We start from the raw sequence: 57,671 nt of genomic DNA on the forward strand, positions 1-57,671 counted from the left end.
ACATCTCCTGAGTTTGTAGATGCTATTAAGTTGCCTCCAGTTGCAGCATCATACCATCTTATTTGTAGGTCTGTTGGATTTGTGCTCGCCGTTAAGTCAGCACTTGTTCCTATACATACTGACACATTTTTAGAACTTTCACTAATGATTGGTAAAGCAGGTGTTCTAGTAATTCCATAAAGATCCAAGCTTTGGGCAATCTCTACATTTAAAAGTGAGCTGTAGCGAACTGTAATTTTGTCTACAGGTACTCCAGGGCTAAAAGGAATTGATGTTGGTAAATTTTTATTTGCTTGTATTTGTATGAGGCTAAGTAGGTCTACATCTAATAAACTTGAAAAAGGTATGTTTTGTACTACTTCACCGTTATTACTAGCAATAATATTGATGCTATTTAAAGCTCCCACTGAAATTAAAGCAGGTGATAGTTTTAACCGGATATTGAAGCTGTCTGTGGTATTTGATGATCCTTCAAAATAGATAGACTGTTGTATTGACGCTAAAACACTTAAGATTCCTAAATTTAATTCAGAGTGATTTGCTGGGTTTCCATCAATAGCATATTGAGGATTTCTAACACCCGCACCTCCAATTTTAAGAAGGTCTAAGCTAATCCCGCTACCGTCAAATGATGTAAAGGAAGGATTCCCACATTCTAATAGATTGGTAGCATAGTAAGCATCGTAAACACCAAGCCTTTTAGTGTTTCCTAGTCCTACAAGAGATCCTAATCTGTTGGTAAGTCGTACTCGGTCGTATGCTTGGTTTGGAGTGATGGCAATAAAATATTTTCCATTTCCATCTACAACAATTCTCAATCTATCTGTGGCCATACTGTTTTCAACCTCAGACCGGCCAGTAATAATGCTAGTTCCTCCATTTAATGCTTGAACAGTAAACTCTTGATTACCTATAAGTACTGTTCCTAATACATCTGATAGCAAAGAACCTAAGCTTCCTCCTAATAAAGTGGGAAGTAAATTCTGGTCAGTGTCTATTTTTATATAAGAAGTTGTATTTGCTGGAACAGTTTGTGGAAACTTGAGTTCTATACGACCAGAATAGCTTCCCAGTCCTACTATTAATCCAGAACTTGCTCTCACATTTGCTTTGGTGTTTAAATTTCCATCGATTGCATTTCCAGAGTTGTCAGTAAATCTCTCACTAGTGATTGAATTAGTGAAAGTTTGCGATTGAGCATGAGACTCAATGTTAAACAAAAGCGCGCAAATAATCGCTGCGCAAAATTTTAATTGTGTGGTAAAATTTCTCATAGGTTATCGGTTTACGTTGGTTTGCGTAAGTAAAGGGGAAGTCAGTAATATTGGGTGTAGGGGAGGGAGTACCTATGTTATTTGTAGCAGTATATATACGTGTTTTTTTAAGTAAAAACTTATAATCCGCTAACGTAATATTGATTTTTGTATTAAAATTCATACAGTCAATATTTCTATATATACGAAGTTTGTTCAACCTTGGTTTTGTTAAAATGAAGTTAAAAACTCAATAATTTTGTTATGTTTTGATGTGAAAAGTTATATAATTATGTTAATTGTTACGAATATTATTAAAAGTTAATATTACTGTTATAATGTTAAAAATTGAAGTTATCTATTATTAATAATATTTCTTTTTTTATGTTTTGAATTTGATTACCATATCTTTGCAAAAAATAAGTTTATGAGTAGAGAGGATAAATCAAGAAAAGGTAAGAGTTCTGGAAGAGATGCAGGAGGAAATAAAAAGTTCTCAGGAAGACAAGGTGGGAACATGAAAGGAAAGAGTTTTGCCAGAGGTAATTCCCCTGTAAAAAGTACTCCTTCTCCAAAAAAGAGTAAATCGGCTTCCGATGAAATTCGGTTAAATAAATATATCGCAAATAGTGGTGTTTGCTCTCGTAGAGATGCAGATATATATATTGCATCTGGAAATGTTACTGTAAATGGTAATGTTGTTATTGAGATGGGATATAAAGTAAAACTCTCCGATGAGGTTAAATTTGATGGACGTAGCATTACTCCTGAAAAAAAAGCATATGTTTTACTAAACAAGCCTAAAGGTTTTATAACAGGGAATTCTGAAGAAAAAGGAAAGCGTTCTGTGATGGATTTAGTAGGTAATTCTACCAAAAGCAGAATCGCACCTGTTGGGATGTTAGAGAGGAATTCTACAGGATTACTATTGTTTACTAATGATATTGAATTATCTAGTCGTCTTACGCAAGGGCAAGGTTTTAGAAAAATTTATCATGTAACCTTAGATAAGACATTTAAACACGAAGATCTTCACAGAGTAAGAGAAGGACTAGTTATTGATGAAAAGGAGATAAAAGTAGAGGAGATTACTTTTATTGAAGGTGGAAATAAAAATGAGATCGGGATAAAAATCTATAGCAATAGAAATAGAATTGTTTCTCGTATTTTTAAACACCTAGAATATGAAATCATTAAAATTGATAGAGTTGCTTACGGCGGATTAACAAAGAAGGATCTTCCTAGAGGAACATGGAGACACCTTACAAATCAGGAGTTAATCAACCTAAAGATGCTTTAAAAGGGGTTTTTTAATAAAAACTTCTAGTAAAAAGTAGCTGTAAATAATTATGTATTCTAAGGCTACAATCCATAGGTTTTCTTTAAAAATACTTTGTGAATAGGCGTAATAGCTTAGCGCAACAACAAGAGACCAAATAATTGGATATTTATAGTTTGTAAATACACATAAAATTAGAGGAGTAGCAATATACCAAGGGTGTACGGTGGTACTCATAAAGAAGTAAAAAGTAACAGCCATTAGCATTGAAACAATCAATGTTTTTGGCTGATTGTTTTTTCTGAATATTGCTAGCGAGATAATAAATAATAAAACGGTAATCGCCATTCTAAAGCCTGCGGTTTCAATAATATTATATCCCTTTGTATAAAAACCAATCTCCCTTACGATATAATATATACTCGCATTGAACTCAAATTTTCTAAACCAAAGTCCAATAGTAGCACTATAATTATTAATTAGTTCTGAAGAAATAAAAGGGAGGAATGTTGCTAGTATCCCAATTCCAACTATAAAATAAAAGGCTGTTAGTTTTAGTACTGATGCCTTTAATTGCTTTGAATCCTTTATAAACCATCGTAAAAAAAGAGGCAATAGGAGTAGCGGAAGGAGTTTTACTGAAATAGATATTGCTATCAATACAGCACCAAGAATCCATTTGTTTTTTAATATAAAATATAATGCTGCTACCAGAAAAAACAGCATTACACCTTCAAAATGTAGATTCCCAGTAAGTTCTATGGCTATAAATGGATTTAAAAAGTACCAGAAGATCTGATGTTTCGGTAATTTTAGTAGCGATATTATTTTTAACCCGAAGTATAAGATACCAATGTCCGCAAGGATTATAAATAATCGGAGTGTAATAATATTTCCTAAAAGACTTTCACCGCCAAAAAAAGCACTCAAGAAAAATAGTAACTGATTAACAGGTGGGTAATTACTATAATGAGAGGCGCTTAGGTTTCCCATCCCGTTATAAAGAGTTTTAAAAACTTCAGAAGAAAATAAATCTTTACTTATGAGTTCGTTTGGAGTGTGTAAATAGGGGTTTATATCATTAAGAATCAACTTCCCGTCCCATATAAAACGATAAAAGTCTTGAGATAGGTTTGGCGTAGCCCCAATAAAAACTAGTCTGGCGGTGATTCCAAAAATCAGCAACAATAAAAAGTTGCTCTTTTCAAAAACTATAATTTTATAAAAAAAATAGAATAAAGCGATGTATAAACTAATGAGTTTTATAAAATCAGTTCGCTCTAAATCGTATCCAAAACTAAAATAGAATAGGATAGAAGCTATTATAAATAGCAAAGAAAATTTATGCTTTTTCCAATAATCGAACATTTATACTCGTGACCTAATTGAATGGAAAAATACAAAACCAAAACCAATAACGAGCATTAGGTGAAAAGGGAATAAGCTAAAATCGTGTAATTTAAATGCGCTTAGCATTCCAAATAAGAAATAAATTATCAGGAGTGCTTCGAGTATAATATTCTTAGAAATGGACTTTACCATATATTTATTCCCTTTCCAAGAATCAGAAATATTTTTAATATTAAATTTTGGGGTTCTTACAAAATCACTTCGTTTTCCCATATGGCCTTCGATTACAGCAAAACTGTTATGAAGTGTAAACCCAAGAATCACCGTAAAAAAAGTAACGAATATTTGGGTGTAAGCAATAAAGCCTTTAGTCCCTTTAGATTGGATGTTTTTATACGTAAACCAATAGCAGACGTAGAGAATTAAAGTGCTTAAAATAAATATTCCCGTGAGATCAAATATCCATTTCGGAATAAAATCTAGTTGTTTTATGAATAAAATAGGAACACTTAAAAAGGAAATAATAAAAGCACTAAGAAACATAGAGCTATTTAATAGATGTATAAAACCGTGAAATTTTGTTTTTGCTGAAATATTTTTTGCAGCAAGTAGATTACTAACAATTTTTCTAAAATTTTCTGCTCCCCCTTTATTCCATCTAAATTGTTGTGTTCTAGCGGCACTGATAACTACTGGAAGCTCCGCAAGAGTTTCTACATCTTCTAGATATTTAAATTTCCAGTTTTTTAACTGTGCACGGTAGCTAAGATCAAGATCTTCAGTTAGGGTATCTCCTTCCCAATTCCCAGCATCTATAATGCAGCTTTTACGCCAAATACCTGCGGTACCATTGAAGTTTATAAAATGTCCTTTTGAATTTCTACCTACTTGCTCTATGGTAAAATGAGCATCTAAAGCGAATGCCTGAATTTTGGTGAGCAGCGAATAATCTCTATTAATATGTCCCCATCGGGTTTGTACTACTCCAATTTCGGGGTCTTTAAAATAGGGAACTGTCTTTTTAAGCCAATCATGCGCAGGAAGAAAATCAGCGTCGAATATTGCTATAAATTCTCCCGTAGCGCTTGCCAATCCTTCTTTTAGGGCACCAGCTTTAAAGCCTGTACGATTCTCTCTTGTAATGTGTTTTATATTGATTCCTTTTTCTTGAAGGACTTTAATTCTTTTCGCTGTATCATCAATAGAAGCATCGGTAGAATCATCTAATACTTGAATTTCTAACTTCTGAGAAGGGTATTCTATCTTGGCAATATTATTTAATAAACGTTCGACAACATACTCTTCGTTAAAAATAGGAAGTTGGATTGTAACGGTTGGGATTTGTTTTGCATCTAGAAAATCATACTTAGGCTCATTTTTAACAACCTTTCGATATTTTAAATAGTTGATAAGTAGATTTAATTGCGTTAAACTATAAAATAGAATAAGCATTAAAGCTAGTGTGTAAACCCCAAGAATGATGTATGAAAATATTTCAAGTATCATTTAAAACTGTATTTAAAAATCCAACCTAAAATTTTAATCCCTGCCATAATACTTCCTTTTACAGTTCCAGAAACTTTAGAAACCCCAATTCTATTTTTATATCTAACGGGAACTTCTACATAAGTATATTTCTTTTTTAATGCTTTTAATTGCATTTCTACGGTCCAGCCATAGGTTTTATCTTCCATTTCTAACGCTAGAAGCTTATCGTATTTAATAGCTCTAAAAGGGCCTAGATCTGTGAATCTAGCATTAAATAATATGTTCATTAAGGTTGTTGCTAGCCAATTACCAAAAACCTGCTGTGGAGTCATAGAGTTTTTAGCTCTTAATTCTTTCGTTCTAGCTCCAATTACAAAATCAAGATTCTCATCTACAATAGGGGCTATTACTTTTGTAAGTTCTTCTGGGTAATCAGAATAATCTCCATCTAGAAAAACAATAATATCAGGTTTGTTTTCACTCCTTTGAATGTAATCCATCCCTTTCAGACACGCATATCCATATCCCTTTCTGTCTTCAGATAAAGCTGTTGCGCCAGCTTTTTTAGCTACGATTTCAGTATTATCAGTAGAGTTATTACTGACAACAATAACCTCATCAACAATTTCAGGAATGTCATTTATAACATGCGCAATAGAAGCCTCTTCGTTGTAAGCGGGGATGATTACCTTAATAATATTCATTAAAAAACACCTAAATTATTTTGCAAAAGTACCACCTTCATCGTAATAAGTCGGAATAGATATGATATTATTTATTTTGTTTGATAAGATCTAGTAAATCAACATCATTACCCAGTAAAACGGCATCGCTATTAATACGACCTTTAGGAGTATCGTTTTCTAGTTTTAAAACACCTCGAGGGCAAACAGCTGAACAAATACCACATCCAACGCAAGAAGCTCTTACAATGTTTTCTCCTTTTTGAGCATAGGCTCTCACATCGATTCCCATTTCACAATAGGTAGAGCAGTTTCCACATGAAATACATTGCCCTCCATTGGTTGTAATTCTAAATTTAGAGAATAAACGCTGCTGCAATCCTAATATTGCTGCCATTGGGCAGCCAAAGCGACACCATACACGATTCCCGAAAATAGGATAGAAACCTGTACCAATAACACCAGAAAATATAGAACCTATTAAAAATCCATATGTACTTCTTAGTGTTTCAGGGTTGAAAATGAAAACATTACTACCGCTAAAATAGTGAATAGCAATAAGTCCCAATGTAATTGCTAAATAACCTATTGCACCATATCGAGCGTCTTTTTTAAGTTCTTCTTTTTTAAAGATCCAGATTACAGCAAATAAAACACCTAAGAATACAGCTACTCCGATTAAGAAAAAGTCTTTATTAAGCCAATATTTAGCTGCATCGTAGCTTAAATAGCTATGGATAACAGCCGTAGTCATTAAAACAGAAAAAACAAGTACGCTATGTACAACCCATCGCTCAATTTTCCATGCATTTAAGCTTTTATCAGATAACTGTCTAAATGCATCACCAGAAGTTTCTGCCAAACCGCCACAACCACAAACCCAAGAACAATACCAGCGTTTACCGTAGAAATAAGTTAGGATTGGAGTAATTATAAAAATAGAAGCGATTCCGAAAATAAGAAGTCCCATTCCTAAATCTCCAGAACTTATAAAGCCATCCATTCTATATTGCTCAAAATTATAATAGTTGAGAGGCCAGATATTCTTTAAATCATAATAAGGGATATTATATGCTTCGGATGAATTAAGACGAGCCATTAATTCTGGAATTATGAAAGCAAATGCGGTCTGAAAGAACATAACACTCACTGTTCTTATAATCTCATAATTGTTATGTCTGTGTTTCCATATAAACTTTATTCCAAAGGCTAATATAGAAACGGTGTAGAGCGTTCCGTATACAAACCATTGACTAGCAGGATTTCCACTTAAAAGCTTACTTAATGGGTCGAATAAAGCGATTAAGCCAACATTGCCACCTTCTGATCTTAACCCGATGTATTGTGGGTAGAAATAGAGAACTATATAAAATCCAGTTAGAACGAGTCCGAGTAGCCAAGCTAAAAAACCTCTTGAAGAGATTGACTTAAACCAAACACCATCATTTTTTATCCCAGCAGATTTATCGCCATAAGCTCCATACGAGAATAATATTATTCCAGCAGTGATAGCTCCTAAAGAAATTGATAACCAGAGTCCTTTATTGGGAAAATTAATATTGAAAGTAGCGAGTAATAAAACCCCTAGCCCAAACATTCCTAGTACAACAGATAGCTTCTGTATTACATTAAGAGCAACTGGAGGCTCTCCAGATAGGGACATGTTTTTTTGTACTGTATTGTTCATATAAAGTTATCTTTTATGCCGTTTTAAGTTGACCTTTAAATGCTTTTTTAATTGCTGAAAAGTGTTTGCTGTAAAATTCAGGATCGAAACTCGCCTTCTTAAGGTTCTCAATTACAAAGTCTATTTTTCGACCTTCAGAAATCCATTGATCCATTACCTTATGTTCTAATCGGATTCCAAAAGTATTAATACCTAGAAATGTATTGTTTTCTTTATGATAAGAAATAGTGATGCATTTTTTACCATCTGGATGTTCCCAGAAAAAATGATTTTCATTCGCTTTAGGCTTTGCCCATACCCAGCCATATGTTTGGTATTCGATGTCGAAAAATTTAGCAGAATTAAACCAATTACCAGGGTGATATGCTGTTTTATTTCCACAGATTGTCTGTGCAACAGCTTCTCCCATCATCCTTCCTGTGTACCAAACTGCTTCAATTGGTTTACGTTCTCCAGTAGGTTCTAATTGCTCTGCGCAATCGCCAATTCCATAAATATTTGGGATATTAGTTTCTAGATATTTATTAACCTTAAGACCTCTTCCTGTTTCAATAGCAGTATTTTTTATAAAATCTATAGCAGGACTTACTCCAGCTGTTAGACCCACAAGATCACATTCTATTTTTTCTCCTGTGGAAGTTATAACTGCTTTCGCGCGTCCATTTTCATCAGCTATAATCTCTTTAAGTTCTGTTTCTAGTTTTAAATCAATATGATGATCTCTAATATGTCTAGTTATAAGATCGGCATCTCCTTTTGGAAGAACACTTCCCCAGAAAGATTTATCACGAACTAAAAAAGTAACAGGAATTTCTCGAGTATGCAGCATTTCTGCCATTTCTACACCTATGAGTCCGCCACCAACAATAACAGCACGTTTACATACTTTATTATTTGGCGCATTGACTTCAAGAAGTTCTAAATCTTGTTTTGAGTAAAGACCTTGTACGCCTTTTAAGTCTTGCCCTGGCCAACCAAATTTATTAGGCTTGGAGCCAGAAGCAATAATAAGATCATCATAATTTAACGTAGATCCATCAGCAAAGAGAAGTTGTTTGTTATCAATTTTAATTTCATTTACAAACCCTTCCTTTAATTCAATTCTGTTTTTCTCCCAAAACCAATTTTCATACGGTTGTGTGTGTTCAAACTTCATATGTCCCATATAAACATACATTAATGCAGTTCTTGAGAAAAAATATTTAGATTCGGCAGAGATTACAGTTATTTTATAATCGCTTAATTTGCGAATGTGCCTTGCTGCAGTAATTCCGGCAATGCCATTACCTATAATTGCGATATGTTTCATGTGTTTTTTGATATAGAATATACGTCGTAATGCAAGGTAAGAACTTATAAGTGGTTTTTAATTTAGAAGCATTTTAAATTAATAATTGATTATTTTCACTTGATAGCTACCTACTTAGACTTTTAAGTTTCATAAACTTTTTTAGTAAGGTGACTAGTTTTAATGATATAAGCGAATATGAGATACAGTATTATTCTATTCATGACTTTGATAATATTTAGTTGTAAATCTGAACTAAAAGAAAAAGTAAAGCGGATAAATGGAGTTAGTTTAGTGGCATCAAGAGCACCAGTATCTCCTGAACAGGCAATAGCAGTAAAAAATATCAATGCAAATTATGCGGCGTTAATGCCTTTTGGATTTGTAAAAGAATTAGACCATCCAGAGATAATTTTTAATAAAGAAAAGCAATGGTTTGGGGAAACAGAAGCAGGAGTTGCCCAATATGCTGAGGTTCTAGATTCCATAGGGATAAAAGCGATGTTAAAACCTCAATTATGGATTTGGAAAGGTGAATTTACGGGAGATCTTTCTATGCGAAATGAAAAGCATTGGAAAGAATTTGAAACTCAATATCGAAGTTTTATTTTGCATTATGCGGCGGTTGCAGAAAAACTGAATATTCCTATTTTTTGTATTGGGACCGAACTTAACAACTTTGTAAGTGAACGTTCAGAATTTTTCGAGATCCTTATAAAAGAGATTAGAGAAATATATCATGGGAAACTTACATATGCTGAAAATTGGGATGTATATACGAATGTGCCTTTTTGGAAGGATTTAGATTATATTGGAATTGATGCATATTTTCCTTTGTCTGAAGATAGAACACCATCCGTAAAAGTTTTAAAAGAGGGATGGGAGAAGCATAAAGAACAAATGGAAAAGCTTTCAAAGACTATAAATAAACCTGTTCTATTTACAGAATATGGGTATAGAAGTATGGATTATGCTGCAAAAGCACCGTGGGAACATCATCGTTTGGAAGCTGTTGCAAATCATGAGATTCAAATAAATGCATTATCAGCATTATACGATACTTTTTGGGAAGAACCTTGGTTTGCTGGTGGATTTTTATGGAAATGGTTTCCTGAGGAAACAGCGGGAGGAGAAAAAAATAACCGGTTTACTGTTCAAAATAAACCGGCTTTAAAAACTGTTACATCGTATTATAAGAAAACGAAATAATTATTTTCTTGCTTCTAAATATCTGTCGATATATTGTTGATCTAATTCTGGAGAATCCTTGTATTTCTTTCTTAGATCTTTAAGTTTTACCTTTAATTCATCAACGATATCTTTATACTCAGGATCGTCATAAACATTATTCATTTCTTGAGGATCATTCAATCGATCATAAAGTTCCCATTCGTCAACATCATAATAAAAGTGAATTAGTTTATACTTTTTAGTCACAATCCCATAGTGTCTTTTTACTTGATGAACTGCTGGGTATTCGTAATAATGGTAATAGGCAGCTTCTCTCGTCCATTTTTCATTTTCTCCTTTTAAAATTGGAGTCATGCTCTCACCTTGCATATCCGATGGAATGTCTATTCCTGCAGCGTCTAAAAATGTAGGGGCAAAGTCTAAATTCTGAACCATATCGTCATTAGTGGTTCCTTTTTCTATAACACCAGGCCAGCTAATCATCAACGGAGTTTTAAAAGACTCATCATAGATAAAACGCTTGTCAAACCAACCATGCTCTCCAAGATAAAAACCTTGATCAGAAGTATAAACAATAATGGTATTTTCGGTAAGGTCGTTTGCTTCTAAATAATCTAAAAGACGACCAACATTATCATCAACAGAAGAAATAGTTCCTAAGTAATCTTGCATATAACGTTGGTATTTCCACTTCATCTTTTCCTCATCGGTCATAGAAGGCCAATGCTCTTTAAAGTCGTTATTTATCGCATTGATAGTAGGGTCATACTTTGCCTTTTGTTCAGCATTTAATCTATTATAAATTCCTGTAAATCCACCAGGAACTTTTTTAATTTCAGGCTTAACATCTCCCATTTCCGCAAGTGTCTTAGGGCGAATTTTACTGTCGTGGCTGTATCGTAAATGATATAATAAATTCATTTCAGCAGTCTTTGCAGCAGTACCTCTATTTTTATAATCGTCGAAAAGAGTTTCAGGTTCTGGGAATGTTTTTTTAGAAAACTCTGCGAATTTTTCAGGATTAGGCCACCAAGGTCTGTGCGGTGCTTTATGCAAATACATCATCATAAATGGCTTTTCTTTGTCTCTTTTTTTATCCAGCCAATTAATAGTGTAATCCGTAATAATATCTGTTACATAACCTGTAATTGTAGTGTCTCCTTCTTTAGTAATAAACTTAGGATTAATATAATTTCCTTGCCCCGGAAGAATAGCAAAATCATCTACACCTTTAGGGTTGTTTCCAAAGTGTAGTTTTCCAAACATAGCCGTTTGATATCCCGCATTCTGAAATAGCTGTGGGAATGTAACATTGGTGGTGTCAAATGGAAAATAGTTATCTACTTTACCGTTTATATGGCTGTGTTTTCCTGTTAGAATCACGGCTCTAGAAGGAGCACAAATAGAATTAGTAACAGATGCATTATTAAAAAGCATTCCATTTTTTGCAATCCTATCGATATTTGGAGTGTTTATTAGTTTATCGGAGTAAGCGCTAATTGCTTGGTAAGCATGATCGTCCGACATGATGAAAATTATATTCGGACGCTTTTCTTCGGTTGCAGTTTCCTTTTTATCTGCTTTTTCTTGACAAGAAAATAAGGCAATGGAGAATACTGCAAATAGTAGTTTCTTAAAGTGCATTAATTTATTTTTTCTAGTTTGGTTTTGTGATAGCAATTTACGGAAAAATAAATTAAAAGTTTCGAATACTTTTTAATTAAAAAGTCCCACCGAAGAGGCAGGACTTTGTTCTTTCTATGAAAGAAATGGTTATTCTAAAATCCCATCTACAATTCCATATTCTAAAGATTCTTTGGCGTCTAACCAGTAGTCACGGTTAAAATCTTTCATGATTTTCTCGAAAGACTGTCCGCAATTATCAGCTAATATACGAGCTCCGATCTCTTTAGTCTTGATAATTTCTTTAGCTTGAATTTCAATATTCGAAGCCTGTCCTTGTGCTCCACCGCTAGGTTGGTGAATCATTACTCTTGCATAAGGATAAACAAAACGTCTTCCTTTTTCTCCTGCTGAAAGTAATATAGATCCCATAGAGGCAGCTAACCCAGTACAAATAGTAGAAACTGGACTTTTTAGCGACTTCATAGTGTCATGAATAGCAAAACCAGAGGTTACATAACCACCAGGACTATTAATTATAAGTTTAATCTCTTCATTGCTAATAGCATCTAAATAAAGTAACCTGTCGATTACATGCTTAGCTGATTTATCGTCTACTTGTCCCCAAAGAAAAACTTTTCGCTCTTCTAAAAGGGAAGCATCTATTTTATCTTGAATTTTATTACTAGCCATATTTTTATTATTTATTACTGTTCAAATATACTTATTTCGATTTACTTTTTTATTAACGATTGTTAAAGGATAATAGTAAGTGAAATTTTATTAGTCTTTATTGTTTTTAGAAGCACTCCATGGATATAATTCCTGATTTATAAACTCCTGCGGGAATTTATCATCATCATGAAAACCGAGTTCAATATCTCTTCCGTCGTAAGGAATGTAATCAGTTTTAAAAATATAATCCCAGATACTAAGAGTAATTCCAAAGTTAACGCCATATTTATTTGGCATTTCTTTACTATGATGCCAAATATGCATTTTAGGATTATTAAAAATATATTTTAAATATCCGTAATCCCAACCAATATTAGCATGATTTAGATGGCCTATTGCAATATTGAAAAAGTGTACAATAGCAACTGCTTCAATATTAAAACCTCCAATAATTGCAATCGGAATGTATAGAATCGATTTATAAACAATGGGCTCCATCCAATGGTATCTAAAATGAGCTGCAAAAGCCATTTCTTTTACCGAATGATGTGTTTTATGGAAATTCCATAGGAAAGGAACACGATGGAGTAAAATATGTGTGCCCCATTGGATGAAATCTGCGGTAAGGAAAAATATAAATAGTCCTAAAAGCCATGGTAATTTTGTGGAATCAAAAAGCTGAAAACTGTCCACTGATAACCCAAAAACCCCAAGGAAATCGTTAAATACTAATTCTGCTGTATTGGAAAGTGCAATTAGTGCAATAAGATTCAGTAGAAAAAAATTAAAGAATAGATAAAAGGTGTCTAGCCAGAAATCTTTTCTGAATATCTTTTGATCTTTCCGCCACGGAAATAATATTTCTAATCCCCAAATGGTAAGGGATATTATAAGAAGCCCATAAAAATAGTTTTCCCAATGGAAATTAGTAATCTCCGATATTAGGTAATTAAAATAACCCGAATAAGAGTTTTTTATGGTTTCAATGTATTTATTCATTTACTATTATATTTAGAGACTACTTTTAGCCTTCCCGTAAGATTTTTTAAAGTTGCTTTATTAATTTTTTGAAAAGGGTAATCATTTTTGGTTCTGCTTCTCCTGCAACTTTAATTATCTCTTGAATATCTATAGGCTGTAGGTTATCTGGATCTCCTTCATCAGTAATAACAGAAATAGCGGCTACAGGTAAACTTAAATGATTGGCAACTATAACTTCAGGAACAGTACTCATTCCTACGGCATCGGCACCAATTAATTTTAAGTAGCGATATTCTGCTTTTGTTTCTAATTCTGGGCCAATTACAGAAGCATAAACCCCTTTCTGAAGCGAAATATTTTCATCTGTGGCAGCGTCGATAATTGTTTTACGCATCTCCACATCATAAGGTTCGCTCATATCTACAAAACGATGACCAAAAGCACCTACATCTTTAAATGCTAGAGGAGAACCTCCTTGTAAGTTTATATGATCTTCAATAAGCATTAAATCGCCTTTTTTGAAATCTAAATTTATAGATCCTGCGGCATTAGAAATTAAAAGTTTTTTAATTCCAAGTTCATGCATTGCTCGAATTGGATATGTAATATCTATAAAATCATAACCTTCGTATAAATGGAAGCGACCTTGCATTACAACAACCTTTTTGCCTTCAATTTCTCCGAAAATTAATTTACCACTGTGAAACTCTACAGTAGCTAAAGGAAAAAAAGGAATTTGGTTATAATGCGCTACAATCGGATCTTTAATCTCGTCTACCAATTTCCCTAATCCTGTTCCTAAAACGATCCCAACTTCTGGGTTATCAAATCCTTTACTTTTTAAATATACAGTAGTTTCTTGTAATTCTTTTTTTGTCATAATTTTATTTTTTTAAAAATTTCTCAAACGCAGCATGATCCTTAATATCGTCATATACATCTACGTCGTTAAGTTCTTCTAACAAAGCTACATCAACTGTTTTTAAATCTTCTAAAGTATCTCTTAAAACAGTATTTGTGCCCCATTTTTTTTGCTGAAATATCTCTGGATATAGTTTTTTCATTCCTAAAAGATAATAGCCTCCATCTTGAGCAGGCCCAATAACAACATCATTAGTATCTAGTTTGCTAAAAGCCTCTTCAATGTGTTTTTCTGTAATATCGTATAAATCGCTTCCTATTACAATTGCTTTTTCATAACCAACAGAAAAACTATCTTTAAAAGCATTCATCATACGGATGCCTAAATCACTTCCCATTTGAAGCTTTTTATCAAAAGGAGGTGTTTCCCAGATATCATTTTCTGCCATTTCTTCAGAATAGTAAACTTTCTTCTCGCAATCACTATTCCTAGTCACTTTTGCTGTATGCTCTAATAAAAAGATATAGATTTCTAATGCTTTTTTATCGCCTATAGTTTTTGCAAGTCTAGTTTTTACCTTCCCTAACTTTGGGTTCCTAGTAAATATAAGGAGTGTATTTTTATTGTTCATTATATAAATAAATTTCGAGCTAAATTTTTATGTCCCATCAGCAGATTTCTATGTTGATATTCTTCCTTAGAATAAAAAAACAAGAGCAAATTCTTACTGTTGGTACGATAAGATCCAAATATGTTGATTATTGGACGTTTTTGGGGTTATTTCTTACATAAAAACATAATATATCGTAATTTAGTTCCATCAGTAAAAGTAACAGAAATAAATATATTGAATAGATGAAAAAAGGATTTTTAATAGATATGGATGGTGTTATATACGGAAACGACACACTAATCCCTGGAGCAGATAAATTTATAAAAACACTTCAGAAGGAGGAGATTCCATTTTTATTTATGACAAATAATAGCCAACGTACACCTTTAGATACGGTTAATAAAGTGGCTAGAATGGGAATCAAAATAAAAGAGGAGAATGTTTATACCAGTGCAATGGCGACAGCATATTTCTTATCTTTTATGAATCCTAATGGAACTGCTTATGTATTGGGAGAAGGTGGTTTAATTACTAGTTTACACCAGCATGGTTATACTTTGGTAAATCAAAATCCAGATTTTGTTGTTGTAGGAGAAGGAAGAAATTTCACTCTTGAAATGGTGAATAACGCTGTTGATATGATTCTTTCTGGTGCAAAATTAATCGCTACAAATTTAGATCCATCTCCAATGAAAGAAGGGTGGTCTAACTTAGGAATAAAAGCAATTGTGGCTATGATAGAGGAAGCTACAGGGAAGAAGGCTTTTTCAGTAGGGAAACCGAGTCCTGTAATGATGCGTTCTGCAAGAAAATATCTTGGTTTAGAGGCCAGAGAAACGATTATTATAGGAGACACAATGGATACAGATATTTTAGGTGGTGTGCAATTAGGATACACAACGATTTTAACGCTATCTGGAGTTTCCAAAGAGAAAGACCTAAACGATTATGCTTTCAAGCCAGATATGATTATTAATTCTTTAGCAGAGCTAGATCTTAAAAAAGCATTAGAGCTTCAGTAAAATTATTATCTTTCAGTATAATTTTTTACATATGAAGAAGTATAATGTGTTTTTTATTGGGGTTTTACTTGTAATTATATCCTTTGGATGTGAAAAAGGTAAAGGCAAGATAGATGTTACAGATAAGATTAGTGATTTTTCTGATAGCACTGGGGTGAGACCTAATTTTCATTTCACTCCTCCAAATGGTTGGATGAATGATCCTAACGGATTGGTTTATAATAAAGGAAAGTATCATCTTTTTTATCAACATTTTCCAGATTCTACTGTATGGGGACCTATGCATTGGGGTCACGCTACAAGCACAGATTTACTGAATTGGAAACACCAGCCTATAGCCATATATCCAGACAGTATAGGGTATATATTTTCTGGAAGTGCTGTTTTAGATAAAAATAATAGTTCTGGATTGGGAACTTCAGAAGCCTCACCAATTGTGGCTATGTATACATACCATGATCCTGTAGGAGAAAAAAGTGGAGCAAATAATTACCAAACCCAAGGAATTGCATACAGTATAGACAATGGAGCCTCTTGGGAAAAATATGCAAATAATCCTGTTATTGGTAATGAAGGGATAAAGGACTTTCGAGATCCTAAAGTTTTTTGGGACGAAGAAACCAATAAATGGATATTATTACTTGTTGCTGGAGATCATTTAAAGATTTACAATTCTGATAATTTAATAGACTGGGTTTTACTAAGTGAGTTTGGGAAAGAAAATGGAGCTCATGGCGGTGTATGGGAGTGTCCAGACTTATTTAAACTAAAAGTGTCTGGAACAGATGAAGAGAAATGGGTGTTATTAATTAGTATAAATCCCGGAGGTCCTAATGGAGGTTCTGCAACCCAATATTTTGTTGGAGATTTTGATGGTAATTCTTTTACCCCATCACATGATGATATTAGATGGGTAGATATGGGAGCGGATAATTATGCTGGTGTTACTTATAATAATGTTCCTGATGGAAAACGGATTTTTATTGGATGGATGAGTAATTGGAATTATGGGCAAGCTACACCTACCCAAACGTGGAGAAGTGCAATGACTATTCCTAGAGAACTAACTCTAAGTGCTGTTAATGGAGCGTATATCTTGAAAAATTACCCTATAGATCAATTTAATAGTCTTCGTGAGAAAGTAGAGTTTAATTTATCTGAAAATAAAGATTTAGTTGCAACAGAAAACTTTAATCAGAATGACATCTCTTTTATGGTTCCTAATAAAGGTTTTGAACTTTATTTTACTAATTCATTACAAGATACATTAGCTTTGAAAATAGAGAATGGTATTTTTGAAATTGATAGAAGTAAGAGCGGAGTAGTAGATTTTGCCGATTCTTTTGCAGATAAACCACACCAAATGCCAGTAAATAATCTACCTGAAGGATTATTTGAAGTTCGTTTAATACAAGATGTTTCTTCGATAGAGATATTTATTAATAAAGGGCAGTACGTTATGACTGAACAGGTTTTTCCTCGTATGCCTTACACAAACATGATAATTAAAAATACACCTTTTAAAAACTTAGAAATTTTTAAAATTAAATCAACCATAACAAATGAGTAAAGTATTACAATGGGCCATCATTATTTCCCTTGGTGGCTTTTTATTTGGATTCGATACTGCTGTAATTTCTGGAGCAGAACAAGCTATACAAAAAGAATGGGGGCTTAACGATTTAATGCATGGATTTGCTATTGCCGTAGCACTTTATGGTACATTGGTAGGAGCTATTTTTGGAGGTTTTCCATCCGATAGAATAGGGAGAAGAAAGACCTTATTCTGGATTGCCATTTTATTTTTGGTTTCTGCAATTGGATCTGCTTTAGCGCCAGATGTATACTCTTTTATAGTCTTTCGTTTTATAGGAGGAATAGCCGTTGGAGCCTCTTCTGTAACCGCGCCAATTTATATTTCTGAAATTTCTCAGGCTCAAAATAGAGGGAAATTAGTGGCTTCCTTTCAGCTAAATCTTGTGTTGGGTATCTTAATGGCTTATGTGTCTAATTATATAATCAGTTTATTAAACCTAGAAAATTCATGGCGTTGGATGATGGGAGTAGAGGCAATTCCTGCATTAGCATTTGCACTATTAGTAAGAAAACTACCTCGAAGTCCGCGTTGGGTGCTCTTAAAACATGGAGCCGAAGAAGAAGCTTTGGATACATTAAAGCAGATAAATACAGATAATTATAAAGAAGAGTTTGATGCCATAAAAGTATCGATGGCAGAAGATGCCTCTAAGTCGTCACTTAAAGAACGATTTTTTTCAAAGAAATTCAGTTTTGTAATTCTATTAGCTTTCCTTTTTGCTTTCTTTAATCAGTTATCAGGAATTAATTCGGTAATTTATTATGCACCTAGAATATTCCGTGACGCTGGTTTAGGGAGTGAATCTTCGCTTTTTTCTACAGTAGGAATTGGAGTTGTAAACTTAATTTTCACACTAATAGGAATGTATCTTATTGATAGAAGCGGCCGTAAAAAGTTAATGCTTATTGGGTCTATAGGATATATTATTTCTTTGTTTTTTATAGGTAGAGCTTTTGATACAGGTGAAACAGAAGGGAGTATTGTACCTATACTTTCATTTATTTTTATAGCATCGCATGCAATTGGACAAGGGGCAGTAATTTGGGTTTTTATTTCTGAAATATTCCCAAATAGGGTAAGGGCTTACGGAATGTCTTTAGGAAGTTCTACGCATTGGGTTTTTGCGGCATTAATTACAAATTTCTTCCCTTACTTTACTGAAACTGTAGGGCCTGCTACTATATTTTATTTCTTCGCAGGAATGATGGTTCTTCAGTTATTATTTGTTATCTTTTTAATGCCTGAAACTAAAGGGAAGTCTTTGGAAGATCTATCAAAAACACTGTTGAAAGAGTGATTTTTGAAATTGGTTTTTTAGGGGAATGTTTTAGAAAGATAGCCTAAAAGAGAGGACTATTTTAAATGAAGCACAACAATAGTGTTAAATAAGTAACATGGTGACTTCAATTCTCCTGTTTTTATTTAACTTAACATTGGATAAACTCTTTTATTGAAATTTAATAAGAATTATAGCAATTATGAATGTTTTACTATTTGGAATTACAAAAGAGATTGTTGGGGATAGTCCCTTACATATCTCTGTGGAAAGTAATGTGAAGAATGTAAGGCAGCTGAGGTCTTTTCTATTAAAAGAATATCCTAAACTCCAAGAATTATCTTCTTTGGCAATCGCTGTAAATAATAAGTATGCCCAAGAAGACGATAATATTACGATTGATGATGAAATTGCATTGATTCCACCAGTTAGCGGCGGATAATTTTTTTGTGATTTTTAATAATAGGAAGTAGATTTTATGTTGATAGATAACCATAATAGAGTAATAAATTATTTAAGATTGGCGGTTACAGACCGTTGTAATCTACGTTGTAATTATTGCATGCCCGAAGAGGGAATCAATTTTGCAAAGCGCGATAATTTGTTCACTATGGACGAGCTTTGTAGTTTGAGTAGTATTATGGTTTCTCAGGGGATTAATAAAATTCGTTTAACGGGAGGAGAGCCTTTTGTTCGTAAAGATATCATGGTACTGTTTCGACATTTGGCATCTTTAAAAGCGCTCGAAGATATTTCTGTAACTACAAATGCTACATTAATTGGCCCTTATATTGATGAATTAAAATCTTTGGGGATAAAAAATATCAATGTTAGTTTAGACGCTATAAATAAAGAAGCATTTGAGCGTATAACGAGAAGAAATCAATACGATACTGTTTACGAAAATCTTATAAAGCTTATTTCTGAAGGTTTTAATGTTCGTGTGAATTGTATTGCATTAGAAGGTCAAAATATTGAAGAGATCCTTCCGTTAGTGGAACTTACCAAATATTATAATGTTTCGATTCGGTTTTTAGAAGAAATGCCATTTAATGGAGGTTCTAAGAGCTTTAATACTATTACATGGGATTATAAGAAAATCTATAATTATATCTCAGAACACTATTCCAATATAGAAAGGCTAGCGTCAGAAAGTACATCTACTTCTATTAATTATAAAATTAAAGGGCATAAAGGTTCTTTTGGTCTTATTCCTTCCTTTTCAAGGACTTTTTGTGGGAGTTGCAACCGACTCCGGATTTCTGCTACAGGTGATGTTATTACATGTTTGTATGGGAAGCCAAGAATGAATATCCGAGAGATTTTACGAAGCGATAATTCTGAAGCGAAAATTAATGAACATATTTTAGCTGCCATCGGAAGTCGTTCTAAAACAGGTTTTGAAGAACAGCAAAAATATGATGGTGTTTTTAATAATTCAATGACCTCAATTGGAGGATAAAAGGAATTATAAAGTTATAAGTACGGGAAATTAAAATCTCCATACTTAAAATCACTACTATAAATAATACGATGAATAAATTATCACATATAAATGAACATGGGGAGGCGACTATGGTCGATGTTTCCGATAAACAGGTGACGGCTAGAGTGGCAGTCGCTTCTGGCGAGGTTATTTTCCCCCAAGAAGTTTTTACGGAACTTGAGAATGCTCATTTTTCAAATAAAAAAGGAAGTATTATTCAAACGGCAGTTGTTGCAGGAATTCAGGCGGTAAAGAAAACAGCAGATTTAATTCCTCTTTGTCACCAATTGGCATTGTCTAAAGTGCATATCGATATTCAGCCAAAAGAAAATTCGCTATTTATTTTGTGTACCGTAAAATGTACGGAACGTACTGGAGTAGAAATGGAGGCTTTAACGGGAGTTTCAGTTAGTGCACTTACTATTTATGATATGTGTAAGGCCTTGTCTCACGATATAAAAATCACAAACATTCAATTAGATCAAAAGTCGGGTGGCAAAAGTGACTTCAACAGATAAATTATATGGTTTAGTAATGGCCGGCGGGAAAAGTAGTAGGATGAAGTCTGACAAAGGACTTATTGATTACTACGGAATGCCACAGCGAGAGCAAGCTTATAAATTATTGGGTGAAGTTTGTGATCGTGTTTTTTATAGTATTAGAACTGATCAAAAAGGAGAATTCTCTTCCGAAGAAAATATTATTGAAGATCAGAATATTCACGTTGGTCCTTTAAACGGAATTTTAAGCGCTCATGATTACGATAAAAATGCAGCTTGGTTTATTCTAGCCTGCGATTTGCCTCTCATGAATATAAATGCGCTAAAACAGCTTAAAGAGAATAGAGATCCTAATAAATTAGTAACAGCTTTTGCTACTGAAGAGCGTAGTATTCCAGAGCCTCTCTGTGCTATTTGGGAATCAGATGGATTAAAAGCAGTTTTAAACTTTGTTTCAGAAAAGGGAACTTATTCACCAGTGAAATTTTTATTGAATAGTGATATCAAGATTGTGAATCCATTACAAGAAGATGTACTTTTAAATGCAAATTCAGAGGAAGATCGTATAAAAGTAATGCAAAAGTTAGCAGGTTTTGAACGAAAATAGATACATAAGGCAAACGGTTTTAAAAAGCTTCGGAGTAGAAGCACAAGAAAAATTAAAGAACGCAAAAGTATTGGTAGTTGGTGCTGGTGGGTTAGGTGTTCCTGTGTTGCAATATCTAAATGCAATGGGAATTGGTACGCTTGGTATTGTAGAGAAAGATACCGTCGATATCTCGAATTTACAACGTCAAGTTTTGTATGGAGAAGGCGATATTGGCTTGTCTAAGTTAGCTGTAATTACACAAAAATTACACGCACAGAATTCAGAAACCAAAATACAAGAATATCATACCTTTTTAACTCCAGAAAATGCTCTAGAAATAATAGAGAAATATGATCTGGTAGTCGATGCTACAGATAATTTCCCAACGAGGTATTTAATTAACGATGCTTGTGTAATTTTAAAGAAACCTTTTGTTTATGGGGCACTTCATGAATTTGAAGGACAGGTAAGTGTTTTTAATTATAAAGGAGGGCCAACGTATCGTTGTTTGTTTCCTACCATGCCTGGAAAAGGAGAAATGCCAGATTGTAATGAAAATGGAGTTTTGGGTGTTGTCCCAGGGATTATCGGGAATTTACAAGCGTTAGAAGTAGTAAAAGTGATTACAGGAATCGGGAAAACTCTTTCTGGAAGATTATTGATTTTTGATGGTTTACAACAGCAATATCAGCAAATATCTTTTTCGTTACAGCCAGAGAATTTACAAAGAACACATTTGGAGTCCAGTTATGAAGCTGTTTCTTGTGATATCAATACGCTAATTTCTGTGGATGATTTTTCTGATTTCCTGATAAAAGGAACTCCTTTTCAAATAATAGATGTTCGAACACCAGCAGAATATGAAGACTTTCATTTTGATAACTCTTTAAACATCCCGTTAAACGAACTTTTGGAGAGAGTCTCAGAAATAGATAACTCTAAATCAGTTTATCTAGTCTGTCAGTCGGGGGTTAGAAGTAATAAAGCACTACAACAATTAAAAAATAAAATAAGCGCCTCTATTTTTGAATTGGAAGGCGGGATAAATAATTATTTACAACATGCAGTTAACACCTGAATCTCTTAGCATCCTTGCATTGTGTTTTTTTATAATCGCAATTTTATATTCTTCAGTTGGTTTTGGAGGAGGAAGTAGCTATTTGGCGTTGCTAACATTATTTTTTGCTAGTTTTTTTGTAATTCGTTCTGTAGCTTTAGTTTGCAATTTAATAGTTGTTTCTGGGAGCACATATCTATATTATAAAAACGGACATTTTGATGTTAAAAAGTTCATTCCCTTTGTTGCAACGAGTATTCCTCTAGCTTTTATAGGGGCATCTTTTAGGTTGAAAGAGTATGTTTTCTTTATCATTTTAGGACTCGCTTTAATGTTGTCTGCAATATTATTGGGGAGTCAAAGTATTAAAGAACGAAAGCAAAAAACACGACTTACAGCAAAGAAATATCCAGTTTGGGTAACTTATGTTTTAGGAGCTGGAATAGGTTTTTTGTCTGGATTAGTAGGTATTGGAGGAGGTATTTTTCTAGCGCCTATTTTAAATCATATGCGCTGGGATTTTTCAATAAAAATAGCAGCCTTAGCAAGTTTCTTTATCTTAGTGAACTCTATTTCTGGGATTGCAGGGTTAATCTCTACGGAGATGTTTGTATTCCCATGGAAAGAAGGATTGGTTTTAGGAGCTGCAGTCTTAATTGGAGGGCAAATAGGAATCCGAATCAGTTTAAATAAGCTCAGTGGAAGAGGGATAAAACTGCTTACTGCGATATTAGTTCTTATCGTAGGAATAAGAGTTTTATTGAAAAACGGATTAGGAGTGATTGATTTTTAATAGCATAATTTAAAATAAATACAACATGATTTCTTTCGAAGAAGCACATAGTAAAGTACTAGAAAGCACAATTTCTTTTGATACTGAAAGTGTATTATTTACCAACAGCTTAGGGAGAGTTTTGGCAGAAGATATTCTTGCAGACCGCGATTTTCCACCCTTCGACCGTGTTACTAAAGACGGTATTGTTGTAAATTATGAAGCTATTAAAAATGGAAAAACAGAATTTTCTATTGAAGGAGTAGTAGCTGCAGGAACACCAAAAAGTAAATTAAAAGATAGAAATAATTGCCTTGAGATAATGACGGGAGCAGTAATGCCAGAAAATGCAGATACTGTTATTATGTACGAAGATATTACTATAAAAGAGGGAAAGGCGATTTTAAATTCTTCAGTAAAAGCATTTCAGAATATTCATAAGCAAGGAGTAGATACCCAGAAAGGAGCTATTCTTGTTAAGAAAAATACTAGAATTACAGCAGCAGAAATAGGAATTTTAGCAGCTGTAGGAAGCGTGGAAGTTGAGGTGAAAAAGTTGCCACAAGTAACATTGATATCCACAGGAGATGAGTTAGTAGCTGTGCACGAAAAACCTGCTGCACACCAGATAAGAAACTCTAATATGCTTTCTTTGCATGCGTTATTATTAGATGAACATATTCATTCCAAGCATATCCATTTAAATGATAATAAGGAGGAGATTAAAAACAATCTTATCGAGTTGTTTTCTAATAGCGATATACTCATGTTAAGCGGGGGAGTTTCCAAAGGGAAATTCGACTATATTCCAGAAGTTTTAGAAGATTTGGGTGTAGAGAAAGTGTTTCATAGGGTAAAGCAACGCCCAGGGAAACCTTTTTGGTTTGGAATTCATAAGGCTTCTAAAACAGTGATTTTTTCTTTCCCAGGGAATCCTGTTTCTACTTTTGCAAATTATCATGTTTATTTTAAAGATTGGTTGCATAAATCTTTAGGGTTGGAGATGATTAAAAATACCATTATTTTAGGGGAAGAAGTTTCTAATAAAACTGATTTAACTTTATTTATTAGCGTGAAGGTTAAGGATCTTAATGGAGAAAAAAGAGCTTTTCGTGCTAAGGAAAATGGCTCTGGAGACCTTACTAGTTTGGCATTAACGGATGGATTTATCCAGCTTCCGCCAAGAGAAAAACCTTATAAAAAAGGAGAAACAGTTACTTTTATAGCTTCGAGATAAATAATTCATGACGCACGAATTTAAAAATATAATAGAGGGTTATTTACGAGCTGTTACAAAAGATTTAAAAACAGTATTGGCTTCTGTAGTTGCTCTTGAGGGGTCTTCCTACAGGCGCCCCGGAGTTAGAATGCTAATTCGAGAGGATGGTAAAATGACGGGAGCAGTAAGCGGAGGATGTGTAGAAAAAGAAATTTTAAGACAGTCGCAGTCGGTTTTTGCAAATGGGAAACCAAAATTAATGACTTACGATGGGCGTTATAGACTTGGGTGCGAAGGGATATTGTATATTTTAATTGAGCCATTTTCAGTTAATAAAGAATTTCTTGAAGCTTTTAATAATACTTTTCAAGAGAGAAAACCATTTACAATAACTTCTTATTTTAATAGAAATGTAGAAGAAAATACAGACTTTGGTTCTTATGTTAAGTTTGAAGGGGAGTTGTTGTATCCTATATCAGAAAACATTTCAGAAGAAAAAGAAAACTTAGAAACGTTCTCACAAACTCTAAAACCTTCTATAAAACTAATAATATTAGGAGCGGAGCACGATGCTGTGCAACTATGCGCATTGGCATCTTTAAATGGGTGGGAAGTAACTATTGTAGCCCCAGAAGATGATCCAAAGACAAAATTGAATTTCCCAGGAGCAAATGCTATCATTAATACAAGTCCGCGGTCTTTTGATTATGATTTAATCGACCAAGAAACAGCAGTTGTTTTAATGAATCATAGCTTCTCAAAAGATATAGAATTCCTATCTCGTATGGTAAATTCTTCTCATAGATATATTGGAATATTAGGTCCAGGAAGGCGAAGAGAGAAGCTTTTTGATAAGTTATTAGAAAACCTTTCAGATATTGATCCTTCTTTTTTTGATAGTATTCATGCGCCAGCGGGAATAAATATTGGAGCGGAAACACCTCAAGAAATAGCAGTTTCTATTATTGCTGAAATATTAGCAGTATTTAGAGAGCAAGAGGTTTATCAGCTAAAAGATAAAAAGGGAAGCATACATGCTGAAAATTAGATTTAAGAGCTCGTTTCAGTATTATAATCCGTAAAAACAACAATCTTCAGTAATGGATAAAATAGGAATTATTGTTCTTGCAGCGGGATCATCCAGCAGAATGGGATCTCCAAAGCAGCTTTTAAAGTGGGGAGAAACTACTTTATTAGCGCATGTGATTTCTGTGGCAAAAAATACTAAAGCAACTGAGGTATTTGTTGTTCTTGGGGCAAATGAAGATTTAATAAAAAAATCGATCGCTGTAGATGCGAACATACTATCGCATAACGATTGGGAGCAAGGTTTAGGGAGTTCGATAGCTTTTGGAGTTAAAAAGTTACAAAAACTAGGTTTTGATGGGATTCTTATAGTGCTAGCCGATCAGCCTTTAGTTACGGATATTTATTTAAATCGACTTCTGAAAAATTTCATCAAAGGGGGTAAAAAAATAATAGCTTCGAGGTTTTCAGGAAGTGTAGGAGTACCCGCAATTTTTTCTGCTGAATATTATGATGAACTTCAGAAGCTAAATACTGATTATGGGGCGAAACATCTTATTAAATCTCATTTTGAAGATGTATGTACATTGCAAGCCGACCATTTGGTGATAGATATTGACAATATAGATGCTTATAAGGAAATCTATAAACAACAATTTGGAACTTCTCATTAATAGTATTTTAACTAGCTATTTTCTTTTTTGTGACTGGGTAGGAATAAAAAAAATCTGTAAATTTAAGATGGATATCAGATTAATTAATCCTCATGTAGAATTATGGAATTTATAGATTACTATAAAGTTTTAGAACTCGATAAAAGTGCTACTACAGCAGAGATAAAGAAAGCATATCGTAAGCTTGCTCGTAAATACCATCCAGATTTAAATCCTAATAATAAGGAAGCAGAATTAAAATTTAAGCAGCTTAATGAAGCAAATGAAGTGTTGAGCGATCCCGATAAGCGGAAAAAATATGATGAGTACGGAAAAGATTGGAGTAATGCAGAAGCTTATGAGCGTGCTAAAGCACAGCAGCAACAAAGTAGAAGTCAATCATCTTCGAGGTCATATACTCATGGCGGAGGAGGTAACTTTGGGGGTTCTGAAGAAGATTTTTCCGATTTCTTTGAATCGATGTTTGGTGGCGGTTTTTCTGGACAACGTAGGCAAGCTGGGTTTAGAGGTCAAGATTACAATGCAGAACTGCATTTAGATCTCAAAGATGCATATACTTCTCATAAGCGTACGCTCTCTGTAAATAATAAAAGTATTCGGATTACAATTCCTGCAGGGATAGAAAACGGTCAGACTATAAAAATAAAAGGACACGGAGCAGAAGGGGTAAATGGCGGTCCTAATGGAGATCTTTATATTACGTTCTCTATTAATAATGATCCTTTATTTAAAAGAGAAGGAGCCAATTTGTATAAAACAGAAAATATTAAGCTCACAACTGCTGCTTTAGGAGGCGAAATAACAGCTTCTACTTTTGATGGTAAGGTAAAATTGAAAGTGAGTCCAGGTACTCAAAATGGACAACAGGTAAAACTGAAAGGAAAAGGATTCCCATTTTATAAGAAAGATAATGTTTTTGGGGATTTATATATTACTTATCAAGTGGAATTGCCAACTAAATTAAGTGCTGAGCAAAAGAAACTTTTTGAGGAGCTAAAGAATACAAACCTTTAAAATACAGACATGGTACTTAAATATAAACTTTCCATACAGAAATTTTGTGAGACCTATCAAGTAGAAAAACACTTTGTAATACGTTTTGTAGAAGCTAACTTGATAGAATTAACAAGAGATGGTAATGAAGAATATATTAGCGAAGATCAAGTTCCTAAGCTAGAAAAAATGGTGCGTTTACATCGAGATTTAGATATTAATGAAGAGGGATTGGAGGCAATAGCTCATTTGTTGAATAGGATTGAAGGTATGAATAAGGAACTCGTTTATTTGAGGAATAGACTGAACTTGTACGAGGAATAATTGTGGATGCCTTTATTGCTGTTATTTTTTGGTTAAACAAAATTAAGTAGCAAAACAGCTACTATAAAATTCATAACTTCACGTAATCATATGCTTGGATGTCTTTAACCTAGAGTTGTATTAATATTTAGTAGTCCAAGGCGATATCAGTTAAGAAATCTAAGTAAGATATTATTGCTTCTAGTAGGGAGAATATCATGTTTTTGTTAAAAAGTAAAGTAATTTAATATTATGAAATTATTATTTGTAGTAAACCCCATTTCTGGAGGAGTAGATAAGAAACCTTTTTTAAGAGAAGCTGAAAGCCTATGTAATAATTATGGAATCGAGTATTCTATTTTTAAGACTACCGGTGTTAATGATGAAGAGGGTGTTAAGAAAATTATTGATGAATTTCAACCTAATAAAGTTGCTTCTGTTGGTGGGGATGGAACTACACTTTTTACTGCAATAGCTTTATTGGAAACAAAAATCCCAATGGGAATCATCCCTTTAGGTTCTGCTAACGGAATGGCTGTAGAGTTATTTGTTAATCCAAAACCTATTGAAGCGTTAAAAAATATTATCATGTCCGATGTTATTGGGCATTTAGATATGGTTAAGGTAAATGGAGAACATTATTCTATTCATATTGGAGATGTAGGGATTAATGCACAGATTGTAGAGGCTTATGATAAGGACGAAAATAGAGGAATGGTTACTTATGCAAAGTATTTTATAGATGAAGTAAAAAAAGTCGATTTGATACATGTCGCTATCAATGCAAACGGTAAATCTATTGATAAGTCTGGTATTATGGTTTGTATTTGTAACTCTAGGAAATACGGAACTGGAGTGCCAATTAATCTTACTGGAAACCCAATGGATGGTAAATTTGAGATTGTAGTTGTAAAGAAAATCGATACAAATTCCATTATAAAAGCTGGACTTTCTAAGTTTGAAGAAGGCTTTTACGATAGAGAAAATATAGAAATTTTAAGTACTGATAAAGCTCAGTTGAGTTTCGATAAACCAAGATTGCTACAATTGGATGGTGAAGTTATAGGTAAATATAAGGATATAGAAGTGGAAATACTTTCAGGTGGTGTAAACCTTATTTCCACAAAAAATAGCCTTTCTTCGATTGTAAAATAGAATTCAAATTTTAACAAACACATGTTTTTTTTACTTTTGAAACATAAGATTTTTAATGGCAATAAGAGACGTGTTTTTATTTTAATCTGAATAAGGACACATTCAACAGTATAATTAATAGTTGTTTATGTTTTAATTACAATGGATTGAATGAATGTTATGATTGAAAGTAAAGTGCTTTTGAGTTAATAGAACACTGTTAATATTTATATTTATTTTTTCGTAACTTAGTATAATAAGAACTAAATTTGTTCCGAAAATAATAGATATTTAATCCCTCCCCCTTTTAAACACTACAGATTTATTTTTAGGATATAGACTTTTTTTAAAAGAGCTGTAAGTAGTTGTAATTTCTTGATGAAATTCTAAATTCAGTTCGTGTAAAAAGTAGATAATAGTATAAGTAGTATCAAATTATACAAAAAAGCTTTTAATAACCAATTATATACTTCAACTATGAAGAAATTACACATCTTAGCGTTCGCACTATTATTAAGCAGTGTTACTTTATTTGCTCAAGAAGAGGCTGCCGAGGGGGGGCAGTCTGCGGCTCAAGCTAATAATCCACTTGCAAACATGACGGCATTAAACTTTCACAATTACTACATGCCAAAGCTCTCTAATTCACCAGATGAGCAATATATGAATACTACATGGCTGCGTTTTGCAAAGCCATTTTCAGCGGGTAAACTTTTATTGAGAGTATCTTCACCTATAAGTACAATTGGAGTTCCTCAAGGTGGCGGGAATGTAAAATCTGTAAGCGGTTTAGGAGATGTTAATGCATTTATGTCTTATAATTTTGTTTCTAATTCGTCCTCTACAGTTGGTGCAGGACCATTAATTACAGCACCTACTGCAACAAATGAATTGCTTGGTACTGGGAAATGGCAAGGTGGTTTTGCTTTGGTGGCATTCATCTCAAAATCTCCTGTATTTCAGTATGGAGCTTTAGTAACTTGGCAAACATCTTTTGCTGGTCAAAGTGATAGAGAAAGCACAAATAACGCAGCCGTTCAGCCATTTTATTTTTGGCAACTAGGAGAAGGGTTTTATTTAAGAGGGGTGCCGATTTGGTATTTCGATTTTAAAAATGACGCTTATAGTGTGCCGATGGCTTTAGGTTTAGGTAAGGTTGTTAAAGTAGGCGATACAATGATTAATTGTTTTGTTGAACCACAATATTCAATAATAACAGGAGGTGTTCAACCAATATTTCAAGTGTTTACGGGGATAAATTTACAGTTCATGTAAAACGAGAATACCTGTATGATTATAGAAGAACTATTTAATCTTATGTATGAAGATATTTAACAAGTCTACAAATGCCGTAATATTGGGAGGGATATTTTTCCTAATCCCTTTGCTTATTTTTATAGTGCTAATAACGCATGCTATCCAATTAGCAACTCCTTTGGGAAGGAAGTTGGTTGACGTTTTTCATATTCATTCTGTTTTTGGAGCTGCTACAGTTACTATTTTCACAATTGTAATTCTAATTTTAGTATGTTACATAAGTGGGTATTTAGTTCAAAAGGGACTTGTGAACGACTGGGGGCAAAAAGTAGAGGATAAGTTGTTTTTACTTTTTCCTAGTTTACAGATGTTAAAATATAGAATGCTAGGGGACAAGCCAGCTAAAGAAGATGATGATAATTGGAAGTCTATTCTCTTGAAAGAAGATCAATTTTACAGAATTGCTTTCATTACAAATTTTAAAAACGGATTCTATAGTGTTTATGTTCCTGATGCCCCGCGGATGGATGCAGGAGAAGTACGTTTTATTGAAAAAACTGATATCGATTTTATACCAATTTCAATGAAAGATGCTATGAATTCTTTAAATAGTTTCGGTAGAGATGGTAAATTAGAGAAATACATCATTAATATAACTTCGAAAGAGAATATTTCGAATTCCAATTAAAACTTAAAACTATTAAGAATATAGAAACATGAGGTTTGAATACTTCATGTTTCTGTGCTTTTATTTAAAGCTTTTTCTTGATAAGTAATGATACGGTTAGATTATAATCTTTTCATCTATAAAAAAGCATTAGTTATTTTAGAGATTTTATTATCTTACCTATTGAAAATAAAACATATGAGGGGTGTTGAAAAAAGTACTTTTTTGAAAGTATTGATATTATTAATTATTGGAATATTTTTTGGAAATAATGTGTTTAGTCAAGACATAGCTATTAGAAAAGTTGATAGAATTCATAGGGATAGTTTGATGAATTCAGATTATCCATATGTATTACCTATTTATGGAGATAGAGTTCAGAAAATGGGTCACGATTTACCGCTGCCTTTTGGGATTATGGTGAATTATGTTGGGCAAGATACCGATCTAAACATAGATAATATTGCATTGAAATTAGACGATTCCGACTATGTGGATATGGGTTTTCTAGAGTTTGAAACTTTTGAGAATACTGCTAATGTTGTTAATGTAAGGTTAGAAGCCTGGTTATTTCCTTTTTTGAATGTATATGGAATTTATGCGCATTCCGAAAGTAACAATGCTATCAAGCTAATTAATCCAATTGAGTTAGAGATTCCAACAAATCCTACAGCGAGTACTTATGGATTAGGTACAGTTTTAGCCTACGGAACAGGAAATTATTTTGCTGTCTTAAATTTTAATGCTACTTGGTCTGATGTAAGTTCGTTAGATGATGATGTTTTTGGAACGATCACTTCTTTTCGTTTGGGGCGTAGTTTTGGATTCCATAAGCGCTTTCATAATATAAATTTCAGTATTGGTGTTCAGCATCAACATTTAGATAGGAATTCTAATGGGGCACTTAGTATTAGTGAGATTTTTTCTAAGGTAGATCAAGGGAAACTTCAGGAAATAAAAGATGATGTATCAGATACTGCTAATAACTGGTATGATGATTTAAGACCTGCACAACAAGTGGTTGTTAATAAAGTCGTAAAAGAAATTGACGATTGGTTAAGCGGTAGAACGCCAGGTGATAAAACCTTAGGATACCGATTTGAAAAGGAACCTGTAAGCGAGTTTTCTTTGCAACTAGGAGTTCAATATAATCATGGAAGGAGATGGTGGTATCGTTTGGAGACTGGAGTAGGAAAGGGAAGAAATCAGATAATGTTATCTGCAAATTACCGCTTCGGGATAAATAAGAGAAAATAAATTTAAGTTAAGTGATAACCAACATAAGTAAATAATAATGAAGAAGTTTTATTATCTATTAGTGCTGTTTTTCGGTATAAGCAGTATGCAAGCTCAAGAATTTTATGTCAATTTTTATGGTAATTATGCTTTTGATGATAGTTTCGATTCGTATTACGATTATCGAGCATATTATGATGGAAAGATAAAAGGAGGCTTCCAATGGGGTGCAGGTTTAGAGTATAAACCGAGTCAGTACATGGGGTTCGAGTTTACTTATCTCCGTCAAGATACAAATTCGCCAACTAGGTACCGAACTTACAACAGTATTAAAGAGGAAGTGGCCAATTTTGATTTGGACTTGAATTATTTATTAATCGGAGGAAATCGCTATTTTTCTAGACCAGGTTCACAGTTTCAAGGATATGGTGGATTGATGGCAGGTATGGCAATTGCTAATCTTTATAATCCAAATAATGGCCGAAGCTCTGATGCAACAAAATTTAGCTGGGGAGCAAAACTAGGAGGAATTTATTGGATGAATGATTATTTTGGAATTCGTATGCAAGCGCAATTACTCTCTGTAGTGCAAGGGGCTAGTGGTGGTTTCTATTTTGACGTATATGGACCGCAAGCTACCGTTGTAACATATTCTACGTTTTACCAATTTAGTCTTGGTGGTGGAGTTGTTTTCAGTTTGAATTAGAGGAATAATAAGAATATATAAAAAGCTCTAGTCTTCACTAGAGTTTTTTATATGTTATCAAGTAAAGAAAATCTATAAATCAAAAAAGCCTCTCAGTTTCCTGAAAGGCTTTTCTCTTAGTAGCGGGAACTGGACTCGAACCAGTGACCTTCGGGTTATGAGCCCGACGAGCTACCTACTGCTCTATCCCGCGATGTTTGCGAGTGCAAATATACAACCTTTTTGCTTTTGTGCAAGAATAAAATGAAATTATTTTAAAAAAAGTGTCTTTTATCTATTTTCCTTTCCTGAATCCAAGTATTTAGTTACTTTAGTTTTTATGAACAAAATTAATGAAGCTATTAGCTCCCTAATTCCCTTTGCAGAATGGATTATGCTCTTTTTTGTGATTGGAGGAGGAATCTTTTTACTTATCTATTCTAGGTTTAAACCTTATCTATTATTTCGCCATGCAATTCAGATTTTAAGAGGTAAACATGATGATCCTAATGATCCAGGTGAAATTAGTCATGTGCAGGCCTTGTCTTCTGCAGTAGCAGCTACTGTAGGTCTCGGTAATATTTCGGGAGTTGCAATTGCTATTTATCAAGGTGGACCAGGGGTAGTTTTTTGGATGTGGGTTACTGCAATTATCGGAATGGTTATAAAATTCTATTCGTGTAGTTTGGCAGTAATGTTTAGAACTATAGATGATAAAGGAAATATAGAATCTGGACCAATGCATTATATGACCAAAGGATTAGGAATTAGTGGAAAACCGCTAGCTATTTTCTTTTCCGCAGCGGGACTTATTGGTTTTTTAGGTGTTTTTACCGTTAATCAGTTTACACAAACATTTATGAGTGTTGTAAATCCTGATGTTAATATCGCCGCATTAGGAGATTTCAATTGGAAATTAATTATCGGATTAACTCTTTCAGCATTAACATCATTAGTGATTTTCGGGGGACTTAAAAAAATAGCTAAGGTTGCGACTGCAATTGTTCCGTTTATGGTAGCACTTTATTTTATAGCCGTTTTAGTCATTATGTTTACCAATGTAAGTGATATTATTCCTTCTTTTAAATTAATATTTCAAGAAGCTTTTAATATAGAAACAGCTGTAAAAGGTGGTTTTTGGGGCTTGGTAATATTAGGAGTTCGAAGAGCTGTCTTTTCTAATGAGTCTGGTTTAGGAAGTGCGCCTATGTATCATGGAGAGTCTAAAACAAACGAACCTGTTCAAGAAGGACTTGTAGCAATGTTAGGTCCTTTTATAGATACAATTATTGTTTGTACACTCACAGCTCTTACTATAATTATAAGTGGAGCGTATTTAGATGTAGAAAGCAACGGTATTGCAATGACCTTATTGGCTTTTGAAAAGTCGCTGTTTGGATATGGGGATATTTTATTAATGTTTATAGTTTCTGCTTTCGCTATGTCTACGTTATTTACATACTCTTATTACGGTACAAAATGCCTCACATTTCTTACCAATGTTAAAATTGGCAAGTTTTTTAATATTTATTACGTAGCTACCATTACCTTTGCAGCAATTACTTCTGTGGGAGTTGTTATCAATCTTATAGATTTGGCATATGCTTTAATGTGTATTCCTAATATGATAGCAGTTATCTATTTAGCTCCAAAAGTTAATAGTTCTATGAAGGTGTATTTAAAAAAGATAAAAGATGGAGAAGCATAAAGCCGGTTTTGTAAATATCATAGGAAATCCTAATGTTGGGAAATCTACATTAATGAATGCTTTTATTGGTGAAAAGCTATCCATTATAACATCTAAAGCACAAACTACTAGACACCGTATTTTTGGGATTGTAAATGGTGATGATTTTCAGGTAGTATTGTCTGATACTCCAGGGATTATAAAGCCAGCATACGAATTGCAAGAATCTATGATGGATTTTGTGAAATCTGCTTTCGAAGATGCAGATGTCCTTATATATATGGTAGAAATAGGAGAACGAGAATTAAAAGATGAAGCTTTTTTTAATAAGATAACATCTTCGAAATTACCAGTTTTATTATTGCTGAATAAAATAGATATCTCTTCACAAGAAGTTTTGGAGGAACAAGTACAATGGTGGAGTGAAAAAGTTCCTAATGCTGAGATTTATCCTATTTCCGCTTTAACCAATTTCAATATAGATACTATTTTCAACCGTATTTTAGAGTTGTTGCCAATATCGCCTCCTTTCTATCCAAAAGATCAGATTACAGATAAACCTGAACGATTTTTTGTAAATGAAACTATTAGAGAGAAAATCCTTATCAACTACAAAAAAGAAATTCCTTATGCTGTTGAAGTAGAAACAGAAGAGTTTTTTGAAGATGAAGATATTATCAGAATTCGTTCTGTTATTATGGTAGAACGAGAAACTCAAAAAGGAATTATTATAGGGCATAAAGGGGCTGCTCTAAAACGCGTAGGAATTCAAGCGAGAAAAGATTTAGAAAAATTCTTTGGAAAACATGTGCATATAGAAATATATGTAAAGGTTAATAAAAATTGGCGTTCTAATCAAAACCAGCTTAAGCGTTTTGGTTATAATCAGAAGTAACAATTTATTTACGCTATTAGGTAGTTAGATAACTCAAACTTACTATTTAACTAACACTAACTTAAAGGTGCTTCAGTTTCTTTGGGGGAATTAATAATTCTATCAAATGAAACTTAAACACATTCCCGCAATTGCCATAATGGCTATTGCGTTTGCTTCTTGCACTAATGATGATGACAGTGCAACTACAGAAGTTCCTGAAGTTGTAAATGTCAATTTTCAGCATATATCAACATTAAATCCTGGTGGCGCTACAGAAATTTCTGCTTTTGACCCAGTAACTAAAAAACTATTTACTATAAATCCAGATGCAAATCAGGTAATGGTATTTGATTTATCAGATCCATCTGCGCCTATTCAAAATACAGCAATCGATGTAAGCGCTAATGGAACTCCTAATAGTGTTTCAGTAAACAATAAATTACTGGCAGTTGCTGTAGAGGCTTCTAATAAGCAGCAAAACGGACATGTGTTAGTTTACAATACAGAAGATGAGACTTTAGTAAATAATTTCACTGTAGGGGCGTTGCCAGATATGGTTTTATTCTCTCCAGATGGAAAATATCTTGTTACTGCTGATGAAGGAGAGCCTAGCTCCGATTATTTAACAGACCCAAAAGGAAGTGTTAGTATTATTGAGGTTACTTCTGGAAACGTAATGACCCTAACTTTTGATGATTTCTCAGCTCAAGAGTCAACACTCAAGGATGGTGGCTTTAGAGTTTTTGGACCAGGAGCCACTTTAGCTCAAGATATAGAGCCAGAATATGTAGCAATTTCTGAGGATTCTAAAACAGCATGGATTACATTACAAGAGAATAATGGTATAGCAAAGGTAAATCTAGAAACTAAGAAAATCGAAGCTATTTATCCATTAGGATTCAAGGATCATATGTTGGCTCAGAATATGTTAGATACTAGCAATAAAGACGATGAGACAGTGCTTAAAAATTGGCCTGTTTATGGTGTTTTTATGCCCGATGCAATTAAATATGCTAAAGTTGATGGCTTAGATTATATCATAACTGCCAATGAAGGAGATTCTAGAGATTATGATGGCTTCTCTGAAGAGGAAAGAGTAAAGGATCTTGAGTTAGATCCGATTGCTTTTCCAGATGCAGCGTCACTTCAGGAAGATGAAAATTTAGGAAGATTAAAAATAACGACTACATTAGGCGATACAGATAATGATGGAGATTACGACGAACTTTATTCATATGGAGCGCGTTCTTTTTCAATATGGTCAGGAGACGGTGTATTAGTCTATGATAGCGGAAGTGATATTTCCGAAAAAGTTTTAGCATATACTCCAGGAAGTTTTAATGCTGATGAAGGAGAAGTTGATGGTAGAAGTGATGATAAAGGTGCAGAACCAGAAGCAGTGGAGACCGTGTTAATAGGAGAAAGAACAATTCTTTTTGTAGGTTTAGAGCGTAATAGTCAGATTATGGTATATGATATAAGTAATCCGTCAGCTCCAGAATTTATACAGTTTTTAGAACAGTCTGGAGATATGGCTCCAGAAGGAGTTCTTGCTATTTCTGCTGATGATAGTCCTTCAGAAAAAGAACTTTTAGTAGTTACAAACGAAGGGAGTGGAACGATAAGTATTTATGAAAACGAATAATATATAAGATTAATTTTAATTCCGCAGAAGAGGTTGTCTATTTTATAGTCAGCCTTTTCTTTTTTATATGAATTATTTTATGTTAAAGATTTATGGTGCAACTTTTTAATTACCGAAAAGCAATCATTAAAAACTGAAAAAATAGAATTACCTTTGCGCCATAAAATTTTTAGTATGAGTGCTATTGTAGCCATTGTAGGAAGACCGAATGTCGGGAAATCAACTCTTTTTAATCGTATGATTAAAAGAAGAGACGCTATTGTTGATGAAATTAGTGGAGTAACCCGTGATCGTCATTATGGAAAATCAGATTGGAATGGTCGTGAGTTTTCTATTATTGACACAGGAGGTTATGTTGTAGGAAGTGATGATATTTTTGAAAAAGAGATTGATAAGCAAGTGGAACTTGCTATTGATGAAGCAGATGTAATAATATTTGTTGTAGATGTTGTTTCTGGTGTTACAGGAATGGATGAGGAGGTAGCTCAATTATTACGTCAAGCAAACAAACCTACTTTTATTGCTGTAAATAAAGTAGACAGTGCTCTTAGAGAAGCAGATGCTGTAGAGTTTTATTCTTTAGGTTTAGGAGAGTATTATACAATTTCAAGTATAAATGGTAGTGGTACAGGAGATTTATTAGATGCTGTAGCTGCAAGTTTACCAGAAGATGTAAAGGAAGAAGCGCAAGAAGAATTGCCAAGATTTGCTGTTGTAGGACGTCCTAATGCAGGTAAATCATCTTTTATAAATGCACTTTTGGGAGAAGATCGTTATATCGTAACCGATATTGCAGGAACTACAAGAGATAGTGTTGATACTAAATACAACCGTTTCGGATTCGATTTCAACTTAATGGATACGGCAGGGATCCGTAGAAAAGCTAAAGTAAAAGAAGATTTAGAGTTTTATACGGTAATGCGTTCTGTTCGTGCGATTGAGCATAGTGATGTTTGTTTGTTAGTATTAGATGCAACCCGTGGGTTTGAAGGGCAAGATCTTAATATTTTTTGGCTTGCTGAAAGAAATAGAAAAGGAATCGTTATTCTAGTGAATAAATGGGACTTGGTTGAAAAAGATACCCATACTGTAAAGAAATTTGAAGCATACATTAGAGAGCAGATTGCACCTTTTACCGATGTCCCTATTATCTTTATCTCAGCATTATCAAAGCAGCGTATATTTAAGGCGATAGAGACTGCTGTTGAAGTTTATAACAATAAAACAAAGCGCATTAGCACTTCTAAGCTTAACGAAGTGATGTTGCCAATTATTGAGAACATACCACCTCCTTCTCATAAAGGGAAGTATGTTAAGGTGAAATTCTGTACGCAGTTACCAACACCAACACCTCAATTTGCTTTTTTTGCTAATTTACCACAGTATGTGAAAGAACCATACCGTAGATTCATTGAAAATAAATTAAGAGAGAATTTCGATTTCCACGGAGTTCCAGTGCAAGTTTATTTTAGAAAGAAATAATAAAAGTTAAAGTATTATTAAAAAGTAAATAATACGTTTATTGGTAATGGTTTTGTTCTATTTTCGGAGAAACTATACCAAAAACAAAATGATGATAAATTTTCAAACAGACCTCTTTTGCTTTTCTGCATTAGAGGTTTTTATTTTCTGTAATTCAGTAAAAATTCCCCTAGCCGTTAAACCTTATTTAGAAATGAAAGTCTTAGAAGCATGATAAACTTAAAAGACAACCAAATGAAAAAGCAGTTAGCTTTGTTATTTTTCCTAGTCACCACCTTTTACTCATATTCACAAGAATATGAAGTTACCGGAAAAGTAATTGATGAAACTACAAAAGAGCCTTTAGAGGCTTCTACTATTTATGCAGAAACTATTAAGGATAGTACGATGGTCTCTTATACAATTTCTGATCAAACAGGAAGTTTTGTTTTAGATCTAAATTCTGCTCAAAAAAAACTCAATTTATATATAATCTATAACGGTTATTCTCCCGTTAAAAAAACAATTACACTCGATAAGAAAATAATTGCTTTAGGGGAGATAGCATTGGCTTTACAAGCAGAACAATTAGAAGGTGTTAGCGTTGTTGGAGAGCGTATTCCAATTACTATAAAAAAAGATACCTTAGAATTTAATGCTGACTCTTTTAAAACACGACCAGATGCCAATGTAGAAGATGTGCTTAAAAAACTTCCTGGAGTTGAGGTTGATACCGATGGAAAGATCACTGTTAATGGAAAAGAAGTGAATAAAGTATTGGTAAATGGCCAAGTTTTCTTTAGTGATGATCCTAAAGTGGCTACTAAAAGTTTACCAAAAGAGATTATCGATAAGATTCAGATTTCTGATACCAAATCCAAAACACAAGAATTTACTGGAGATGAAGGTGATGGTGAAAATAAAACCATCAATATAACTATCAAAAAGGATAAAAATAAAGGATACATGGGGCGTGCTTCATTGGGGTACGGTACCGATGAACGTTATCAAGTAAATGGTTTGCTTAATTATTTTAAAAATAAAGAGCGAATTAGCTTTATAGCGAGTTCTAATAATATTAATAACGCTGGTTTTTCTTTTGATGAAGTATATGACATGGTTGGGAATACTCGAGGAGGGTATTCTACACTTACAGATAATGGCTTGATAAATAGCTACGGAAGAGGGATTACAACATCTTCTACAGTTGGAGCTAGTTATGCAAATGCAGAAAAAGATGCTTATGAATTGAGTGCAAACTATTTCTTTGCGTATAGTGATTCTTATAACGATCAAAAAACGTCTAGAGAAAATTTATTGCCCGAAGGTAGCTTCTTTACCAATAGTGAATCTCGTTTTGATGGTTCTACAAATTCAAATAGCGGTTCAGCAAATCTAGAATTTGACATTGACGAAACACTTCGTATTTCCTTAGATCCATCTTTGAATGTGACAAGAACAAACTCTATGGATACGAGTATGACAAACTCTACAGATGTAGATGGAGAATTGTCAAATAGTAATGAAACACAAACCTTAGATGATGGGTTACAAAGAAGTTTTTCTAATAGTTTAAACATTATCAAGAAGCTAGACACGCTAGGAAAGTTTGTAAGAGTAACTTTTTCTAATAATAACTCTAAAAATGAAAATGAATCTAATTTTCAATCTACGAGAGAGGTTTTTGGAGATGATCCAACTTTAGAATCAGTAAATCAATTTACTGAAACGGATAATAGAACTGATAGTTATCAAGTTGGAGTTTCTTATAGACAGCCGCTTGGGAATCAGTTTTTTTTAGATTTTGGTTATGATTATGAAGATAAAAAACAACGTAATGAGAACGATGTTTTAGACTTCAATGAAAATACGTTAGCGTACGACGACTTTAACGATGACCTAAGTACTAATTTTGAATTCAGTAATACTCAACAAAGGCCATCTTTTGGAATACGTAGAGATGGTGAGAAATGGCGTTGGAGAGTAGGGGCAGATTATGCACTAACAGATATTGATAATCAAGATTATTTGCATGAGGGGACTTTTGAAAGGAGTTATGAGAACTTATTACTTAGTGCTTCATCATCATATAGGTTTAGTCAAAATTCGCGTTTCCGAGTAAATTATCGAACAAATATTGACGTGCCTTCAGTTGGGCAGCTCCAGCCTGTAATAAATATCAGTAATCCATTAAATATAAGACAAGGTAATCCAGATCTTGATGTTTCTAAAACACATCGTTTGTCACTGAATTTCAATAATTTTAATTGGAGAGAGCGTACAGGAGTGTTTTTATATGCTGGAGGAGAAATTCAAGATGATAAAGTAGTAAGTGTTACTACAACGGATGAAAATCTTTTACGTACTACTACCTATACAAATGTTAATGGAAATTATAATACATACCTAGGTTTTGGATATTCTAAGCAAATTAAGAAGGATACTACGTATACTATAAAGCTTAATTTTCGCCCAAACATGAGTTATAGTAAAGATGTAAGCTTTAGTAACGGGCAAGAATTAACTTCTAAACAGTTTAGTATTACTCCAAGAATAAGTACAACTTTTAATTATTTGGAACTGATAGAAATTGAGCCAGGGTATGATATTTCATATAACAATACTAAGTATAATATCGATAGGTTAGATGATGTTGAGTTTATATCTCATACAGCTACCTTTAGAACTACAACATATTGGCCAGAAAATGTAGTATGGGGTAATGATATAAACTATAATTACAATGGGAATGTTTCAGATGAGTTTGATAAAGATGCATTGTTTTGGAACATGAGTTTAGGGTATCAATTCTTTAAAAAGAAAGCAACATTCAAGGTGTTAGCTTACGATTTACTGAATCAGAATAATAATGTTAGGCGTACAACGGGAGCAGATTATATTCAAGATTACCAGAGTACTGTACTTACACAATACTTTATGGCTAGTTTGAGCTTTAAGTTTGATCAGTTTGGAGGTAAGCCAGGGCCAGGTGGTGGACGAGGAGGAAGACATATTAGAATGTAGAGTGTGAATTCTAACAAAAAAGAAATCCCGAAGACTCAATGAATCTTCGGGATTTCTTTTTTTTGAGTTAAGGTAGTTTTACCAGCTTCCGCCAGCACCCCCACCACTAAAGCCGCCTCCGCCGAAGCCACCTCCAAAACCACCGCCGCCGAAGCCACCTCCAGAGGAACTACCGCCTCCAAAGCTTCCGCCACCGCGGCCAAGGTTACTTAGTATTATCATATCCATAAGATCAAAGCCACCGCCTCTACGTCCGCCATTACGACCTCCGCCACGATTGTTTTTTGATAGAATAATCATAATTACAATAAAGATGATGAACAAGAAAATAAAGCCACCGCCACCACCAGAAGAATTGCTTTTTCTTTGTTGCGGTGTTCCTGTATATGTGCCGCTAAAGAGATCTATGAGTTTATCAGTTCCTTTGTCTAAGCCACTGTAGTAATCTCCTTTTTTAAATTCTGGAAGAATAACATTTCTTATAATTTCTCCATTAATACCAGCTGTTAACTTCTGTTCGAGTCCATAGCCCGGAGAAATCCAGATCTTGCGCTCTTGTTCTGCTAATAAGATAAAAACCCCATTATCTTCTTTGCTTTGCCCTATTTTCCACTCATGAGCCCATTTAGGGGTAAGTGTACCAATGTATTCACCATTAATACTAGGAACGGTAGCTATTACAATTTGAGTGCTTGTTGTATCTGCATAATTAATGAGTTTCTGCTCTAAAGCAGCTTTCTCTGAGGCAGAAAGTACTTTAGCATAATCATACACACTAGTTTGTACTGCTGGCTTTGCAGGAATATCAAACTGTGCATGTACAGATTGTAACAGTATACATCCGAAGAAAAATAGTAGGAATGCTAATTTTTGTTTTTGCATTAAGATTTAGCTTTTGGAGATTTGATCAGAAAGTTCGTTTACATCATCGTGTTGCCAAGGGAAGTGTTTTTGTAATTCTACACCTGCCTTTAATATTCCTTCAACAAGTCCTTCTTTAAAACGGTTGTTTCTAAAGTGAGTTTGTATAATATCTTTTGTGCTGTTCCAAAAACCTTCAGGAACAGCTCTATCAATTCCTTTATCCCCATAAATGGCAAAAGTTTTATCGTCTGTTGCGACATAAAATAAAACTCCATTTTCATCTTTAGTATTGTCCATTTTTAACATATGAAAAACTTCATTCGCTCTTTTTAAAGGATCTTTCTTGCTAGACGCTTCAATATGAACACGAATTTCTCCTGAAGTTTCTTTTTCAGCTTTACGGATGGCATTTACAATTTCTTTTTCCTCTTCAGAAGAAAGAAAAGCCTCTACTTTAGATGATTTCATGAGATGAGTAACTTAAAGGATTATTAGAAAAAAAGGTGCTGTAATTAAACAGCACCTAATTATTTTATTTGTCAAAATCGAATTCAACATCAACAGGGTTTTCAGCTCCTGCTTCAGCATCGAAATAAGGTTTTCCTTCAAAACCAAACCAACCTGCTAATATAGAATTAGGGAATGTTTTTACGTGGTTATTGTAAGGCTTAATAGCTTCATTGAAACGAACTCTAGCAGTCTGGATACTATTTTCAGTACTGGTAAGTTCATCTTGTAATTTCAAAAAGTTCTGATTAGCTTTTAATTCAGGATAACGCTCCACACTCACTAAAAGTTTACTTAAAGCACCGCTTAATCCACCTTGAACTTGATTGAATTGTGACAGCTGCTCTGGAGTGATATTTTCAGGATTAATATTTACAGAAGTAGCTTTTGCTCTAGCTTCAATAACATCGGTTAGCGTATTTCTCTCGAAATCTGCAGCACCTTTTACCGTATTTACTAAATTTCCGATTAGGTCATTTCTACGTTGATAAGCAGTTTGTACATTACCCCATGCTTCAGAAACATTTTCATTTAAATTGATGGCTTTGTTATTAAAGCCAACAGCCCAATTATAGATTCCGAAACCTAGAACGGCTAATACAATTAAACCAATGATCCACTTTTTCATTTTTAAAATAATTTATTGAGTTGTTAATTTTTATGTTGTAGTCGGGGAATTTATTCTATTAGAATAAAGGATTCAAAATTCATCATTTTAATTGAAATAATGAAATAAATTATAACTGATCTTTAATTTTAATAAGTTCAGCTTTAACTCCTTCTAATTTACGAATAATATCATAATTAGAAAGGGCCTTTTGCTTTTGCTCTTTTAGGTGAAGTTTGGCTCCTTCTAATGTAAATCCGCGTTCTTTTACAAGGTGATAAATAAGACTTAAATTCTTTAAATCTTCTTGTGTAAATTTTCTATTTCCCTTCGCATTTTTTTTTGGTTTAAGGATGTCAAATTCCTTGTCCCAAAATCTAATGAGGGATGCGTTGACGTCAAAAGCTTTAGCTACTTCGCCAATACTATAATATAATTTATCTGGAAGATTTATATGCATTAGTCAAGCGATTGGTTTTCTTGTGATGCTGCATGAAGTAAAGCTTCGTATTCTTCAGCAGATAAACTTCCGTAATAGAAATTTAATGGATTTATTCTGTTGCCATCTTTCCATACTTCGTAATGGCAGTGTGGAGCCTGAGATCTACCTGTACTTCCAACGAGACCAATAAGGTCACCGCGTTTTACTTTCTGTCCAGGTCTCACCTTATATTTACTAAGGTGTGCATAAAGACTCATATATCCAAAGTCGTGATCTATTCTTATGTGCTCACCATAACCTGAAGAGCGATTGTCTGCTCTAGTAACAATTCCATCTCCAGTTGCATAAACGGGAGTACCACGAGGGGCGGTAAAATCCATTCCGTAATGCATTTTTCTAGCTTTTGTAAACGGATCAGAACGCCAACCATAACCAGAAGCCATACGAGTTAAATCTTCATTACTTACAGGTTGTATTGCTGGAATTGCTGCTAGAAGTTTTTCTTTCTCTTTTGCAAGTTCTGTAATTTCATCTAGCGATTTAGATTGTATAACTAATCTTTTCTGAAGCTTTTCTAATTTTTTTGTGGCGTCAATAATCAAATCAGAATTATTAAAACCTTCTAATTTAGTATATCTATTTACACCACCAAAACCCGCAGTTCTCTGTTCTGACGGAATAGGACTAGCCTCAAAATAGAGTCTATAAATGTTATTGTCTCGATCTTCTATATTTGCAAGAACCTCTTCTATTTGGTTCATTTTATTGTTTAGAATCTCAAATTGAAATTCATAATTTTTTAATTCTCGTGCTTGAGAGAGTTCTTTTGGAGTGTTTACTAAATTTGTATTTAATAAAATAAGCAAGCAAATACCGCCAAAAAGAAAGGCAGCAAATACAAATAAACTAATATTAACAACCTTTTTACCTTTTTTAGGTTCAATCCTTCTATAAGATAAAGTTTCAGAATCGTAATAATATTTTACCTTCGTCATTAGTTTAAAAATTCTATTTTTGCCATGTATATGGACGTGTCGCTCATTTGTGTAACAAACAAATATATAAATTGTTTTATCAGTTAGTGTAATTTTTAGAAAAAGTTAAGAGTTTATGATGAATTCCAGAGAGATAAGAAAGCAGTTTCTGCAGTTTTTTGAAGATAAGAATCATGAGATCGTTTCCTCAGCACCAATGGTAGTTAAGGATGATCCAACACTTATGTTTACGAATGCCGGAATGAATCAGTTTAAAGAATATTTTTTAGGTAATAAAGTGCCAAAAAATAAGCGAGCTACTGATACTCAAAAATGCCTTCGTGTAAGTGGGAAACATAACGATTTGGAGGAAGTAGGTAAAGATACTTACCACCATACTATGTTTGAAATGTTGGGGAATTGGAGTTTTGGAGATTATTTCAAAAAAGAAGCCATTAACTGGGCATGGGAATTACTTACGGAAGTATATAAAATTGATAAAGATATTCTTTATATCACCGTTTTTGAAGGTGCTGAAGCAGAAGGACTACCAATAGATCAAGAAGCATATGACCTTTGGAAGGAGATTGTGCCAGAAGACAGAATTATTCTTGGTAATAAAAAGGATAATTTTTGGGAAATGGGAGATCAAGGGCCTTGTGGACCTTCGTCAGAAATTCATGTTGATATTCGCTCTGCAGAAGATAAGGCAAAGACTCCTGGTGCAGATTTAGTAAATCAAGATCATCCACAAGTGGTTGAAATCTGGAATTTGGTTTTTATGGAATTTAACCGAAAAGCCAATGGGTCTCTAGAAAAATTACCAGCACAACACGTAGATACCGGATTAGGATTTGAGCGTTTGTGTATGGTGTTGCAAGATAAAAAGAGTAACTACGATACAGATGTATTTACACCTCTGATTAGAGAAATAGAAACAATTACCAATTCTAAATATGGAAAGACTGAAGAAATAGATATTGCAATTCGCGTGATTGCAGATCATGTTCGTGCAGTAGCCTTTTCAATAGCAGACGGTCAATTGCCTAGTAATACAGGAGCTGGATATGTAATTCGTAGAATTTTACGAAGAGCAATTCGCTACGGATTTACTTTTTTAGATCAGAAGGAACCATTTATCTATAAGCTAGTAGATACTTTAATTAAGCAATTGCAAGAATTTTTCCCTGAATTGCAGAAAGAGAAGAATATTATTATCAATGTAATAAGAGAAGAAGAAAATTCTTTCTTGAGAACATTAGCACAAGGTTTGGTGTTGTTGGATAATATTATAGCTTCTAATTCTGATAAGACGATTTCGGGAAGTAAAGCTTTTGAGTTATACGATACTTATGGTTTTCCAATCGATTTAACAGCGCTTATTCTTCAAGAGAAAGGATTTAAGTTGGATGAAAAAGAATTTCAAGAGGAATTAGAAAAACAAAAGAATAGATCTAGAGCCGCTACAAAAATAGAAACTGGAGATTGGGAAGTTTTAATTGATGATCCAGTTGAAGAATTTGTTGGTTACGACACATTAGAAACACAAGTACGAATTACACGCTACCGAAAAGTAGAAAGTAAAAAAGACGGAGAACTTTATCAATTGGTCTTTAATATTACACCTTTTTATGCTGAAGGAGGAGGTCAAGTTGGAGATAAAGGATATTTAGAATCTGCTAATGGTGATGTTATTTATATTATTGATACTAAAAAGGAGAATAATCTAATTATACATTTCTCTAAGAATTTACCTAAGAATATAAACGATCCTTTTAGAGCGGTTGTAGATGAAAAGCAACGTAGTCGATCTGCGGCTAATCATACAGCAACACATTTGTTGCACCAAGCATTGCGTAGTGTATTAGGAACTCATGTGGAGCAAAAAGGGAGTATGGTTCATAGTGGTTACTTGCGTTTTGATTTTTCTCACTTTGCAAAAGTAACTTCTGAAGAGCTCACACATATTGAAGATTTTGTAAATGCAAGAATTCGCGAACAATTGCCATTGCAAGAAAATAGACATATGCCATACCAAGAAGCTATAGATCAAGGAGCTGTTGCTTTGTTTGGAGAAAAATATGGAGACTTAGTTCGTGCTGTAAAGTTTGGAGAAAGCATGGAGCTTTGTGGAGGTACGCATGTAGCTAATACCAGTGATATTTGGCACTTTATAATTACAAATGAAAGTGCCGTTGCAGCAGGTGTTCGAAGAATAGAAGCAATTACTTTTGATGCCGCAAAAGAATATTTTGCAAATCAAACAGAAGCTTTCAAGCAAGTAAAAGCATTATTAAAAAATAATAGTGCAGATCCTATAAAGGCTGTAACAGTGCTTCAAGAGGAAAATGCTGCAATGAAAAAGCAAATTGAACAGCTATTAAAAGATAAAGCAAAAGGTCTTAAAGGGGAGCTAAAAGCTGAGTTAGAGGAGATAAACGGTGTTCGATTCTTAGCTAAGAAAGTAGATTTAGATCAGGGGAGTATTAAAGACCTCTCTTTTGAACTAGGGAGTGAGTTTAAAAACTTATTTCTATTATTTGCCTCAGAGAATGATGGAAAAGTAATGCTTACATGCTATGTTTCTAAAGAGATTGTAAAAGAAAAAGATTTAAATGCAGGACAAGTAGTTCGCGAGCTTGGAAAACTTATCCAAGGTGGTGGCGGTGGTCAGCCTTTCTTTGCAACTGCAGGAGGTAAAAACCCTGCTGGAATCCCAGAAGCGCTTAAAAAAGCAAAAGATTTTATAGCATAATTCAAGAATAAATTTTAATTAAAAACTCCCAAGCAACAATGTTTGGGAGTTTTTTTATGGTATAATCTGGTGCTTTTTTTATTACTGAGTTTAGTTAAAATATTCATAACGATTAAACCTTATTTCTGTAATGAAGTCTTAGTAGTATAATAATTTTAAAAATTAATAAAATGAAAAAGACAATAGGTTTATTAGCGCTAGTATTAATTACAGCAACTTCATTTGCACAAGAAAGAGGAGGAAGAGAAAATAGAAATGAGGATAGAAAAGAGAAAAGAGAAGATTTTAAAGATATGTATAAAGATTTAACCCCTGATCAAATTGCGGAGTTAAAAACTAAAAAAATGGCATTAGAATTAGATCTTTCAGATGCACAACAAAAGGATATCTTCAGTTTAAATAAAGATATGGCTACGAAGCATAAAGCTAAGATGGAGACTTTTAAAGATAAAAAAGAGAAAGGTGAGAAGCCAAGTTCAGAAGAGCTTTATGAGATGATGAAAAATAAATTGGATGAGCAATTAGCTGTTCAAACTAAAATGAAAAATATCTTAAATGAAGATCAATATAAAATGTGGAAAAGAAGTCAGCATAACAAACACGGTAAACGTGAACATAGAATGGCTGCTAGAAAATAATAAGTTGGTTGGTTAAGTTTATTGCTAAAATCCCCGAGAATTTCGATATGAATTCTCGGGGATTTTTTATTGTAATGATTTTGTGTTCACCACTATTTTTATAAGGACACTTTAATTTAGAGTGTTTTAACTACTTTGGCTGCAGCTTCAATAGTTTTATCTAAATCTTCATATGTAAGAGCGTCGTTTAAGAACCAACTTTCAAAAGCACTTGGAGGTAAATAAATTCCCTCTTTCAGCATTCCGTGGAAAAACTTTTTAAAGTAATCGTTATTTCCTTTTACAGAAGTTTTAAAATCATAAACTTCATCTGTAAAATGAACAGAAATCATAGATCCTAGCCTGTTTATAGTATAAGTAAGATCTGTTTCTTCAAGAGCTTTTTCAAGACCGATATGTAAATAAGCTGTCTTATCTGCTAGTTTTTTATAGATGTCTTCATGCTCAAATAGTGTTTGAAGCATTGTTAGTCCAGCAGCCATTGCAAGTGGATTTCCGCTTAAAGTTCCCGCTTGATAAACTGGTCCAATTGGCGCTAGATGATTCATAATTTCATTTCTAGCGGCAAAAGCTCCAACTGGGAGTCCACCACCAATTACTTTTCCAAAAGTAACAATGTCTGCTCTTACGCTTAGCAACTCTTGCGCTCCTCCTTGGGCAAGGCGGAAACCAGTCATTACTTCATCAAAAATTAATAATATTTTATTGTCGTCACATAGTTTTCTTAAGCCTTCTAAGAATCCTTTTTTAGGAACAATGCATCCCATGTTTCCAGCAACAGGTTCAATAATGATTGCTGAAATTTCATTTTTATTAGCATCGATAAGAGCTTTTACGCTCTCTAAGTCGTTGTAATTGGCAAGTAGAGTATCTTTTGCAGTTCCTTGGGTAACACCAGGGCTATTTGGACTTCCGAATGTTACAGCACCACTTCCTGCTTGTATCAGAAAAGAATCTGAATGCCCGTGATAACAACCTGCAAATTTGATGATTTTGTCTTTTCCAGTAAAACCTCTCGCAAGTCTAACAGCGCTCATGCAAGCTTCTGTACCACTGTTTACAAATCGAATTTTATCAACATTAGGAACCATAGAAACAGCTAGTTTAGCAATTTCAGTTTCTATTTGTGTTGGCATCCCAAAAGACGTTCCTAATTTTGTTTTTCTAATAACAGCATTTACAACTGGTTGAAAAGCATGACCTAAAATCATTGGTCCCCAAGATGCTATATAATCAATTAATTTATTTCCATCCGCATCATATAGATATGCTCCTTTCGCCTGCTTAACAAATATTGGATCTCCACCTACAGCATTAAAGGCTCTAACAGGAGAGTTTACTCCACCAGGAATATATTTTTTAGCTTCCGTAAAAAGTGCACTACTTCTTTTATATAACATGTTTTCTATTTTAATTTAGATATAATATTTGTCCTATTTTAATATTATTATCTCTTAATCCATTTTTTCGTTTTATAGCATCAACAGAAACATTATAACGTTTCGATATTGAATACAAGGTATCTCCTTTTTTTACTTTGTAGGTCATTTCTGCAACTTGCTTCATCTTTGCAGGATTTGTTCCTAAAACTACAGCATCATATTTATAAAGGCCATATTTATCTATCAAACTGATTAGTTTTTCAGGATACCTTCTGTCTGTTGCATAGCCAGCTTTACGGAGTCCTTTTGCCCAAGCACGATAATCGTCTTTATCTAAATCGAACAAAAACGCATATCTACTTCGGGTAGTAAGAAATTCAGAGTGATCTTGATATGAAAGCTCGGGGTACTTATATTTTCTAAAACATTCTCCTCTTGCATCATCATCATGATAAGCTCTTTCTCCTGTCCATCCACTGTGGCATTTTATGCCGAAATGGTTATTGGCTTTTCGTACCAATTCTCCTTTTCCGGCACCACTTTCTAAAATTCCTTGCGCTAAAATTATACTAGCCGGAATTCCATAGTTCCGCATTTGGCGCTCAGCAATCGGACTAAAAACATCGATATACTCATCTACAGTGGCCGTGTAAACCGTAGTTCGCGATGTTGATTGTAACGTTTCCGTATCTGTGGTATTGTAGCTTCCGTTGGTATTATTCTGGGTATTTGTTGTAGGTTGTTTTCTAGGGTCTTTTTTACTGGCTGCTGCTTTTTTTTTAGCTCCGCAACTCACTAAAAAGACAATAAAAAATGCAAAAATGAGGCGTTTTATAATCATTTTATTAGGGGTAAATTCTTTTGTTTTAAGCGTTCGTTCATTCCTGAAATACCTTGCAATCCTCCAGTATGAATGGCTAATATTTTTGTGTGCTCTTTAAAATAACCTTCTTTAATTAAGTTTAGTATTCCAAACATCATTTTTCCTGTGTAAACAGGATCGAGAGGAATGCCAGTCTCATCTTTAAATTCATTTATAAAATGAATCAACTCCTGATTAATTTTAGCATATCCGCCAAAATGATAATCAGTTTGTAGGTCCCAGTTATCTTGATTCGCAAATTTACGAATTTCTGTTTGTAAAAAGTTGCCTTTCAGCGCAGGAAACCCCAAAACTTGTTGACGAACTTGTGAACAATTAATTAGTCCAGATATAGTACCTCCAGTTCCTACAGCTGTACATATATAATCAAAGTTAAAATCTTCGCCTTCTAGAATTTCTTCACACCCTTTTACGGCCAAGTTATTTGTTCCTCCTTCGGGGACTAAAAAAAAGTCTCCAAACTCCTCTTTTAATTTATTTGTAAAAATGGGGTCTTCTTTTTCTCTATAATCAGAACGACTTACATATTTGAATATCATGCCGTGTTTTTCAGCAAAAGAAAGGGTAGCATTTTTCTCAGTTTTATCAGCGAGTTCTTCACCTCTAATAACACCAATCGTTTTTAATCCATTTTCAAATCCTGCATAGGCAGTAGCAGCAATATGATTAGAAAAAGCACCTCCAAAAGTTAAAAGCGTATGGTGCTTTAATTTTTCTGCTTCTGAAATATTATATTTTAATTTTCTGAATTTATTTCCTGAGATAAAAGGATGAATCAAGTCTTCTCGTTTGATGAATAATCGAACGGAAGCTTTTTTGGTGTCTTTTAAAACAATCTCTTGATTATGCAAAATAGAATGTTTATTTGTGGTGCTGCAAAGATAAAAATAACAATTACTTTAAGTAATGTAAAAAGCCCCAAATAGAGCGCTTGTTTAGATAGTTTAGATTTCGCTCGTTTTGATAGGCCTCTTTTTCAAAGCTTATGTTTCTATAAGCTTCATTGAAATTTCTAAACTTTATAATACCAATAATCCATTCAAAAGTATACCAGATATAGAAAGGGATAATCAGTAATTCTAATTGTTGCTTTAAATGAATCCGTTCGTGGTTAATCAATACTTCGTCTTGGCGTAGGTTGTTTTCCTTTAAAATAATTATCGGCCAGAGCGTAAGGCCAACATATCTTTTTGGAAAAATGTATTTAAAAATTAGAATCATAAATCAGCTTTTAGTAGAGCCGTAGTTTTCTGTTATCTTTGTAAAGATATAAGGATTTATAGTTATAAAAATTTATTAGCATAGTTTTTAAGCTGATTTATAAAAAAGAACTCCTTAGAAGCAGATATAAAAATGAAAAAAATATTCAAGCCTGAAGAAGGCGATTATTATTTGTCGCCTGAAGGCTATCGCGTTTTTACAGAACAATATCATTTAAAGCGAGGGTATTGTTGCGAAAATGGTTGCAGACATTGCCCATATGGATTTAATAAGAAAAGAAAATAGCGAATTGGCAAATGTCAATTTTTTAAAAAAAATAATTTGATGATTGATACACAGAATACTTTTGAAAATCAGATCTTAGAAGGGATTCCAGCGAGTCTTCCTACTAAAAAGGGATATGATGAGCATGTAAATCATGCTCCAAAGCGAAAAGATATTTTAACTGCTGAAGAGAAGAAATTAGCACTTAAGAATGCTTTACGATATTTTGATAAGAGTTTTCATGCAGAGTTGATTGAAGAATTCAAAGAGGAGTTGGATTTATATGGACGGATTTATATGTATCGTTTTCGTCCTGATTACGAAATGTATGCTAGGCCAATAAATCAATATCCTGCAAAGTCTAAGCATGCTGCCGCAATTATGTTGATGATTATGAATAATCTCGACCCAAAAGTAGCACAGCATCCACATGAATTGATTACTTACGGAGGGAATGGAGCTGTTTTTCAGAATTGGGCGCAATATCGCCTAACTATGAAATATCTCGCTGAAATGAATGATGAGCAAACCCTGGTTATGTACAGCGGACACCCAATGGGGCTATTTCCTTCAAACAGAAATGCACCTAGAGTTGTTGTTACGAATGGAATGATGATTCCTAATTATTCCAGTCAAGACGATTGGGAGAAATTCAATGCACTTGGTGTTACTCAATATGGACAGATGACAGCGGGAAGTTATATGTATATCGGTCCGCAGGGAATTGTTCATGGAACAACTATAACAGTGTTAAATGGTTTCCGTAAGATTAAAAAATCTCCAGAGGGAGGTGTTTTTGTAACTTCAGGATTAGGAGGTATGAGTGGAGCGCAGCCAAAAGCGGGGAATATAGCGGGTTGTATTACTGTTTGTGCTGAAGTAAATCCAAAAGCTATTGCAACAAGACATTCCCAAGGTTGGGTTGATGAGGTTGTTTCTGATTTGGGGGAGTTAACTGCAAGAGTAAAGAAGGCGCAAGCAGCTAAAGAGACTGTTTCTATAGCATATGAAGGAAATGTAGTAGAGGTTTGGGAGAAATTTGATGTCGAGAATATACATGTAGATTTAGGTTCCGATCAGACTTCGTTGCATAATCCGTGGGCAGGGGGATATTATCCTGTGGGATTAACTTTGGAAGAATCGCAAGCGCTAATGGCAAGCAATTCTGATGCTTTTAAAGAAAAAGTACAAGAAAGCTTACGTCGTCATGCAGCGGCAGTAAATAAACATACGGATAAAGGGACATACTTTTTTGATTATGGAAACGCATTTTTATTAGAAGCTTCTCGTGCAGGAGCAGATGTAATGGCTTCTAATGGAATTGATTTTAAGTATCCTAGTTATGTCCAAGATATTATGGGGCCTATGTGTTTTGATTATGGTTTTGGTCCTTTTAGATGGGTTTGTGCTAGTGGAGATCCTGAAGATTTAAAGAAAACAGACGCTATTGCTTGTCAAGTTTTAGAAGAGATTAAAGAAACAGCTCCAGAAGAAATTCAGAAACAATTAGAAGATAATATCCAATGGATTAAATCTGCACAAGAAAATAAACTTGTAGTAGGTTCTCAGGCTAGGATTTTATATGCCGATGCAGAGGGTAGGATTAAAATTGCAAAAGCTTTTAATAAGGCGATTGAAGAAAATAAAATTGGTTTTGTGATATTAGGAAGAGATCATCATGATGTTAGTGGAACAGATTCTCCATATCGAGAAACTTCTAATATTTATGATGGATCGAGTTTTACCGCAGACATGGCTATACATAATGTTATTGGAGATAGTTTTAGAGGAGCTAGCTGGGTAAGTATCCATAATGGAGGCGGTGTTGGCTGGGGTGAAGTTATTAATGGAGGTTTTGGTATGGTTCTTGATGGTAGTATGGAAGCAGATAAACGTTTGCAGTCCATGCTATTTTGGGATGTAAATAATGGTATTGCAAGAAGAAGTTGGGCAAGAAATGAAGAAGCAGTATTTGCCATAAAAAGAGCCATGCAAGTAGAGCCAGATTTAAAAGTGACTTTACCGAGTTTTGTAGACGAAGATTTGCTATAATAGTTAAATGATATTACTCCACTTAGTAGTCGGAGGAATTTATAATAAACGATAAACTTTAAAGCGAAATAAAATGAAAACAATTAAACTCTTCTCTGGAATGTTACTGGTTGCCTTACTAATGGGGGCTTGCTCTTCAGTGAGCGTAGCAACTGATTATGATAGGCATGTAGATTTTTCTAAATACAAAACTTTTGCATTTTATAAACCTGGAATCGATAAGGCAGGAATTTCTGACTTAGATAAAAAAAGAATTTTACGCTCTATTCAATATGAATTACAGAATAGGGGTTATGTATTATCTGCAAATCCAGATGTACTTGTAAGTATCTTTACCAAAGAAGTTGACCGTGTAAGCGTATACAACAATGTTGGTTGGGGATGGGGTTATTACGGATACCCTTATTGGGGAGGAGGATATAACTCTGTTTCTACGGAAACTGAAGGTTCTCTGTATATAGATATGATTGATGCAGAAAAGAAAGAACTTGTTTGGCAAGGTAAAGGAACTGGAAGCCTCGTAACAAGTGGAGATATGGCTAAAAAAGAAGAGCGTATCACTATGTTTGTAAAAGAGATTCTAGAGCAATTTCCTCCAATTACTACTCAAGTAGCTGCTGTAGATAACGGACAATAAAAACACACCATATAATATTTAAAAGCCACATAAATGTGGCTTTTTTTATGTTTAAAATTTATAGAATGAGCTTAATCGTTAAACTTTAAAATAATTTAAGATAACGGTTATCTCTAGGTTTTGTATTTTTAAATCATAAAATTTAAGCCTATGCAAACTGGTTATCAAAGCAATCCTTTATTAGATCGTTTACCAAAACATCTAAAGCAATTTATAAAGCCTCAAAACTATGATGATTATACTCCAATTAATCAAGCGGTGTGGCGATATGTAATGCGAAAAAATGTAGACTACTTGAGTAAGGTAGCACATAGATCGTATGTTGAGGGATTGCAGAAAACTGGAATTTCTATAGATCAGATTCCTAGTATGTATGGTATGAATCGTATCCTTCAAGACATTGGATGGGCAGCAGTTGCCGTAGATGGATTTATACCGCCAAATGCTTTTATGGAATTTCAGGCTTATAATGTGCTGGTAATCGCATCGGATATTCGTCAATTAGACAATATAGAATATACACCTGCGCCAGATATTATCCATGAAGGAGCTGGACATGCTCCCATTATTGCAAATCCAGAGTATGCAGAATATTTAAGACGTTTTGGAGAAATTGGTTGTAAAGCCATTTCTAGCGCTAAAGATTACGAAATGTATGAGGCTATTCGTCATTTATCAATAGTTAAAGAAGCCGATGGAGTTCCCATTGCCGAAATTGAGGAAGCTGAAAAACGTGTGGAAGAACTTCAGCAGGATATGGGAGAGCCAAGCGAAATGTCTTTGATTAGAAATTTACACTGGTGGACAGTAGAATATGGTTTAATAGGAACTTTTGATGCACCAAAAATCTATGGAGCTGGATTATTGTCTTCCATTGGAGAAAGCAAATGGTGTATGACAAATGAAGTAAAAAAGGTGCCTTATAATATTCAAGCTACATATCAAGATTTTGATATTACAAAGCCTCAGCCACAACTTTTTATTACTCCTGATTTTGCTTATTTAAGTTTGATTTTAGAAGAGTTTGCTAATAAAATGGCGCTTCGAAAAGGAGGTTTATCAGGATTCGAAAAGCTTATAAATTCTAATGCATTAGGAACTGTGGAACTGAGTACTGGAATTCAAATCTCTGGTGTTTTTTCTGAGGTGATTGAGTATGAAGGAAAACCAATTTACTTTCAAACAAGTAGTGAAACCGCGCTTTCTTATCGTGATAAAGAGCTGGTGGGGCATGGAATAAAACAACATCCTCAAGGTTTTGGAAGCCCTATTGGTAAACTAAAAGGGATCAATCTGGCTATAGAAGATATGAGTCCTCGCGACCTAAAGGCTTATAATATTTATGAAGGTCATAATGTGGTTTTAGAGTTTGAAGGTGGTGTTACCGTTTCTGGAACTATTATTACTGGAACTCGAAATCTAATGGGTAAAATTATACTCATCAGTTTTGATAATTGTACTGTTAAATATGAAGATGAGGTTTTATTTGAACCTTCATGGGGTGTTTATAATCTTGCGGTAGGAAAGGAAGCGATTTCTGCCTATAGTGGGCCAGCTGATATAAATAGTTTTGATTTAATAACTCATCGTCAGACGGAGGAAACTAAGAAGCAGGTTAAAAGTGAGGAGACTAAGAAGCTTGAGGCTTTATATCTTCAGGTTAGAGAATATAGAGACGGGAAAAATAAAACAATATCGAGACATAAAGTGTTCGAACAATTACAGGAGTTTTATCCTGAAGATTGGTTGCTTTCTGTAGAACTTTATGAGCTCGCTAAGACAAATGGGGATGATGATTTTGCTATGGAAATTCTTCAGCATTTAGAAAAAGTAAAAAGAGATCGTCCTAAAGTGGGGCATCTTATAGATGATGGTATTTCTTTAGTAGATGAAGCCTTAGTGAAGTAATATAATAATGGACGCTGTAAAAAAGATTTTATATTTTTACCCAAATTCAATTGTCATTTAGTTTGAAAAAATACTTATTTATTCTCGGATTTATCTTTCTATTAGCAAATGTTGCTTGTAAAGATGATGATACACATAAGACGAGGCTTACTACGGAAGCAGACTCTCTAAGACTTTCTCAAAAGCGTCAGCGTGTAATTTCTGATGAGCAACGTATAAAAGATATGTTGAGAGTAAAGAATAATAATCTTTCTACAGAAGATTCTATTTATTATAAAGCCAAAATAAAGAGACCAATAGATTCCGTTTTTTTGGTGATGAATCTTTATGGGAAGGCAAAAAAATCTGGTAAACTTGAAGAGTTTAAGCAAACAGCTGTTATAAAAGATAACAAGACAATAACTTCTAGAATTGATGGAAGCGTTTTTAGGATTGATAAAACAGCAGATAACAGTTACAAAATTTATACTCACAACGTAACTAATAATAGCTTTAGTGCTTATGATATTGATTTTAAATCTACACCAGTATCCATAAGAAAAGCTACACGAACAGCAAATTTCTATTTCGATTTATTGCCGAAGAAAACATTTAATTTCAATATCGATGATGCAGATAAGTTTTTTACCATCAGAAAGGATCGATTGATAAAAGGCGACTCTATCTTGGATACTTTAGCGAGCGGCGCAAATATATATCGTTCTAATGGTTTGCTAGATTTACAAGATGCTACCGCTCTTAATACGTTTTATTTTGTGGATAGTACGCGCATTCTTGAAAAATTGATAATAAGAAACCCTAAAAGGGTGCTTACTAATATCACTTTAAGTGGAGAAGAGAAGGTAGATGGGAAACATAAAAAATATAGTAGTGTTTTTGTAAACGATTCTGTTTTTAAAGCATATGAAATTTCAGAAGAACAAGATAAAAATTCTGAGCATGTGGTGGCTTATAAAGTAGATTCAGTAATAAAAAATTATAGCTATAATAAAGACTTTAACTTCTCATTAAAAACGATAGATTCTTTTGACCTTGAATATAGTTATCCTCAGTATTATGAGTCTTTAATAGACACTACTTTCTTTGTGTATAGCAAGCCTTTTGAAATAAACCAGATGCATGCAAAATGGCGTTATTCAGTTAGATATACAAGAAAGACAAATGCCAATCCTACTAAAGTGGAGGTGTCTGTTTCTAAAAGAGATATGATTAGAATAGAAGATACCACTTTTGTTTTTGAAGCTCCTCTTTCTCCGATTAAAAAGCCAATGAATATTGGGAGTTTATCTGAGCAAAATTACGATGTAGCAGATTTTGATATTAATTTTGATGGTTATACAGACCTTAGTTTTCCGGAAGGTTTTGATCTTAATAGAA

53 protein-coding genes and 1 tRNA gene (2 of these 54 running past the window's edge) are annotated in these 57,671 nt (G+C 33.8%); 33 read left to right on the plus strand and 21 right to left on the minus strand.

Features of this window, described 5'->3' with window-relative positions; genetic code table 11:
- Positions 1-1,274 carry the 5' end (the start) of an Ig-like domain-containing protein gene (locus tag JM658_RS03910; RefSeq protein WP_236957920.1) on the minus strand. The gene continues 4,858 nt to the left of window position 1, outside the view, so 1,274 of the gene's 6,132 nt are visible here — the first part of the coding sequence; the start codon lies at positions 1,272-1,274; the stop codon falls past the left edge of the window.
- Positions 1,275-1,680: 406 nt separating this feature from the next.
- Here JM658_RS03910 and JM658_RS03915 point away from each other — a divergent pair, with 406 nt between their 5' ends.
- Positions 1,681-2,553, plus strand: a complete 873-nt coding sequence (locus JM658_RS03915; protein ID WP_236957921.1) for a pseudouridine synthase — start codon at positions 1,681-1,683, stop codon at positions 2,551-2,553.
- On the opposite strand, the gene JM658_RS03920 is transcribed toward JM658_RS03915, so the two are convergent.
- From JM658_RS03920 to JM658_RS03940, 5 genes are all read right to left on the minus strand, one after another.
- Positions 2,539-3,867 carry a mannosyltransferase gene (locus JM658_RS03920; RefSeq protein WP_317207848.1) on the minus strand — a complete coding sequence of 443 codons (1,329 nt, stop codon included), beginning with the start codon at positions 3,865-3,867 and terminating at the stop codon, positions 2,539-2,541. The genes JM658_RS03915 and JM658_RS03920 overlap by 15 nt on opposite strands.
- Before the next feature lie 33 nt (positions 3,868-3,900).
- Positions 3,901-5,388, minus strand: coding sequence for a cellulose synthase family protein (locus tag JM658_RS03925; protein ID WP_236957923.1), 1,488 nt, complete (start codon positions 5,386-5,388; stop codon positions 3,901-3,903).
- Positions 5,385-6,074, minus strand: a complete 690-nt coding sequence (locus tag JM658_RS03930) for a glycosyltransferase family 2 protein (protein ID WP_236957924.1) — start codon at positions 6,072-6,074, stop codon at positions 5,385-5,387. Before JM658_RS03930 ends, JM658_RS03925 begins: the two co-directional genes overlap by 4 nt.
- A gap of 67 nt (positions 6,075-6,141) precedes the next feature.
- A complete protein-coding gene (locus tag JM658_RS03935) occupies positions 6,142-7,740 on the minus strand; it encodes a 4Fe-4S binding protein (RefSeq protein ID WP_236957925.1) in 1,599 nt (532 codons plus the stop codon).
- Between the two features lie 13 nt (positions 7,741-7,753).
- Positions 7,754-9,049, minus strand: coding sequence for an NAD(P)/FAD-dependent oxidoreductase (locus JM658_RS03940; protein ID WP_236957926.1), 1,296 nt, complete (start codon positions 9,047-9,049; stop codon positions 7,754-7,756).
- Between the two features lie 201 nt (positions 9,050-9,250).
- On the opposite strand from JM658_RS03940, the gene JM658_RS03945 reads away from it, so the two are divergent.
- Positions 9,251-10,237, plus strand: coding sequence for a glycoside hydrolase family 113 (locus JM658_RS03945; protein WP_236957927.1), 987 nt, complete (start codon positions 9,251-9,253; stop codon positions 10,235-10,237).
- Here JM658_RS03945 and JM658_RS03950 read toward each other — a convergent pair whose 3' ends face one another.
- The 5 genes from JM658_RS03950 to JM658_RS03970 all read right to left on the minus strand — a co-directional run bounded on the left by JM658_RS03950 (position 10,238) and on the right by JM658_RS03970 (position 14,991).
- Positions 10,238-11,863: a sulfatase family protein gene (locus JM658_RS03950; protein ID WP_236957928.1), complete on the minus strand. Its 1,626-nt coding sequence runs from the start codon at positions 11,861-11,863 to the stop codon at positions 10,238-10,240.
- A gap of 129 nt (positions 11,864-11,992) precedes the next feature.
- On the minus strand, positions 11,993-12,535 hold the full coding sequence (locus JM658_RS03955) for a ClpP family protease (RefSeq protein WP_236957929.1): 543 nt from the start codon (positions 12,533-12,535) through the stop codon (positions 11,993-11,995).
- Between the two features lie 90 nt (positions 12,536-12,625).
- Positions 12,626-13,516: a sterol desaturase family protein gene (locus JM658_RS03960; RefSeq protein ID WP_236957930.1), complete on the minus strand. Its 891-nt coding sequence runs from the start codon at positions 13,514-13,516 to the stop codon at positions 12,626-12,628.
- A 46-nt stretch (positions 13,517-13,562) separates the two neighbouring features.
- Positions 13,563-14,378 carry a purine-nucleoside phosphorylase gene (locus JM658_RS03965; protein WP_236957931.1) on the minus strand — a complete coding sequence of 272 codons (816 nt, stop codon included), beginning with the start codon at positions 14,376-14,378 and terminating at the stop codon, positions 13,563-13,565.
- A gap of 4 nt (positions 14,379-14,382) precedes the next feature.
- On the minus strand, positions 14,383-14,991 hold the full coding sequence (locus JM658_RS03970; RefSeq protein WP_236957932.1) for a TIGR04282 family arsenosugar biosynthesis glycosyltransferase: 609 nt from the start codon (positions 14,989-14,991) through the stop codon (positions 14,383-14,385).
- 224 nt (positions 14,992-15,215) lie between these two features.
- On the opposite strand from JM658_RS03970, the gene JM658_RS03975 reads away from it, so the two are divergent.
- The 19 genes from JM658_RS03975 to JM658_RS04065 all read left to right on the plus strand — a co-directional run bounded on the left by JM658_RS03975 (position 15,216) and on the right by JM658_RS04065 (position 32,487).
- Complete coding sequence (locus JM658_RS03975) at positions 15,216-15,995, plus strand: HAD-IIA family hydrolase (protein ID WP_236957933.1); 780 nt, start codon at positions 15,216-15,218, stop codon at positions 15,993-15,995.
- Positions 15,996-16,026: 31 nt separating this feature from the next.
- Positions 16,027-17,565: a glycoside hydrolase family 32 protein gene (locus JM658_RS03980; RefSeq protein WP_236957934.1), complete on the plus strand. Its 1,539-nt coding sequence runs from the start codon at positions 16,027-16,029 to the stop codon at positions 17,563-17,565.
- Positions 17,558-18,889 (plus strand): sugar porter family MFS transporter, encoded by a 1,332-nt coding sequence (locus tag JM658_RS03985; RefSeq protein ID WP_236957935.1) that lies wholly within the window; start codon positions 17,558-17,560, stop codon positions 18,887-18,889. The genes JM658_RS03980 and JM658_RS03985 overlap by 8 nt, the downstream gene beginning before the upstream one ends.
- 181 nt (positions 18,890-19,070) lie before the next feature.
- The gene (gene moaD, locus JM658_RS03990) at positions 19,071-19,310 is read left to right on the plus strand and encodes a molybdopterin converting factor subunit 1 (protein ID WP_236957936.1); all 240 of its coding nucleotides are present in this window, start codon (positions 19,071-19,073) and stop codon (positions 19,308-19,310) included.
- 36 nt (positions 19,311-19,346) lie between these two features.
- Entirely contained in the window at positions 19,347-20,330 is a 984-nt protein-coding gene (gene moaA / locus JM658_RS03995) for a GTP 3',8-cyclase MoaA (protein WP_236957937.1), read from the plus strand.
- A 71-nt stretch (positions 20,331-20,401) separates the two neighbouring features.
- Positions 20,402-20,872, plus strand: a complete 471-nt coding sequence (moaC, locus tag JM658_RS04000) for a cyclic pyranopterin monophosphate synthase MoaC (protein WP_236957938.1) — start codon at positions 20,402-20,404, stop codon at positions 20,870-20,872.
- Entirely contained in the window at positions 20,847-21,461 is a 615-nt protein-coding gene (locus JM658_RS04005; RefSeq protein WP_236957939.1) for an NTP transferase domain-containing protein, read from the plus strand. Before moaC ends, JM658_RS04005 begins: the two co-directional genes overlap by 26 nt.
- On the plus strand, positions 21,448-22,521 hold the full coding sequence (gene moeB / locus JM658_RS04010; protein WP_236957940.1) for a HesA/MoeB/ThiF family protein: 1,074 nt from the start codon (positions 21,448-21,450) through the stop codon (positions 22,519-22,521). The genes JM658_RS04005 and moeB overlap by 14 nt, the downstream gene beginning before the upstream one ends.
- A complete protein-coding gene (locus tag JM658_RS04015; RefSeq protein WP_236957941.1) occupies positions 22,505-23,293 on the plus strand; it encodes a sulfite exporter TauE/SafE family protein in 789 nt (262 codons plus the stop codon). The genes moeB and JM658_RS04015 overlap by 17 nt, the downstream gene beginning before the upstream one ends.
- 25 nt (positions 23,294-23,318) lie before the next feature.
- Entirely contained in the window at positions 23,319-24,509 is a 1,191-nt protein-coding gene (locus tag JM658_RS04020; protein ID WP_236957942.1) for a molybdopterin molybdotransferase MoeA, read from the plus strand.
- A 7-nt stretch (positions 24,510-24,516) separates the two neighbouring features.
- Positions 24,517-25,539 (plus strand): XdhC family protein, encoded by a 1,023-nt coding sequence (locus JM658_RS04025; protein WP_236957943.1) that lies wholly within the window; start codon positions 24,517-24,519, stop codon positions 25,537-25,539.
- Positions 25,540-25,591: 52 nt separating this feature from the next.
- The gene (locus JM658_RS04030) at positions 25,592-26,191 is read left to right on the plus strand and encodes a nucleotidyltransferase family protein (protein WP_236957944.1); all 600 of its coding nucleotides are present in this window, start codon (positions 25,592-25,594) and stop codon (positions 26,189-26,191) included.
- Between the two features lie 102 nt (positions 26,192-26,293).
- Positions 26,294-27,205 (plus strand): DnaJ C-terminal domain-containing protein, encoded by a 912-nt coding sequence (locus JM658_RS04035; protein ID WP_236957945.1) that lies wholly within the window; start codon positions 26,294-26,296, stop codon positions 27,203-27,205.
- A 9-nt stretch (positions 27,206-27,214) separates the two neighbouring features.
- Positions 27,215-27,508, plus strand: a complete 294-nt coding sequence (locus tag JM658_RS04040) for a chaperone modulator CbpM (RefSeq protein WP_236957946.1) — start codon at positions 27,215-27,217, stop codon at positions 27,506-27,508.
- 231 nt (positions 27,509-27,739) lie between these two features.
- Positions 27,740-28,642, plus strand: a complete 903-nt coding sequence (locus JM658_RS04045) for a diacylglycerol/lipid kinase family protein (protein WP_236957947.1) — start codon at positions 27,740-27,742, stop codon at positions 28,640-28,642.
- 456 nt (positions 28,643-29,098) lie between these two features.
- Complete coding sequence (locus tag JM658_RS04050; protein WP_236957948.1) at positions 29,099-29,896, plus strand: hypothetical protein; 798 nt, start codon at positions 29,099-29,101, stop codon at positions 29,894-29,896.
- Positions 29,897-29,942: 46 nt separating this feature from the next.
- Positions 29,943-30,566, plus strand: a complete 624-nt coding sequence (locus JM658_RS04055; protein WP_236957949.1) for a DUF502 domain-containing protein — start codon at positions 29,943-29,945, stop codon at positions 30,564-30,566.
- Between the two features lie 204 nt (positions 30,567-30,770).
- Positions 30,771-31,802 (plus strand): hypothetical protein, encoded by a 1,032-nt coding sequence (locus tag JM658_RS04060; RefSeq protein WP_236957950.1) that lies wholly within the window; start codon positions 30,771-30,773, stop codon positions 31,800-31,802.
- A gap of 37 nt (positions 31,803-31,839) precedes the next feature.
- Positions 31,840-32,487: a hypothetical protein gene (locus tag JM658_RS04065; RefSeq protein WP_236957951.1), complete on the plus strand. Its 648-nt coding sequence runs from the start codon at positions 31,840-31,842 to the stop codon at positions 32,485-32,487.
- Between the two features lie 120 nt (positions 32,488-32,607).
- Here JM658_RS04065 and JM658_RS04070 read toward each other — a convergent pair.
- Positions 32,608-32,680, minus strand: a tRNA-Met gene (locus tag JM658_RS04070).
- Positions 32,681-32,806: 126 nt separating this feature from the next.
- On the opposite strand from JM658_RS04070, the gene JM658_RS04075 reads away from it, so the two are divergent.
- From JM658_RS04075 to JM658_RS04095, 5 genes are all read left to right on the plus strand, one after another.
- On the plus strand, positions 32,807-34,174 hold the full coding sequence (locus tag JM658_RS04075; RefSeq protein ID WP_236957952.1) for an alanine/glycine:cation symporter family protein: 1,368 nt from the start codon (positions 32,807-32,809) through the stop codon (positions 34,172-34,174).
- Positions 34,161-35,048 (plus strand): GTPase Era, encoded by an 888-nt coding sequence (gene era / locus JM658_RS04080; protein ID WP_236957953.1) that lies wholly within the window; start codon positions 34,161-34,163, stop codon positions 35,046-35,048. The genes JM658_RS04075 and era overlap by 14 nt, the downstream gene beginning before the upstream one ends.
- 106 nt (positions 35,049-35,154) lie before the next feature.
- On the plus strand, positions 35,155-36,675 hold the full coding sequence (locus JM658_RS04085; RefSeq protein ID WP_236957954.1) for a choice-of-anchor I family protein: 1,521 nt from the start codon (positions 35,155-35,157) through the stop codon (positions 36,673-36,675).
- A 174-nt stretch (positions 36,676-36,849) separates the two neighbouring features.
- On the plus strand, positions 36,850-38,157 hold the full coding sequence (gene der / locus JM658_RS04090) for a ribosome biogenesis GTPase Der (protein ID WP_236957955.1): 1,308 nt from the start codon (positions 36,850-36,852) through the stop codon (positions 38,155-38,157).
- Positions 38,158-38,391: 234 nt separating this feature from the next.
- Positions 38,392-41,160, plus strand: a complete 2,769-nt coding sequence (locus JM658_RS04095) for an outer membrane beta-barrel protein (RefSeq protein ID WP_236957956.1) — start codon at positions 38,392-38,394, stop codon at positions 41,158-41,160.
- A 78-nt stretch (positions 41,161-41,238) separates the two neighbouring features.
- Here the strand turns inward: JM658_RS04095 and JM658_RS04100 are convergent, their stop codons facing one another.
- The 5 genes from JM658_RS04100 to JM658_RS04120 all read right to left on the minus strand — a co-directional run bounded on the left by JM658_RS04100 (position 41,239) and on the right by JM658_RS04120 (position 44,575).
- A complete protein-coding gene (locus JM658_RS04100) occupies positions 41,239-42,042 on the minus strand; it encodes a TPM domain-containing protein (RefSeq protein WP_236957957.1) in 804 nt (267 codons plus the stop codon).
- Between the two features lie 6 nt (positions 42,043-42,048).
- Positions 42,049-42,492, minus strand: coding sequence for a TPM domain-containing protein (locus JM658_RS04105; RefSeq protein ID WP_236957958.1), 444 nt, complete (start codon positions 42,490-42,492; stop codon positions 42,049-42,051).
- A 64-nt stretch (positions 42,493-42,556) separates the two neighbouring features.
- Positions 42,557-43,159 carry a LemA family protein gene (locus tag JM658_RS04110; protein ID WP_236957959.1) on the minus strand — a complete coding sequence of 201 codons (603 nt, stop codon included), beginning with the start codon at positions 43,157-43,159 and terminating at the stop codon, positions 42,557-42,559.
- Between the two features lie 109 nt (positions 43,160-43,268).
- Entirely contained in the window at positions 43,269-43,598 is a 330-nt protein-coding gene (locus tag JM658_RS04115) for a MerR family transcriptional regulator (protein ID WP_236957960.1), read from the minus strand.
- Positions 43,598-44,575 (minus strand): M23 family metallopeptidase, encoded by a 978-nt coding sequence (locus JM658_RS04120; RefSeq protein ID WP_236957961.1) that lies wholly within the window; start codon positions 44,573-44,575, stop codon positions 43,598-43,600. The genes JM658_RS04115 and JM658_RS04120 overlap by 1 nt, the downstream gene beginning before the upstream one ends.
- A gap of 118 nt (positions 44,576-44,693) precedes the next feature.
- Between JM658_RS04120 and alaS the strand changes: the two genes are divergently transcribed.
- Both alaS and JM658_RS04130 read left to right on the plus strand, forming a co-directional pair.
- Entirely contained in the window at positions 44,694-47,309 is a 2,616-nt protein-coding gene (gene alaS / locus JM658_RS04125; RefSeq protein ID WP_236958064.1) for an alanine--tRNA ligase, read from the plus strand.
- Positions 47,310-47,479: 170 nt separating this feature from the next.
- Positions 47,480-47,947: a hypothetical protein gene (locus tag JM658_RS04130; protein ID WP_236957962.1), complete on the plus strand. Its 468-nt coding sequence runs from the start codon at positions 47,480-47,482 to the stop codon at positions 47,945-47,947.
- A 116-nt stretch (positions 47,948-48,063) separates the two neighbouring features.
- Here the strand turns inward: JM658_RS04130 and hemL are convergent, their stop codons facing one another.
- From hemL to JM658_RS04150, 4 genes are read right to left on the minus strand one after another with little or no spacing between them, the layout of a single operon-like run.
- On the minus strand, positions 48,064-49,347 hold the full coding sequence (gene hemL, locus JM658_RS04135) for a glutamate-1-semialdehyde 2,1-aminomutase (protein ID WP_236957963.1): 1,284 nt from the start codon (positions 49,345-49,347) through the stop codon (positions 48,064-48,066).
- A 10-nt stretch (positions 49,348-49,357) separates the two neighbouring features.
- A complete protein-coding gene (locus tag JM658_RS04140) occupies positions 49,358-50,170 on the minus strand; it encodes a glucosaminidase domain-containing protein (RefSeq protein ID WP_236957964.1) in 813 nt (270 codons plus the stop codon).
- Complete coding sequence (locus tag JM658_RS04145; RefSeq protein ID WP_236957965.1) at positions 50,167-51,063, minus strand: 1-aminocyclopropane-1-carboxylate deaminase/D-cysteine desulfhydrase; 897 nt, start codon at positions 51,061-51,063, stop codon at positions 50,167-50,169. The genes JM658_RS04140 and JM658_RS04145 overlap by 4 nt, the downstream gene beginning before the upstream one ends.
- A gap of 43 nt (positions 51,064-51,106) precedes the next feature.
- Positions 51,107-51,433, minus strand: a complete 327-nt coding sequence (locus tag JM658_RS04150; protein WP_236957966.1) for a hypothetical protein — start codon at positions 51,431-51,433, stop codon at positions 51,107-51,109.
- Positions 51,434-51,565: 132 nt separating this feature from the next.
- Between JM658_RS04150 and JM658_RS04155 the strand changes: the two genes are divergently transcribed.
- From JM658_RS04155 to JM658_RS04175, 5 genes are all read left to right on the plus strand, one after another.
- Entirely contained in the window at positions 51,566-51,718 is a 153-nt protein-coding gene (locus JM658_RS04155) for a DUF5522 domain-containing protein (protein WP_236957967.1), read from the plus strand.
- Between the two features lie 39 nt (positions 51,719-51,757).
- Positions 51,758-53,749 (plus strand): urocanate hydratase, encoded by a 1,992-nt coding sequence (locus JM658_RS04160; protein ID WP_236957968.1) that lies wholly within the window; start codon positions 51,758-51,760, stop codon positions 53,747-53,749.
- Positions 53,750-53,822: 73 nt separating this feature from the next.
- Entirely contained in the window at positions 53,823-54,386 is a 564-nt protein-coding gene (locus JM658_RS04165) for a DUF4136 domain-containing protein (protein WP_236957969.1), read from the plus strand.
- Positions 54,387-54,536: 150 nt separating this feature from the next.
- Entirely contained in the window at positions 54,537-56,294 is a 1,758-nt protein-coding gene (locus JM658_RS04170) for an aromatic amino acid hydroxylase (protein ID WP_236957970.1), read from the plus strand.
- Positions 56,295-56,356: 62 nt separating this feature from the next.
- Positions 56,357-57,671, plus strand: partial view of an XAC2610-related protein gene (locus JM658_RS04175; RefSeq protein ID WP_236957971.1) — the 5' portion only. It continues 371 nt past the right edge of the window; 1,315 of the gene's 1,686 nt are visible here — the first part of the coding sequence; it begins with the start codon at positions 56,357-56,359; its stop codon lies off the right edge, out of view.

Source organism: Joostella atrarenae (assembly GCF_021764745.1).
Taxonomy (GTDB): Bacteria; Bacteroidota; Bacteroidia; order Flavobacteriales; family Flavobacteriaceae; genus Galbibacter; species Galbibacter atrarenae.

What these genes read in the sequence shown, in the direction of transcription:
- JM658_RS04095 (WP_236957956.1), top strand. Translation starts at nt 38,392, where the DNA reads ATGAAAAAGCAGTTAGCTTTGTTATTTTTCCTAGTCACCACCTTTTAC.
- era (WP_236957953.1), top strand. Translation starts at nt 34,161, where the DNA reads ATGGAGAAGCATAAAGCCGGTTTTGTAAATATCATAGGAAATCCTAAT.
- JM658_RS04115 (WP_236957960.1), bottom strand. Translation starts at nt 43,598, where the DNA reads ATGCATATAAATCTTCCAGATAAATTATATTATAGTATTGGCGAAGTA.
- JM658_RS03985 (WP_236957935.1), top strand. Translation starts at nt 17,558, where the DNA reads ATGAGTAAAGTATTACAATGGGCCATCATTATTTCCCTTGGTGGCTTT.
- JM658_RS03980 (WP_236957934.1), top strand. Translation starts at nt 16,027, where the DNA reads ATGAAGAAGTATAATGTGTTTTTTATTGGGGTTTTACTTGTAATTATA.
- JM658_RS04055 (WP_236957949.1), top strand. Translation starts at nt 29,943, where the DNA reads ATGAAGATATTTAACAAGTCTACAAATGCCGTAATATTGGGAGGGATA.
- JM658_RS04110 (WP_236957959.1), bottom strand. Translation starts at nt 43,159, where the DNA reads ATGAAAAAGTGGATCATTGGTTTAATTGTATTAGCCGTTCTAGGTTTC.
- JM658_RS04160 (WP_236957968.1), top strand. Translation starts at nt 51,758, where the DNA reads ATGATTGATACACAGAATACTTTTGAAAATCAGATCTTAGAAGGGATT.
- JM658_RS04100 (WP_236957957.1), bottom strand. Translation starts at nt 42,042, where the DNA reads ATGCAAAAACAAAAATTAGCATTCCTACTATTTTTCTTCGGATGTATA.
- JM658_RS03960 (WP_236957930.1), bottom strand. Translation starts at nt 13,516, where the DNA reads ATGAATAAATACATTGAAACCATAAAAAACTCTTATTCGGGTTATTTT.
- JM658_RS04155 (WP_236957967.1), top strand. Translation starts at nt 51,566, where the DNA reads ATGAAAAAAATATTCAAGCCTGAAGAAGGCGATTATTATTTGTCGCCT.
- der (WP_236957955.1), top strand. Translation starts at nt 36,850, where the DNA reads ATGAGTGCTATTGTAGCCATTGTAGGAAGACCGAATGTCGGGAAATCA.
- JM658_RS03970 (WP_236957932.1), bottom strand. Translation starts at nt 14,991, where the DNA reads ATGAACAATAAAAATACACTCCTTATATTTACTAGGAACCCAAAGTTA.
- JM658_RS04025 (WP_236957943.1), top strand. Translation starts at nt 24,517, where the DNA reads ATGACGCACGAATTTAAAAATATAATAGAGGGTTATTTACGAGCTGTT.
- JM658_RS04085 (WP_236957954.1), top strand. Translation starts at nt 35,155, where the DNA reads ATGAAACTTAAACACATTCCCGCAATTGCCATAATGGCTATTGCGTTT.
- JM658_RS04105 (WP_236957958.1), bottom strand. Translation starts at nt 42,492, where the DNA reads ATGAAATCATCTAAAGTAGAGGCTTTTCTTTCTTCTGAAGAGGAAAAA.
- JM658_RS03945 (WP_236957927.1), top strand. Translation starts at nt 9,251, where the DNA reads ATGACTTTGATAATATTTAGTTGTAAATCTGAACTAAAAGAAAAAGTA.
- JM658_RS04120 (WP_236957961.1), bottom strand. Translation starts at nt 44,575, where the DNA reads ATGACGAAGGTAAAATATTATTACGATTCTGAAACTTTATCTTATAGA.
- JM658_RS04050 (WP_236957948.1), top strand. Translation starts at nt 29,099, where the DNA reads ATGAAGAAATTACACATCTTAGCGTTCGCACTATTATTAAGCAGTGTT.
- JM658_RS03915 (WP_236957921.1), top strand. Translation starts at nt 1,681, where the DNA reads ATGAGTAGAGAGGATAAATCAAGAAAAGGTAAGAGTTCTGGAAGAGAT.
- JM658_RS04140 (WP_236957964.1), bottom strand. Translation starts at nt 50,170, where the DNA reads ATGATTATAAAACGCCTCATTTTTGCATTTTTTATTGTCTTTTTAGTG.
- JM658_RS04020 (WP_236957942.1), top strand. Translation starts at nt 23,319, where the DNA reads ATGATTTCTTTCGAAGAAGCACATAGTAAAGTACTAGAAAGCACAATT.
- JM658_RS03925 (WP_236957923.1), bottom strand. Translation starts at nt 5,388, where the DNA reads ATGATACTTGAAATATTTTCATACATCATTCTTGGGGTTTACACACTA.
- JM658_RS04165 (WP_236957969.1), top strand. Translation starts at nt 53,823, where the DNA reads ATGAAAACAATTAAACTCTTCTCTGGAATGTTACTGGTTGCCTTACTA.
- JM658_RS04150 (WP_236957966.1), bottom strand. Translation starts at nt 51,433, where the DNA reads ATGATTCTAATTTTTAAATACATTTTTCCAAAAAGATATGTTGGCCTT.
- JM658_RS03955 (WP_236957929.1), bottom strand. Translation starts at nt 12,535, where the DNA reads ATGGCTAGTAATAAAATTCAAGATAAAATAGATGCTTCCCTTTTAGAA.
- JM658_RS04030 (WP_236957944.1), top strand. Translation starts at nt 25,592, where the DNA reads ATGGATAAAATAGGAATTATTGTTCTTGCAGCGGGATCATCCAGCAGA.
- JM658_RS03940 (WP_236957926.1), bottom strand. Translation starts at nt 9,049, where the DNA reads ATGAAACATATCGCAATTATAGGTAATGGCATTGCCGGAATTACTGCA.
- JM658_RS04075 (WP_236957952.1), top strand. Translation starts at nt 32,807, where the DNA reads ATGAACAAAATTAATGAAGCTATTAGCTCCCTAATTCCCTTTGCAGAA.
- JM658_RS04045 (WP_236957947.1), top strand. Translation starts at nt 27,740, where the DNA reads ATGAAATTATTATTTGTAGTAAACCCCATTTCTGGAGGAGTAGATAAG.
- moaC (WP_236957938.1), top strand. Translation starts at nt 20,402, where the DNA reads ATGAATAAATTATCACATATAAATGAACATGGGGAGGCGACTATGGTC.
- JM658_RS03975 (WP_236957933.1), top strand. Translation starts at nt 15,216, where the DNA reads ATGAAAAAAGGATTTTTAATAGATATGGATGGTGTTATATACGGAAAC.
- JM658_RS04035 (WP_236957945.1), top strand. Translation starts at nt 26,294, where the DNA reads ATGGAATTTATAGATTACTATAAAGTTTTAGAACTCGATAAAAGTGCT.
- alaS (WP_236958064.1), top strand. Translation starts at nt 44,694, where the DNA reads ATGAATTCCAGAGAGATAAGAAAGCAGTTTCTGCAGTTTTTTGAAGAT.
- JM658_RS04065 (WP_236957951.1), top strand. Translation starts at nt 31,840, where the DNA reads ATGAAGAAGTTTTATTATCTATTAGTGCTGTTTTTCGGTATAAGCAGT.
- JM658_RS04040 (WP_236957946.1), top strand. Translation starts at nt 27,215, where the DNA reads ATGGTACTTAAATATAAACTTTCCATACAGAAATTTTGTGAGACCTAT.
- hemL (WP_236957963.1), bottom strand. Translation starts at nt 49,347, where the DNA reads ATGTTATATAAAAGAAGTAGTGCACTTTTTACGGAAGCTAAAAAATAT.
- JM658_RS03950 (WP_236957928.1), bottom strand. Translation starts at nt 11,863, where the DNA reads ATGCACTTTAAGAAACTACTATTTGCAGTATTCTCCATTGCCTTATTT.
- JM658_RS03935 (WP_236957925.1), bottom strand. Translation starts at nt 7,740, where the DNA reads ATGAACAATACAGTACAAAAAAACATGTCCCTATCTGGAGAGCCTCCA.
- JM658_RS04015 (WP_236957941.1), top strand. Translation starts at nt 22,505, where the DNA reads ATGCAGTTAACACCTGAATCTCTTAGCATCCTTGCATTGTGTTTTTTT.
- moaD (WP_236957936.1), top strand. Translation starts at nt 19,071, where the DNA reads ATGAATGTTTTACTATTTGGAATTACAAAAGAGATTGTTGGGGATAGT.
- moaA (WP_236957937.1), top strand. Translation starts at nt 19,347, where the DNA reads ATGTTGATAGATAACCATAATAGAGTAATAAATTATTTAAGATTGGCG.
- JM658_RS03965 (WP_236957931.1), bottom strand. Translation starts at nt 14,378, where the DNA reads ATGACAAAAAAAGAATTACAAGAAACTACTGTATATTTAAAAAGTAAA.
- JM658_RS03930 (WP_236957924.1), bottom strand. Translation starts at nt 6,074, where the DNA reads ATGAATATTATTAAGGTAATCATCCCCGCTTACAACGAAGAGGCTTCT.
- JM658_RS04170 (WP_236957970.1), top strand. Translation starts at nt 54,537, where the DNA reads ATGCAAACTGGTTATCAAAGCAATCCTTTATTAGATCGTTTACCAAAA.
- JM658_RS04130 (WP_236957962.1), top strand. Translation starts at nt 47,480, where the DNA reads ATGAAAAAGACAATAGGTTTATTAGCGCTAGTATTAATTACAGCAACT.